Annotated in this window: 58 protein-coding genes and 1 tRNA gene; 25 read left to right on the forward strand and 34 right to left on the reverse strand. The window is 55.4% G+C overall.

The window, feature by feature from the left end:
* Positions 1-229: 229 nt before the first annotated feature.
* Both msrQ and msrP read right to left on the reverse strand, forming a co-directional pair.
* Positions 230-844 carry a protein-methionine-sulfoxide reductase heme-binding subunit MsrQ gene (gene msrQ / locus AC2FD9_RS16070; RefSeq protein ID WP_496837820.1) on the reverse strand — a complete coding sequence of 205 codons (615 nt, stop codon included), beginning with the start codon at positions 842-844 and terminating at the stop codon, positions 230-232.
* A 4-nt stretch (positions 845-848) separates the two neighbouring features.
* Positions 849-1,751, reverse strand: a complete 903-nt coding sequence (msrP, locus tag AC2FD9_RS16075; RefSeq protein ID WP_496837822.1) for a protein-methionine-sulfoxide reductase catalytic subunit MsrP — start codon at positions 1,749-1,751, stop codon at positions 849-851.
* A 336-nt stretch (positions 1,752-2,087) separates the two neighbouring features.
* Between msrP and AC2FD9_RS16080 the strand changes: the two genes are divergently transcribed.
* Both AC2FD9_RS16080 and AC2FD9_RS16085 read left to right on the forward strand, forming a co-directional pair.
* Positions 2,088-2,903, forward strand: a complete 816-nt coding sequence (locus AC2FD9_RS16080; protein WP_058278565.1) for a cyclase family protein — start codon at positions 2,088-2,090, stop codon at positions 2,901-2,903.
* 130 nt (positions 2,904-3,033) lie between these two features.
* Positions 3,034-3,960 carry a class I SAM-dependent methyltransferase gene (locus AC2FD9_RS16085; protein ID WP_282171009.1) on the forward strand — a complete coding sequence of 309 codons (927 nt, stop codon included), beginning with the start codon at positions 3,034-3,036 and terminating at the stop codon, positions 3,958-3,960.
* Positions 3,961-4,029: 69 nt separating this feature from the next.
* On the opposite strand, the gene clpB is transcribed toward AC2FD9_RS16085, so the two are convergent.
* Positions 4,030-6,648: an ATP-dependent chaperone ClpB gene (gene clpB, locus AC2FD9_RS16090; protein ID WP_472722286.1), complete on the reverse strand. Its 2,619-nt coding sequence runs from the start codon at positions 6,646-6,648 to the stop codon at positions 4,030-4,032.
* 127 nt (positions 6,649-6,775) lie between these two features.
* Complete coding sequence (locus tag AC2FD9_RS16095; RefSeq protein WP_058278562.1) at positions 6,776-7,096, reverse strand: hypothetical protein; 321 nt, start codon at positions 7,094-7,096, stop codon at positions 6,776-6,778.
* A 149-nt stretch (positions 7,097-7,245) separates the two neighbouring features.
* Here AC2FD9_RS16095 and pyrF point away from each other — a divergent pair, with 149 nt between their 5' ends.
* Complete coding sequence (gene pyrF / locus AC2FD9_RS16100) at positions 7,246-7,965, forward strand: orotidine-5'-phosphate decarboxylase (RefSeq protein ID WP_282121301.1); 720 nt, start codon at positions 7,246-7,248, stop codon at positions 7,963-7,965.
* Positions 7,966-8,273: 308 nt separating this feature from the next.
* Here pyrF and AC2FD9_RS16105 read toward each other — a convergent pair whose 3' ends face one another.
* Positions 8,274-8,681, reverse strand: coding sequence for an NUDIX domain-containing protein (locus tag AC2FD9_RS16105; protein WP_472722289.1), 408 nt, complete (start codon positions 8,679-8,681; stop codon positions 8,274-8,276).
* 88 nt (positions 8,682-8,769) lie between these two features.
* On the opposite strand from AC2FD9_RS16105, the gene AC2FD9_RS16110 reads away from it, so the two are divergent.
* Complete coding sequence (locus tag AC2FD9_RS16110) at positions 8,770-10,023, forward strand: DNA polymerase IV (protein ID WP_282152744.1); 1,254 nt, start codon at positions 8,770-8,772, stop codon at positions 10,021-10,023.
* Between the two features lie 2 nt (positions 10,024-10,025).
* Here AC2FD9_RS16110 and AC2FD9_RS16115 read toward each other — a convergent pair whose 3' ends face one another.
* Positions 10,026-10,886: an N-formylglutamate amidohydrolase gene (locus tag AC2FD9_RS16115; RefSeq protein ID WP_496837825.1), complete on the reverse strand. Its 861-nt coding sequence runs from the start codon at positions 10,884-10,886 to the stop codon at positions 10,026-10,028.
* A gap of 149 nt (positions 10,887-11,035) precedes the next feature.
* Between AC2FD9_RS16115 and AC2FD9_RS16120 the strand changes: the two genes are divergently transcribed.
* Positions 11,036-11,110, forward strand: a tRNA-Val gene (locus tag AC2FD9_RS16120).
* A gap of 93 nt (positions 11,111-11,203) precedes the next feature.
* Positions 11,204-11,329, forward strand: a complete 126-nt coding sequence (gene ykgO, locus AC2FD9_RS16125; RefSeq protein ID WP_005648635.1) for a type B 50S ribosomal protein L36 — start codon at positions 11,204-11,206, stop codon at positions 11,327-11,329.
* A 107-nt stretch (positions 11,330-11,436) separates the two neighbouring features.
* On the opposite strand, the gene AC2FD9_RS16130 is transcribed toward ykgO, so the two are convergent.
* A complete protein-coding gene (locus AC2FD9_RS16130; RefSeq protein WP_282171016.1) occupies positions 11,437-12,090 on the reverse strand; it encodes a DUF1826 domain-containing protein in 654 nt (217 codons plus the stop codon).
* Positions 12,087-13,298: a GTP-binding protein gene (locus tag AC2FD9_RS16135; RefSeq protein WP_496837827.1), complete on the reverse strand. Its 1,212-nt coding sequence runs from the start codon at positions 13,296-13,298 to the stop codon at positions 12,087-12,089. Before AC2FD9_RS16135 ends, AC2FD9_RS16130 begins: the two co-directional genes overlap by 4 nt.
* A gap of 267 nt (positions 13,299-13,565) precedes the next feature.
* Between AC2FD9_RS16135 and AC2FD9_RS16140 the strand changes: the two genes are divergently transcribed.
* Positions 13,566-14,582 (forward strand): Fe(3+) ABC transporter substrate-binding protein, encoded by a 1,017-nt coding sequence (locus AC2FD9_RS16140; RefSeq protein WP_496758241.1) that lies wholly within the window; start codon positions 13,566-13,568, stop codon positions 14,580-14,582.
* 67 nt (positions 14,583-14,649) lie between these two features.
* Here the strand turns inward: AC2FD9_RS16140 and AC2FD9_RS16145 are convergent, their stop codons facing one another.
* Positions 14,650-15,579, reverse strand: a complete 930-nt coding sequence (locus AC2FD9_RS16145; protein ID WP_496837829.1) for an autotransporter domain-containing protein — start codon at positions 15,577-15,579, stop codon at positions 14,650-14,652.
* 241 nt (positions 15,580-15,820) lie between these two features.
* Here AC2FD9_RS16145 and AC2FD9_RS16150 point away from each other — a divergent pair, with 241 nt between their 5' ends.
* The 3 genes from AC2FD9_RS16150 to AC2FD9_RS16160 all read left to right on the forward strand — a co-directional run bounded on the left by AC2FD9_RS16150 (position 15,821) and on the right by AC2FD9_RS16160 (position 18,295).
* Positions 15,821-16,036 (forward strand): hypothetical protein, encoded by a 216-nt coding sequence (locus tag AC2FD9_RS16150; protein WP_496837831.1) that lies wholly within the window; start codon positions 15,821-15,823, stop codon positions 16,034-16,036.
* A 287-nt stretch (positions 16,037-16,323) separates the two neighbouring features.
* Positions 16,324-17,856 carry a phospholipase D family protein gene (locus AC2FD9_RS16155; protein ID WP_496837832.1) on the forward strand — a complete coding sequence of 511 codons (1,533 nt, stop codon included), beginning with the start codon at positions 16,324-16,326 and terminating at the stop codon, positions 17,854-17,856.
* Between the two features lie 73 nt (positions 17,857-17,929).
* Positions 17,930-18,295, forward strand: a complete 366-nt coding sequence (locus AC2FD9_RS16160) for a cupin domain-containing protein (protein ID WP_282152752.1) — start codon at positions 17,930-17,932, stop codon at positions 18,293-18,295.
* A 127-nt stretch (positions 18,296-18,422) separates the two neighbouring features.
* On the opposite strand, the gene AC2FD9_RS16165 is transcribed toward AC2FD9_RS16160, so the two are convergent.
* The 4 genes from AC2FD9_RS16165 to AC2FD9_RS16180 form a co-directional block, all read right to left on the reverse strand.
* The gene (locus AC2FD9_RS16165) at positions 18,423-19,694 is read right to left on the reverse strand and encodes a TRAP transporter large permease (protein ID WP_496837834.1); all 1,272 of its coding nucleotides are present in this window, start codon (positions 19,692-19,694) and stop codon (positions 18,423-18,425) included.
* A 3-nt stretch (positions 19,695-19,697) separates the two neighbouring features.
* Positions 19,698-20,216, reverse strand: a complete 519-nt coding sequence (locus tag AC2FD9_RS16170; RefSeq protein ID WP_496758233.1) for a TRAP transporter small permease — start codon at positions 20,214-20,216, stop codon at positions 19,698-19,700.
* Positions 20,217-20,289: 73 nt separating this feature from the next.
* Positions 20,290-21,279 carry a TRAP transporter substrate-binding protein gene (locus tag AC2FD9_RS16175; protein WP_496837836.1) on the reverse strand — a complete coding sequence of 330 codons (990 nt, stop codon included), beginning with the start codon at positions 21,277-21,279 and terminating at the stop codon, positions 20,290-20,292.
* Positions 21,280-21,393: 114 nt separating this feature from the next.
* Positions 21,394-21,987 (reverse strand): TetR/AcrR family transcriptional regulator, encoded by a 594-nt coding sequence (locus AC2FD9_RS16180; protein ID WP_496699879.1) that lies wholly within the window; start codon positions 21,985-21,987, stop codon positions 21,394-21,396.
* 113 nt (positions 21,988-22,100) lie between these two features.
* Here AC2FD9_RS16180 and AC2FD9_RS16185 point away from each other — a divergent pair, with 113 nt between their 5' ends.
* Positions 22,101-22,802 (forward strand): PspA/IM30 family protein, encoded by a 702-nt coding sequence (locus AC2FD9_RS16185; RefSeq protein ID WP_496758227.1) that lies wholly within the window; start codon positions 22,101-22,103, stop codon positions 22,800-22,802.
* A 47-nt stretch (positions 22,803-22,849) separates the two neighbouring features.
* Positions 22,850-23,140 (forward strand): YiaA/YiaB family inner membrane protein, encoded by a 291-nt coding sequence (locus tag AC2FD9_RS16190; protein WP_037308881.1) that lies wholly within the window; start codon positions 22,850-22,852, stop codon positions 23,138-23,140.
* On the opposite strand, the gene AC2FD9_RS16195 is transcribed toward AC2FD9_RS16190, so the two are convergent.
* The 6 genes from AC2FD9_RS16195 to AC2FD9_RS16220 all read right to left on the reverse strand — a co-directional run bounded on the left by AC2FD9_RS16195 (position 23,137) and on the right by AC2FD9_RS16220 (position 28,693).
* A complete protein-coding gene (locus tag AC2FD9_RS16195; RefSeq protein WP_496837839.1) occupies positions 23,137-24,111 on the reverse strand; it encodes a hypothetical protein in 975 nt (324 codons plus the stop codon). The genes AC2FD9_RS16190 and AC2FD9_RS16195 overlap by 4 nt on opposite strands.
* The gene (locus tag AC2FD9_RS16200) at positions 24,111-25,217 is read right to left on the reverse strand and encodes a hypothetical protein (RefSeq protein ID WP_496837841.1); all 1,107 of its coding nucleotides are present in this window, start codon (positions 25,215-25,217) and stop codon (positions 24,111-24,113) included. Before AC2FD9_RS16200 ends, AC2FD9_RS16195 begins: the two co-directional genes overlap by 1 nt.
* Positions 25,214-26,398 carry a hypothetical protein gene (locus AC2FD9_RS16205; protein ID WP_496837842.1) on the reverse strand — a complete coding sequence of 395 codons (1,185 nt, stop codon included), beginning with the start codon at positions 26,396-26,398 and terminating at the stop codon, positions 25,214-25,216. Before AC2FD9_RS16205 ends, AC2FD9_RS16200 begins: the two co-directional genes overlap by 4 nt.
* Positions 26,395-27,270 carry a ThiF family adenylyltransferase gene (locus AC2FD9_RS16210; RefSeq protein ID WP_496837844.1) on the reverse strand — a complete coding sequence of 292 codons (876 nt, stop codon included), beginning with the start codon at positions 27,268-27,270 and terminating at the stop codon, positions 26,395-26,397. The genes AC2FD9_RS16205 and AC2FD9_RS16210 overlap by 4 nt, the downstream gene beginning before the upstream one ends.
* The gene (locus AC2FD9_RS16215; RefSeq protein WP_496837846.1) at positions 27,267-28,190 is read right to left on the reverse strand and encodes a hypothetical protein; all 924 of its coding nucleotides are present in this window, start codon (positions 28,188-28,190) and stop codon (positions 27,267-27,269) included. Before AC2FD9_RS16215 ends, AC2FD9_RS16210 begins: the two co-directional genes overlap by 4 nt.
* Positions 28,191-28,516: 326 nt before the next feature.
* Positions 28,517-28,693, reverse strand: coding sequence for a hypothetical protein (locus AC2FD9_RS16220; RefSeq protein ID WP_282152763.1), 177 nt, complete (start codon positions 28,691-28,693; stop codon positions 28,517-28,519).
* A 479-nt stretch (positions 28,694-29,172) separates the two neighbouring features.
* Here AC2FD9_RS16220 and AC2FD9_RS16225 point away from each other — a divergent pair, with 479 nt between their 5' ends.
* From AC2FD9_RS16225 to AC2FD9_RS16255, 7 genes are all read left to right on the forward strand, one after another.
* Positions 29,173-29,736, forward strand: coding sequence for a GbsR/MarR family transcriptional regulator (locus tag AC2FD9_RS16225; protein WP_496837848.1), 564 nt, complete (start codon positions 29,173-29,175; stop codon positions 29,734-29,736).
* Between the two features lie 40 nt (positions 29,737-29,776).
* The gene (locus AC2FD9_RS16230) at positions 29,777-30,478 is read left to right on the forward strand and encodes a DUF4166 domain-containing protein (protein ID WP_496837850.1); all 702 of its coding nucleotides are present in this window, start codon (positions 29,777-29,779) and stop codon (positions 30,476-30,478) included.
* Complete coding sequence (locus tag AC2FD9_RS16235; protein WP_496837852.1) at positions 30,475-31,647, forward strand: saccharopine dehydrogenase family protein; 1,173 nt, start codon at positions 30,475-30,477, stop codon at positions 31,645-31,647. The genes AC2FD9_RS16230 and AC2FD9_RS16235 overlap by 4 nt, the downstream gene beginning before the upstream one ends.
* A gap of 222 nt (positions 31,648-31,869) precedes the next feature.
* Complete coding sequence (gene xrtT, locus AC2FD9_RS16240; RefSeq protein WP_496837854.1) at positions 31,870-33,324, forward strand: exosortase T; 1,455 nt, start codon at positions 31,870-31,872, stop codon at positions 33,322-33,324.
* Entirely contained in the window at positions 33,321-35,405 is a 2,085-nt protein-coding gene (locus AC2FD9_RS16245; RefSeq protein ID WP_496837856.1) for a VIT and vWA domain-containing protein, read from the forward strand. The genes xrtT and AC2FD9_RS16245 overlap by 4 nt, the downstream gene beginning before the upstream one ends.
* Before the next feature lie 153 nt (positions 35,406-35,558).
* Positions 35,559-36,242: a response regulator transcription factor gene (locus AC2FD9_RS16250; protein ID WP_108861842.1), complete on the forward strand. Its 684-nt coding sequence runs from the start codon at positions 35,559-35,561 to the stop codon at positions 36,240-36,242.
* Complete coding sequence (locus AC2FD9_RS16255; RefSeq protein ID WP_282171026.1) at positions 36,236-37,792, forward strand: ATP-binding protein; 1,557 nt, start codon at positions 36,236-36,238, stop codon at positions 37,790-37,792. Before AC2FD9_RS16250 ends, AC2FD9_RS16255 begins: the two co-directional genes overlap by 7 nt.
* Positions 37,793-38,325: 533 nt before the next feature.
* On the opposite strand, the gene otnC is transcribed toward AC2FD9_RS16255, so the two are convergent.
* The 7 genes from otnC to AC2FD9_RS16290 are packed head-to-tail and all read right to left on the reverse strand — an operon-like array spanning position 38,326 to position 44,649.
* Positions 38,326-38,967 carry a 3-oxo-tetronate 4-phosphate decarboxylase gene (otnC, locus tag AC2FD9_RS16260; RefSeq protein WP_496837859.1) on the reverse strand — a complete coding sequence of 214 codons (642 nt, stop codon included), beginning with the start codon at positions 38,965-38,967 and terminating at the stop codon, positions 38,326-38,328.
* Entirely contained in the window at positions 38,964-40,241 is a 1,278-nt protein-coding gene (gene otnK / locus AC2FD9_RS16265; RefSeq protein ID WP_496837861.1) for a 3-oxo-tetronate kinase, read from the reverse strand. The genes otnC and otnK overlap by 4 nt, the downstream gene beginning before the upstream one ends.
* Positions 40,238-41,035 (reverse strand): N-acyl homoserine lactonase family protein, encoded by a 798-nt coding sequence (locus AC2FD9_RS16270; RefSeq protein WP_496837863.1) that lies wholly within the window; start codon positions 41,033-41,035, stop codon positions 40,238-40,240. The genes otnK and AC2FD9_RS16270 overlap by 4 nt, the downstream gene beginning before the upstream one ends.
* A complete protein-coding gene (locus AC2FD9_RS16275; RefSeq protein ID WP_496837865.1) occupies positions 41,032-41,319 on the reverse strand; it encodes a putative quinol monooxygenase in 288 nt (95 codons plus the stop codon). Before AC2FD9_RS16275 ends, AC2FD9_RS16270 begins: the two co-directional genes overlap by 4 nt.
* Entirely contained in the window at positions 41,319-42,830 is a 1,512-nt protein-coding gene (locus AC2FD9_RS16280) for a tripartite tricarboxylate transporter permease (protein WP_282171031.1), read from the reverse strand. The genes AC2FD9_RS16275 and AC2FD9_RS16280 overlap by 1 nt, the downstream gene beginning before the upstream one ends.
* A gap of 4 nt (positions 42,831-42,834) precedes the next feature.
* A complete protein-coding gene (locus AC2FD9_RS16285; RefSeq protein ID WP_282171032.1) occupies positions 42,835-43,584 on the reverse strand; it encodes a hypothetical protein in 750 nt (249 codons plus the stop codon).
* A gap of 57 nt (positions 43,585-43,641) precedes the next feature.
* Positions 43,642-44,649 (reverse strand): Bug family tripartite tricarboxylate transporter substrate binding protein, encoded by a 1,008-nt coding sequence (locus AC2FD9_RS16290; protein WP_282121323.1) that lies wholly within the window; start codon positions 44,647-44,649, stop codon positions 43,642-43,644.
* A 135-nt stretch (positions 44,650-44,784) separates the two neighbouring features.
* Here AC2FD9_RS16290 and AC2FD9_RS16295 point away from each other — a divergent pair, with 135 nt between their 5' ends.
* The 5 genes from AC2FD9_RS16295 (at position 44,785) to AC2FD9_RS16315 (ending at position 49,330) form a co-directional block, all read left to right on the forward strand.
* Positions 44,785-45,873, forward strand: coding sequence for an isocitrate/isopropylmalate dehydrogenase family protein (locus AC2FD9_RS16295; protein ID WP_282171033.1), 1,089 nt, complete (start codon positions 44,785-44,787; stop codon positions 45,871-45,873).
* A complete protein-coding gene (locus tag AC2FD9_RS16300) occupies positions 45,870-46,901 on the forward strand; it encodes a Gfo/Idh/MocA family protein (RefSeq protein ID WP_496837868.1) in 1,032 nt (343 codons plus the stop codon). The genes AC2FD9_RS16295 and AC2FD9_RS16300 overlap by 4 nt, the downstream gene beginning before the upstream one ends.
* Entirely contained in the window at positions 46,898-47,575 is a 678-nt protein-coding gene (locus tag AC2FD9_RS16305) for a GntR family transcriptional regulator (protein WP_496837870.1), read from the forward strand. The genes AC2FD9_RS16300 and AC2FD9_RS16305 overlap by 4 nt, the downstream gene beginning before the upstream one ends.
* A 215-nt stretch (positions 47,576-47,790) precedes the next feature.
* Entirely contained in the window at positions 47,791-48,891 is a 1,101-nt protein-coding gene (locus tag AC2FD9_RS16310; protein ID WP_496837872.1) for an Acg family FMN-binding oxidoreductase, read from the forward strand.
* A complete protein-coding gene (locus tag AC2FD9_RS16315) occupies positions 48,881-49,330 on the forward strand; it encodes a MarR family winged helix-turn-helix transcriptional regulator (RefSeq protein ID WP_496837874.1) in 450 nt (149 codons plus the stop codon). Before AC2FD9_RS16310 ends, AC2FD9_RS16315 begins: the two co-directional genes overlap by 11 nt.
* A gap of 543 nt (positions 49,331-49,873) precedes the next feature.
* Here AC2FD9_RS16315 and AC2FD9_RS16320 read toward each other — a convergent pair.
* The 8 genes from AC2FD9_RS16320 to AC2FD9_RS16355 all read right to left on the reverse strand — a co-directional run bounded on the left by AC2FD9_RS16320 (position 49,874) and on the right by AC2FD9_RS16355 (position 54,215).
* Complete coding sequence (locus tag AC2FD9_RS16320; protein WP_282121329.1) at positions 49,874-50,044, reverse strand: hypothetical protein; 171 nt, start codon at positions 50,042-50,044, stop codon at positions 49,874-49,876.
* A gap of 259 nt (positions 50,045-50,303) precedes the next feature.
* Entirely contained in the window at positions 50,304-50,804 is a 501-nt protein-coding gene (locus AC2FD9_RS16325) for a CIA30 family protein (protein ID WP_496837876.1), read from the reverse strand.
* Between the two features lie 65 nt (positions 50,805-50,869).
* The gene (locus AC2FD9_RS16330; RefSeq protein WP_496837878.1) at positions 50,870-51,322 is read right to left on the reverse strand and encodes a TspO/MBR family protein; all 453 of its coding nucleotides are present in this window, start codon (positions 51,320-51,322) and stop codon (positions 50,870-50,872) included.
* Positions 51,323-51,335: 13 nt separating this feature from the next.
* On the reverse strand, positions 51,336-51,839 hold the full coding sequence (locus AC2FD9_RS16335) for an aggregation factor core (RefSeq protein ID WP_496837880.1): 504 nt from the start codon (positions 51,837-51,839) through the stop codon (positions 51,336-51,338).
* 136 nt (positions 51,840-51,975) lie between these two features.
* The gene (locus AC2FD9_RS16340; RefSeq protein WP_496837882.1) at positions 51,976-52,359 is read right to left on the reverse strand and encodes a nuclear transport factor 2 family protein; all 384 of its coding nucleotides are present in this window, start codon (positions 52,357-52,359) and stop codon (positions 51,976-51,978) included.
* A gap of 144 nt (positions 52,360-52,503) precedes the next feature.
* The gene (locus tag AC2FD9_RS16345; RefSeq protein WP_496837884.1) at positions 52,504-52,860 is read right to left on the reverse strand and encodes a VOC family protein; all 357 of its coding nucleotides are present in this window, start codon (positions 52,858-52,860) and stop codon (positions 52,504-52,506) included.
* Positions 52,861-52,884: 24 nt separating this feature from the next.
* The gene (locus AC2FD9_RS16350) at positions 52,885-53,898 is read right to left on the reverse strand and encodes a zinc-binding alcohol dehydrogenase family protein (RefSeq protein WP_496837886.1); all 1,014 of its coding nucleotides are present in this window, start codon (positions 53,896-53,898) and stop codon (positions 52,885-52,887) included.
* A 26-nt stretch (positions 53,899-53,924) separates the two neighbouring features.
* The gene (locus AC2FD9_RS16355; RefSeq protein ID WP_282121334.1) at positions 53,925-54,215 is read right to left on the reverse strand and encodes a putative quinol monooxygenase; all 291 of its coding nucleotides are present in this window, start codon (positions 54,213-54,215) and stop codon (positions 53,925-53,927) included.
* Positions 54,216-54,317: 102 nt separating this feature from the next.
* Between AC2FD9_RS16355 and AC2FD9_RS16360 the strand changes: the two genes are divergently transcribed.
* Positions 54,318-55,205 carry a LysR family transcriptional regulator gene (locus AC2FD9_RS16360; protein ID WP_282121335.1) on the forward strand — a complete coding sequence of 296 codons (888 nt, stop codon included), beginning with the start codon at positions 54,318-54,320 and terminating at the stop codon, positions 55,203-55,205.
* Positions 55,206-55,746 lie beyond the last annotated feature (541 nt).

Consider the following 55,746-nt stretch of genomic DNA (forward strand, 5'->3'; position numbering starts at 1 on the left):
CGACCCGTCAGCGCCGCCTCAGCAGCGCCGGTGAAGGGGGTTCTAAGTATAACCGCATAAGTCCGCAAGCAGAAAATTAGACAAACTTACAAAAAACCGAATTTTCTTAATTTATTGCATAAAAACAATATATTACCAAGCGACGACCATTCCAAACAAAGCGATCGACAGAGTGGCTGGCAGCGAATCTGGAGTATTAGACAGAGTTACCCACAGACTCGGTACCGAGTCAGGCGGAATCGGCCGCGCGGAACCGAGTCAGCAGGCCGGAAACCGGAATACGCAGCATGATCAGGCTAACGATCAGAGACAGGTAGACCAGCGGTTCGATCTGAAATCCCTTGGCAAGCATGACATAGTGCAGCCCGCCCAGAATCGCGGCGGGAAAGACAAGCCGCTGCAGGATGCGCCAACGGGCCCCCAATTTGCGCAGGGACAGGTTGTTTGATGTTACCGCCAGCGGGATCATCAGGATAAACGCTGCCATGCCGACGGTAATATAGGGACGCTTCAAGATATCCGCCCAGATCTGGCTGGGAAGCTGCACGTCCAACACCAGCCACACCAAAAGATGCAGGCTGACATAGGCAAAGGTCAGCACGCCCAGCGCCCGGCGGAACTTGAGCAGGTTCAGCCCAAAAAACCGCCGCAGCGGCGATATTGCCAACACGACGATCAACAGCTGAAGTGCGAGTTCGCCGTACCGGTGCTCCAACGCCTCAATCGGATCCACGCCCAGACCGCCGGTCAGCCCCTGGTAAAACAGCCAGGGCGCCGGAAGCGCCCCCAGGAAGTAGACCAGCCACACCGGAATGCGGCGCAATATCTGATTCAGCGTCTGCATGGTCTTAGTAGAATTCCTTCAGATCCATACCGTCGTAAAGTCCGCTGACCTCTTCTTCGTAACCGTTGAACATCAGCGTCGGGATACGCTTGGCAAAGAGACCGCCGCCAATCTGACGTTCCGAGGCCTGCGACCAGCGCGGATGACCCACGTTGGGGTTCACGTTACTATAGAAGCCATACTCGCGCGGGGCAGACATGTTCCAACTGGTGGGCGGCTCGACATCCGAAACGGTGATGCGAACAATAGACTTGATAGACTTGAAACCGTACTTCCACGGCACCACCAGACGCATCGGCGCGCCATTTTGGTTCGGGATAGGTTTGTCGTAGATACCAGTCGCCATAATAGTCAGCGGGTGCATCGCCTCATCCAGGCGCAAGCCTTCCCGGTATGGCCATTCGAGGATCGGGAACTGAACGCCCGGCATCTCATCGGGTCGGTATGCCGTTTCAAAGGCCACATACTTGGCACCTTCTTGTACGCCAGCCATATTCAGAAGGTCCGCCAGTTCAAAGCCATTCCACGGGACGACCATCGACCAGGCCTCGACACAGCGGAATCTGTAGATACGCTCTTCGACCGTCATTTCGGACATGATGTCCTTGAAGTCATATTCACCCGGCTTGTCGACCAGACCGTCGATCGTGACGCTCCAGGGTTCGGTCACCAGGGTATGCGCATATCTTGCGGGATCTTCCTTGCGGGTCCCGAATTCGTAGTAGTTATTGTACGAGGTGATCTCTTCCCAGGTGTTGGGTTCAAGTGCTTCCTGCGCCGCTGCCGGTCTGGCCAGCCCCGCCAATCCTACACCCGCCAGGCCGGCCATCACCTGCCGCCGATTCAAAAACGCCGCCTGTGGCGTGACGTCGGCATGTGTCAGTGTATTGGTCCAGCGATGCGCCATTTAAGTCTCCTTGGTAAGCTAGCCTGAGATTCCAGATAATCCGCTGATACCACACCACCAAGGCAACATGCGTCACGATTGGGAGACGAGACTGTAACGATTCACGCTAAGTCCATACCAAATCACATCAGACATCCCCGAGGGCGAATTGCGCCAAAACCGTTAGCACCTGTCACGCCAAGTTGAACTCGCAACGCCCAATTCAGGCGGAATACCCGGACCTTCAATCTTTACAACTGCTTCACGCAACTTGCAGTCTTGTTGCCAGGATTGGCCAACAGGCCCTTAGATCCGCTGTCCACCCGATTGTCGGGCAAGACTAAAGGGAGAAGACGAATGTGTGACATCTGCGTGATGAACGCGGTCAAAGACCGTATGCTGTCTAGAAGAGGGTTCTTCAAAGCCGCCGCCGCCACTGGTGTGGCCGTTGCCGCCACTGGAGCCAGTGCACCAATTGCCCTGGCCGCTGGTGTGGGCAAGGTTGAGGACATGACCCACACGCTCAGCGCCGATTTCCCAACTTTTTTTGGTGAGCCGGGATATGCCTCCGAACAGGTTTTCAATTTCGGCGAACACGGCTTTAACCTGCAGCGCCTGACGGTCAATGAACACACGGGCACCCATATCGACGCGCCACTGCACTTTTCGGCGGACGGTGCCTCGGTGGATGAAATCCCGGTCTCTGATCTTGTCGCGCCGCTATGCGTCGTCGACATCGCGGCCCGGGCCGCCGAGGATGCTGATACGCTGCTAACCCCGGATGATCTGAAGGCGTGGATGTCTGCCAACGGCGATATTCCTGATGGCGCTTGCGTGGCCTTGTATTCCGGTTGGGCCGCCAAAGCCGACAGCGACGCCTATCGCGGTTTCGACGGTCAGGCACAACATTACCCCGGCTTCCACCCCGAAGCCGCAATGATGTTGATCGAAGAGACCGGCGCGCGCTCTATTGCATCAGACACGCTGTCCCTCGACCACGGCATCTCAACCGACTTCGCAACTCACTATGCATGGCTGCCCACGGGCCGTTTCGGAATTGAGAATATCGCAGGCTTGGATCGTGTGCCGGCCGCTGGCGCGACGATTGTGATTGGTGCCCCGAAACACGCCGGTGGCACCGGAGGACCTGCGCGTATTTTCGCGATGATTTAATGAAGTGGCCCGCCTGCCTGGCGGGCTCAATTTCCCGAAAGCCGGCTACATTGACGGGGTGATCTGAACTCTGCTGGTTGTCAGGGTATTCAAACTCTGTTCCTGTGAATGCAACCACGGTGAGTTTCATATGTTTTATGTTCCGCAAAGCTCAATTCCCGGACTAAGCCGCACCGCCCTTGGGGTTTGCGCCTTTTGCGCATTGGTAAACCGTAACCCGACATACCGACGCGTATTCTACGACCCATTTGCCGAACAGCTATTTCGAAACGGGTCAGTGGAAGGGCCCGAGGTCCTGGACCAGGCAACCGATTGGGACGCCGTGCTTAAATTCGCCGATGATCGCTCGGTGGCTCGTCGCCTTGTCGCGTCGGTCCTGTGGCGCAAGACGTTCATGCAAAGCCGCGCGCTTACTGCGATCAAGAATGGTGCACGTCAGATCGTTGTGCTTGGCGCGGGCCTCGATACGCTTGGCCTGAGGCTGTCCAACGGTCACAGCCACATTCCGGTTTTCGAGGTCGACCGCCCCGAAACCATCGAAGCCAAGCGGTCGTTGGTCAGTGCCAATTTTGGCGTACCGCCGAACGTTCAATACACCGCAGTTGATTTCTCCCGTGAGGCAACTCTCGAAAAGTTGCAGTCCCTCGGCTACGACCACGAAATGGGCACAGTCTTTATTGCCGAGGTTTCGCTGGAATATGTGGCGCCGCCCGAAGTTGCGGACGTTTACGCAATGATCCGGTCAAATGGCGCGAAGGAAACGCGATTTCTGACGACCTACGCTTCGACCGCTGCAGCGTCGCAGGCACAACAAGAAGTCGATAGTATTGGGAAGGCCGTGGCCGGGGTCGGTGAACCATTTCGTTTCAACATCTCGCCTGATGAGGTTGGCACCTACGCGACCCAACAAGGGTTTTCTGTGCTTGAGCACATATTTGGGCGCAAAGGGACCGAAAGCTATTTGGCCGAGCTGGGGTTGGGTCCAGAGACAATGGATTTTCCGATGAACGCTCTGGACGCCTCCTCATTTTCTCTGGTTCGGTTGCGACCTGCCTGAACAGCATAGTTTTAGGGCTACAATCGCAAATAAAAAAAGGCCCGCCAATTAAGCGGGCCTTTGTTCGGTTTAGTGCACCACGGCATCATCTGGACGCGGACGCTCGGACGTGCCCAGCCGATCGCCAATGATCAGGCCATCGGGCCCGGCGGTTACAGGGACGGTTTCTCCGTCCTTGATCTCACCAGCAAGCAACGCCTCGGCCAGCGGGTTTTGCAAGGCACGCTGGATCACCCGCTTGAGCGGACGGGCACCGAAGACCGGGTCATAGCCCTCGTCGGCAAGCCATTCCTTGGCGGCGCCATCCAAGACCAGCTCGATCTTGCGGGCGGCCAAGCGTTTCTGCAAACGCGCCATCTGAATATCGACAATGCCATCCATGTCTTCCCGCTTAAGCCGGTCAAAGATGATCGTCTCGTCCAGACGGTTCAGGAACTCGGGCCGGAAATGCGCCCGGACCGCGTCCATCACATCACGCTTGGCTTGCGCGCTGTCCGCACCTTCGGGCAACTGGCTCAGCGCCTGAGAGCCGAGGTTCGACGTCAGGATGATCAACGTCTGCTTGAAGTCCACGGTACGGCCCTGACCATCGGTCAGAACGCCATCATCCAGAACCTGCAACAGCACGTTGAACACATCCGGGTGCGCCTTTTCGACCTCATCGAACAGCACGACCTGATAGGGCCTGCGCCGCACGGCTTCGGTCAGCACGCCGCCTTCGTCATAGCCGACATAGCCCGGAGGGGCGCCGATCAGACGGGCAACCGCGTGTTTCTCCATGAACTCGGACATATCGATACGCACCATCGCGTTGTCGTCGTCGAACAGGAAGTTCGCCACGGCTTTCGTCAGCTCGGTCTTACCTACACCCGTGGGCCCGAGGAACAGGAACGAGCCCAGCGGGCGGCCTTCGTCGTTCAGGCCCGCACGCGCACGACGTACAGCATTGGCCACAGCAGTGACCGCCGCATCCTGACCGATCACGCGGGAATGCAGATCGTCTTCCATCCGCAGCAGCTTCTCGCGCTCGCCTTCCAGCATCTTCGAGGTTGGGATACCAGTCCAGCGTTCAACCACCGAAGCGATCTGTTCCGGACGCACCGTTTCTTCAGCCATCATCTGGCTGCTTTCGGCATTTTCGGCCTCGGTCAGCTTTTTCTCAAGCTCTGGGATGACGCCGTAAGACAGCTCACCCGCTTTGGCGAGGTTGCCTTCACGCTTGGCAATCTCGAGATCAGCGCGCGCCTTGTCGAGCTGCTCTTTCAGATCGCGCGCGCCAGCAAGCTTGTCGCGTTCAGCCTGCCACTGGGCGGTCATCTCGGCAGATTTCTCCTGCAGATCGGCCAGATCCTTTTGCAAGGTTTCCAGACGGTCCTTGGAGGCCGCATCATCTTCGAGCTTCAGCGCCTGTTCCTCGATCTGCATCTGCAGAATCTGGCGATCCAGTTGATCGAGTTCCTCTGGCTTGCTGTCCACTTCCATCCGCAAGCGAGCCGACGCTTCATCGACCAAGTCGATGGCCTTGTCGGGCAGAAAGCGATCAGTGATGTAGCGATGCGACAAGGTCGCCGCAGATACCAAAGCCGAGTCTGAGATGCGCACACCGTGGTGTAGCTCGTACTTTTCCTTGATGCCGCGCAGGATGCTGATCGTGTCCTCGACAGTCGGCTCCTGTACCACAACCGGCTGGAACCGGCGCGCAAGGGCCGCGTCTTTTTCCACGTACTTGCGATACTCATCCAGCGTGGTCGCACCGATACAGTGCAACTCACCCCGGGCAAGCGCAGGCTTGATCAAGTTGGCGGCGTCCATCGCGCCATCGGATTTCCCGGCACCGACCAGCGTGTGCATCTCGTCGATGAACAGGATGATTTCACCGGCGGCCTCGGTGACCTCGGTCAGAACGGCCTTGAGGCGTTCTTCGAACTCACCGCGATATTTCGCACCGGCGATCAGCGCACCCATATCGAGCGCAAGCAGCTTTTTATCTTTCAACGACTCCGGCACGTCACCGTTGATGATGCGCAGGGCCATGCCCTCGGCAATCGCGGTTTTACCCACGCCGGGCTCCCCGATCAGAACCGGGTTGTTCTTGGTGCGACGCGACAGAACCTGCATCGAGCGGCGGATTTCTTCATCGCGCCCGATGATCGGATCGATCTTGCCCTCAGCTGCGGCTTCGGTCAGGTCACGCGCGTATTTCTTGAGCGCGTCATAGCCTTCTTCCGCCGATGCGGTGTCAGCCGTGCGACCCTTGCGGATGTCATTGATCGCTTCATTCAGCTTTTGAGCAGATACGGCACCGGCTTCCAACGCCTCTTTGGCCTTGGATTTCACCATGCACAGGGCCATCAGAACGCGTTCGACCGGCACAAAGCTGTCGCCTGCTTTGGTCGCGATTTTCTCGGCTTCTGCAAAAACCTTGGCAGTCTGGCCATCCATGTAAATCTGGCTCGCATCACCGCTGACCTTCGGAATCTTAGACAGCGCGGCGTCCAGCGCTTCGACCACGCGGGTCGGCGCGCCGCCGGCGCGTGTGATCAGGTTGCTGGCCAGCCCCTGATCGTCATCCATCAATGCTTTCAAAAGATGTTCGGGCATCAGTCGCTGGTGCCCCTCGCGCAGCGCAATCGTCTGCGCCGCCTGCACGAATCCCCGTGCCCGCTCGGTGAACTTGTTCAAGTCCATAGTATTCTCCTTTTCCTAAGCGCCCTGAATGTGATGCGCCCGCTTGGCGGCACGCGTCGGTCTGGGCCTCACATTCAATCTGGGAAATATCTTTGTTCATTCAAGAGGCTGGCGCGCAATTTCAGACTTATCGTCGAGGTATGGAATAGACGGTGTAGCCTCCGGTCTGCGCAACCTCGCGCGCGGCGTACATGTCCACCAGCGATTCCGCGGCGTCGCTGCCCGTCGGGCAGGAAACAAGGTCTGCTGCATCATCCAGAAAATTGACCGTAAACGACGTCTCACCCGTCAATTGGCAGTCATCGTCGGTCGAACGGTACCCCCCCACCAACCGCAAATTTTCATTGGTCGGAGATTTGATGACCGTATCTGCCGCCTCATTTTCTAGTGGCATATCCTGACATCCCACCAAGATCAGAATAATCCCAACTCCAAAAACCTGTTTCATAGTTCCCCCATCGAAAATTCTTGTGGATGGTGGGCACCATATCACAGTTGGTCCAAAGCTGCGTGATCTCGATCACCCGCGCGCCCTGCATGGACACAGCCGCCCGAAACCGCTAGGACGCAGACGTTTGCCAAAAAGGAGCCTGCCCCATGTCCGATGATCGCCTGATCGTAGCCCTAGATGTTCCCAACGCTCTGCAGGGGCTGGCCATGGCCGAACAACTGGGCGACAGCGTTTCCTTCTACAAGATCGGGCTGGGCATGCTGACCGGTGGCGGGCTGGCATTGGCCAATGAACTGAAACAGGAACACGGCAAGCGCATCTTTCTAGACATGAAGCTGTTCGATATCGGCAACACCGTCGAAAACGCCGTTCGCGGGTTGGCGCAATTCGATCTGGATTTCCTGACAGTGCATGGTGATCCGCATGTGGTTCGGGCCGCGAAAGAAGGGGCCGCTGGCAAAGACCTCAAAATTCTAGCCGTTACCATCCTGACCTCGCTGAACCGCGACGACCTGGATGCCAGCCTTCTGAAAAAGGGCGACGTGCAGGATCTGGTGGTCGAACGCGCTGCACGCGCGCTTGAGGCTGGTGCCGACGGCGTGATCGCCAGCCCGCAAGAAGCCGCGCTGATCCGTGCCCTGCCCCAGGCCGAAGGTCGCCTGATCGTGACCCCTGGCGTCCGCCCCGCAGGTGCCGCGCTTGGCGATCAGAAACGCGTTGCAACACCCGCAAATGCCGTCGCAGATGGCGTGGACCACATCGTCGTGGGCCGACCCGTCTATCAGGCCGACGACCCTAAAGCTGCTGCCGAGGCAATCCTAGCCGAATTGTCCTCACCGCAGGCAAAAGCACCGAACAGGGCTTAATTCTCGACGCCTTGCAGGCTAAAACTTTTTAGGGCTTGATGCCGGGTGGCCGCGTCCGCGCAGACAATTTCTGTCGGTTTCTTCGACTCAAGCAGTTGACCCCACGTCACTTTTTGCCAATTCCGCGCCAAATCGTCCCTGTGCCCCAAAACACACATGAAATATGCGAGTTTTCGTTGTGTGATCTGGATCCTATCTAAATCTCGGAATTTGCGCGATTCTGGGGACGTGATACTCCCCGCGGACCATCTCTTCCTGAGGTCCGTCACCTCCCCCCGCCAATCGCGGGGGGTCTTCTTCTGAAAACCTCACATGTCAAAAGACGGCCTAACTTGGACCAAGTAGTCACGTAGGCGGATCGCGAAATTCGGCACCGCCAATGCATTCTCAAGGTAAATGTCCGGCGACATCAAACACCATCCCTGCCCCTCATCGCCAAACCTAATCAGGTTGACGTCGCTAGGTGGCCGGTGTGCTGCGAAGAACCAGTTTTGCCCATACATGCGCGACCAGACAAAATCAGCCTTGGCGAGATGCAGACCGACTTCTTCCAGTGTTTCGCGCCTGACACATTGCAGCGGCGTTTCTGCCCCTTCGCGCCCACCGCCGGGAAAGTCGAAATAGCCCGGGAATGGAATGTCCTTCTTGTCGTCCCGTTGAATCACCAACAGGTCCGATCCAAGAAACAGTGCGACCTTCGCCCCCGTGAATTGCATGAGCGCTTTCTCTTTGCTGCCCGACCAGATAAATTTTAGCCAGTAACGCCTGATATGACAAAGCGCATAAAACTGAGATGTAAATGTAATGCCCGCTTTATGCCGCGACTGCTTTTCGATTCTGGAACAGGAAGCGCGCTGCCCTTCCTGCGGCAGCCCGCGGATCAAGACACACCCCGAGCTGTTCGACCTGTCCATCGCGCATATGGATTGCGACGCATTCTATGCCTCGGTTGAAAAGCGGGACAATCCCGATCTGGCCGACAAACCGGTGATCATCGGAGGCGGCAAACGCGGTGTTGTCTCGACCGCTTGTTATGTGGCGCGTATTCGCGGCGTCCGCTCTGCGATGCCAATGTTCAAAGCCTTGCAACTGTGCCCGGACGCCGTTGTCATCAAGCCTCGCATGTCGGTCTACGCCGAGGTGTCACGCCAAATCAGAGCCATGATGGACGAATTGACTCCCGTGATCGAACCGCTGTCACTGGACGAAGCATTCATGGATCTGTCCGGTACGCAGCGACTGCATGGCGCGCCACCTGCGGCCATGCTGGCAAGGTTGGTTAAGCGGATGAAGGACGAACTGGGTGTAACAGGCTCGATCGGTCTGTCGCACAACAAGTTTCTAGCCAAAGTCGCCTCAGATCTGGACAAGCCGCGTGGGTTTTCAGTTATTGGAGAAGCTGAGACCGCCGAGTTTCTGTATGACAAACCGGTGCGCCTGATCTGGGGTATCGGCCCGGCGGCACAGGAATCGCTGGATCGTGCCGGCATCCGCGCCTTCTCGGATCTATTACGCTGGGATCAGGAGGCACTGACAGCCCGCTTCGGATCTATGGGGTATCGGCTATGGCATCTGGCGCGCGGTCAGGACAAACGGCGCGTGTCTTCGCACGAGCCAATGAAGTCGATCAGCAACGAAACCACGTTTTTCGAGGATACAGCCAGCCTGGACATCCTTGACGGGCATCTGTGGCGCATGTCCGAAAAAGTTGCGGATCGCGCCAAAGCCAAAGGGCTGGCCGGACGGGTCGTAACCCTGAAACTCAAACAAGCAAACCACAAGATCATCACCCGACGTGTCTCGTTGCGGGACGCCACGCAGATCGCGGACCGCATCTACCGCACCGCACGTGGGCTATTCGATCAGGTCGGCGACAAAGGGCCATATCGTCTGTTGGGTTGCGGAATATCCGATCTGTGCCCCGAAGATCAGGCGGACATCTCGGGAGACCTTTTGGATCCCGACGCGTCAAGGCGGTCTCAGGCGGAACGCGCAACGGATGAAATCCGGCGCAGATTCGGAACGGATGCGATTGTCAAAGGCCGGGCTTTGCGCTGAGGTTACTCGGCGGCCAGACGCAACGGATCGCGGCCAATACCCGAGATTTCCCGTATGACCTGCCGCAACATGTCCTGAAACGCTGCGAAATTGCCGTTCGGCGCGATTTTGACCTCATCCATATACAGAGATCGGTCGATCTCAATCTGGATAGCGTGCTGATTGCGCCCTGGCCGCCCGTAGGTCTGCGTAACGTATGCGCCGGCGAAGGGCGCGTTGCGCGCCACGATCAGACCCGCCGAGGCAAACGCGGATTCGATCCGGTCCACAATCTCGGTCGAAGCCGAAGCGCCAAATCTGTCACCCAACACGATCTGCGGGCGCTGGGACGTGGTCGTACTGGCCATCGAAACCGCTTCATGCGGCATCGAATGGCAATCAATCAAAATGGCCTGACCAAAAGCGGTGTGCGATTCGGCCAGCAGCGACTTGAGACGCGCATGATAAGGACGCCAGCAGGTGTCGATGCGCAAACGCGCCTCATCCATCGTCAGCTTCCCGCGATAGATTGCGCGCCCATTGGCGACGACCCTGGGAATCACGCCCAGCCCCGAAGCGACACGCGGGTTATGGCCGTGGCGGCGCGCGCCCTGGATCAAAGCCGGGTCCAGCTCCTCAGCACTGCGGTTAAGATCCAGATAGGCTCTTGATTTTGTTGCGGATATTAGGGGCGCACCATGGTCAGTCGCTGCGGAAAACAACTGATCCACGAATGCATCTTCCGAAGATCGAATCACATTCTGGCTCAGAACCGTCCGGTTCAGCATCGCTTCAGGGTAGTTCCGGCCACTGTGAGGAGAAGAAAAAACAACGCAAGACGTGCGCTTGACGGGCATATCCAATACGTAAGCAGCGTTCTTCATGGTGACTCCTTGTTCGCATTGAACATAGACCGGAAAATAGTTCTACCAAACCCCTTGAACCCCTTTGCGACTCCTTTTATAGACCCCGCTACCGGCGCGGGGTTCCGCGCCCCATTTCGTTATGGGGCAGGGCACCGCAAAGGTTAAGTGGGCGGTTAGCTCAGCGGTAGAGCACTTCGTTGACATCGAAGGGGTCACAAGTTCGATCCTTGTACCGCCCACCATCTATTCACTGTTTCGGGTCTGACCCGGGACACCCGCAAACCCAGGCGCTGGCCACGTCCTTGATGAAGGCGCCGCAGATTGGAGACAGACCCATGAAGGTCAAGAACTCGCTCCGCTCGCTCAAGAACCGGCACCGTGATTGCCGTGTTGTGCGTCGCAAAGGCCGCGTCTACGTGATCAACAAGACGCAGCGCAAGTTCAAAGCTCGCCAGGGCTAAGAACTGCACATACCGTTAAAGAAAAACCGCGCTTCTCAGCGCGGTTTTTTTTGTTCGAACGATTGATGCGCAAAAAAGACCGGAACGGTCAAAGGCAAACCCGTAAATCAGTGGGCGAACAGATGGTCGGGTTCATTATCCGGGTCCGCCACAGGATCAAGAACAAGCACCAGCCGTGTTTCACCTGTTCCCTCGATTGGTGGCGAACGATGCAAAAGCCCGGACTTCGGACTTTCCGGCCAAAGCGTTCCGCGCAACAGTATCGGCGCGCCCGTTGGTACGGTGAAAACACGTTTCGGCTCGTTGCCATCGATTGAGATACCGTATTGCGTTCCAGTCCCTCGATAGGTGCAGACCAAACGCGACGTGACTGCTTCGATGTGAAACCTGCGGCAGGCATTTGTGTTTACCACATCCAAACGCAGGCGAAGCCATTTTGATTCCATAAGACCAGCAAACAAGGTTGCCATCGCGGCAACATCATCCACCAATAAGTCACGTTCCGGACCTTCGGGCGTACCATGCGCCTCGCCCAGCTCAACCATCGCGCTGCGCACTGTCTCGGGGCGCAGGATCACGCGCGCTTTGGGCAGGCGTGCGGGATCCAACTTGTTGATCCAGCTCTGAAAGCCTGGCAAGGGGTCGCGCCGCCAAATAGCTGCGGCGCAACCGGGGTTGTGAATGACCGACAAGTCCTCGGGCGTTTCTGCTATGCCGACACCTATTGCGGCATCTTTGACGACTTCACGCACCAAATTCATGCTGCAGCCTCTGACCGACGCCAAACTGGGAATGGGTCGGGCAGATCGGGAAGATCTTCTAGGCGTCCCGTGGCTGCGGCCGGAACCAACGCCGAATCCAGCCGGGCTTTGAGCACGGACCAATCTATTCCGCTGCCAATGAAAACGATCTCTTGCCGGCGGTCGCCCCAAGGCTCTTGCCAATGCGCTTGGATATATGCCCGCGCGCTTTCGTGATCTGGTCTGCGTTCTTCGGGTACTGTCGCCCACCAGGTACCAAGTGGCTGTACCGAGGACAGCGCACCGGCCAATGAGAATTCGGCAACCCAATCGGGGCGCGTCGCGATCCAGAAATGCCCCTTTGCACGGATGACGCCCGGCAGATCGCCATTCAGGATCGTCAGAATTTTCTCTGGCACAAAGGGTTGTCGCGCGCGGTATACATAGCTGGTAACACCATACTCTTCAGTTTCGGGCACATGATCCGCGAAACCATGCAGTTCTTTGGCCCACATCGGATGTTCATGCGCCTTTTCGAAATCGAACAGGCCGGTATCCAGGATTTCATCGGCTGCCACGTCCGAGTGGTTCGTTTCGATAATCCTTGCGTCAGCGTTCAAGCTTCGAATGATTTTCCGCGCGGCGTCTACTCTTTCTGCTCCGGCATCCGCGATCTTGTTGAGAATAACCACGTCAGCAAATTCGATCTGATCGGTCAGCAGATGGACCAGCGTGCGTTCATCCTCTTCACCGAGCGTTTCTCCGCGATCGGCCAGAAAATCGTGGCTAGAGAAGTCTTCCAACAGGTTAACCGCATCGACCACCGTGACCATTGTGTCCAAGCGCGAGACATCCGACAGGCTTGCGCCGGCCTCATCCCGGAAATCAAACGTCGCGGCGACAGGCAATGGCTCAGAAATCCCGGTGGACTCGATTAGCAGATAGTCAAAGCGACCTTCGCCGGCCAATCGCCGAACTTCGTCCAGCAGATCGTCGCGAAGGGTACAGCAGATGCAGCCATTTGACATCTCAACCAGCGTCTCATCCGTGCGGGATAGTTCAGTGTCGGCGCGCACCAAGTCAGCGTCGATGTTCACTTCGGACATATCGTTGACGATCACGGCAACGCGACGGCCGTCCCGGTTGTTCAGAACGCGGTTCAACAATGTCGTTTTGCCTGCGCCAAGAAATCCGGACAGAACAGTTACGGGAAGGCGGGTGTCGGTCATTGGGTGTCTACCTATTTGAAGGACTCAGGTGAAAAGGCGCATCATTTGGGCGAAAAACCTCTGATACGGCGTACAAACTATCGTTATGTTATTACATTTTGTCAATAGATATGATGCCACATCAGGGCAACCTGAAAATACGCGGAACAAAACAGCGACCAGTTGACCAACTAATTTTGTCGGATTTCCTTGCATCCCCTTGGGAATCGTTTAATTGACAATTTCAGTCGGATTACTACGCCGCACATTTCAATGTTGGGAGTTATGATGCTCAAATCCTCTACCTGCTTCGCCGCCGCATTGTCGGCCATGATCGCCACTTCTGCCGCTGCTGAGGGTGAGTTGAACCTCTATTCCTCGCGCCACTATGACACCGACGAAAACCTGTACAGTGATTTCGAAAAGGCCACCGGCATCACCATCAACCGCATCGAAGGCAAAGCCGATGAGCTGATCGCGCGGATGGAAGCCGAAGGCGCGAACTCGCCCGCGGACATTTTGCTGACCGTCGACACCTCGCGCCTTTCACGGGCCAAGAATGCAGGCATTTTGCAACCGATCGAAAGCGCCGTTCTGGAAGAGCGCATCCCGAACAACCTTCAGGATAGCGACAATGAATGGTTCGGCTTCTCGCAGCGTGGCCGCATTATTTTCTTCGACAAGGAAAACGTCGCCAACCCGCCGGCGACATATGCCGATCTTGCCAAGCCCGAATACAAGGGTCAGGTCTGCATCCGGTCGTCCAGCAATACGTATAACCAGACCCTGTTGGCTTCGATCGTCACCCATGAAGGCCCAGAGGCCGCCAAGGCATGGGCCGAAGGCATCGTGGCCAACATGGCCCGTGAACCACAGGGCGGTGACACCGATCAGCTGCGGGGTATCGTATCCGGCGAATGCGACATCGCGGTTTCAAACACCTATTACTTTGCCCGTGCAATCCGCAAAGATGTCAAAGGTGTTTCGGCCGATATCGACGCAATCGGTTGGGTCTTCCCGAACCAGGACAGCTATGGCGCGCATATGAACCTGTCCGGTGCAGGTGTTGCCGCAAATGCACCGAACAAAGAGAATGCCGTTCTCTTCCTCGAATATTTGGCAAGCGACAGCGCCCAGCAATATTTTTCCGCCGGGAATGACGAATTCCCCGCGGTTGAAGGCGTCGCACTGGCGGACTCGGTGAAATCGCTGGGTGAGTTCAAAGCGGATGAGGTCGTCCTGTCCGACGTCGCCGAAAACCTGCCGACAGCACAAAAGATCTTTAACGAAGCCGGCTGGAAATAATCCAGGCAAAAACCAGAGCAGTATGAAGGGCGCAGGTTTTCTGCGCCCTTTTCCTTTGGTGGCTGGTTCAGAACCGCACCCCAAACCCAACTGAAAACCCGGAAAATGAATCGGCGATAACGCCGTTCAGCATGACGCGCGCGCCCTCGACGGCGGGCAGCCCAATCTTTGTGGTATCGACCTCAATTCCGACACCGACCGTCGCCAGCCAATCCGTATCCAACACCATCGCGCTGTCGCCGTGGTAAAGCACAACGCCCCCATCCAAAACCAACTTGGACGGACGGCCCAGCAGCTTGACCTTATCAAGTGGATAACGGTAGCGCGAAAACAACGTCGTCTGGTTCGAATTTGCGCGGGCATCCCCCGCTTGCGGTTCGTTTATCGGATAGAACTCTAAAAACGTCTGACGTAACCTGTACTCGGCCTCCCAACGGCCGAATTGTGCCTCGCGAAAGACGCTCAGGGACGCCCCGACACCAAAGGCGTTAAGGTTACCGTCCACTGCGCCTGCCCCGTTCGAACGGGACGGAAACAGCGGAAAATTGGAAAACACCGCATCCGTGGTGACATGGCCAAGCGACAGATGCGCAACTGGCCGGATATACCAGTTATTGGTAAGCGGAAGCTCCCACCCGATGCCAAGGGTCGCGGCGATGCTTGACCATGTAACATCCAGCTCGGTATCAGACCCAATCTCGGGAAAAATCACCAGCGGGTTATAGTTCTGATAGGCAAACTGTCCTTCCAGATAAAGGCCATTGCCCAACGGTTTGAATCCGCCGCGCAGCTGCGTGGACCGCAGATTTCTCGCGTCACCAGATGCGCTCAGAAAGGACAGGGACGATAGTGTTTCGTTCGGTGTGGCCGCGACGCTCAGCACCGCAAGCGCGGCGCGGGCGGCGGCTTCAGAGGCGTCTGGATCAAGGTTTTGCGCGGTGGCAGGCTGGGCGAAACTCCAGATCAAAAACGATGTGTACGCAACAAGTCTTTTCAATCGCGGGTTCGCCTGTCGGTTTTTGTCGACTGCCAAGCACATCGTTATCGACGCGCAATGCGTTTGACAGATCGTAACCCAGTCTTTGTTTACGAAAAACTAAAACAACGAATTCGCGGCCATGAATTCTGAGGACTTGTATTTTGGAAACACTCGGTCGCGATGACGTTTTCAGCGACCATCCCGAATGTGATTTGGTATTTTACCCCGAAACGGGTTCAATCGTGTCAGGAGATTTGTCATGAAAAACCCGGAAAGTTTCGAGAAGTTCTACTTTGCCAAAGTTGGCATGGGTGAAGCCTGCGGCTGTGCCGAGAGGGTGATTGATGTGTTCGAATTCAATCGGCAAGGCGGCGCACAGTCCACGCGCGCAGTGAAATCAGAAAGACGCAAACGTCGTTCATTCCGATCCTGCGCCATGAAATACGGATTGCTGAGCCGCAAACCCCGAACCTGATGCTCGTCCCCCATCTGTGGGACGGTGCCATGTCTCAGTTAGGTGCTTTACGATCAGAATAGGGGGCCTTTCGGACCTGCAAGAACCCGCGACACTCCTCCAGCTTCGGTATCCGAGACTCCGTCCTCAATTGAAAACGACGCGGTCAGCGAACACCGCTGCCCGGACCTTCTAGGGTCTCGCCCAAACAACACAGGCTTGGGAAACGGCCCGGCGAATCCGGAAACAAACTTGCAATCACCCCTACAAGCGTAGTCACCTGAGATGGAACGGGGGGGAGAATGTCGATGAAGCCATGGGCTATCGTGGTTTGTCTGTGCAGTACGCTGGCTCTTGCTGCATGCGCCCCAAAAACGCGCAGCTATGAAAAATCTGTTTCGTCGTCCTTTGCGACCCCCGCAAACAGCGCCCTGGTGCGCGCGGCCAACCGGCTTGGCGATCCCAAGGATGGGCGGTCCGGGGTAAAACTGATCAGTGATGGGGAACAAGCGCTGGTTTCAAGGCTTTTGCTGGCCGCTGCGGCCGAGCATACCATCGACGCGCAGTACTACCTTTTGCACAATGACCCCACGGGCCACCTGTTTGCGGCCAGCCTTTTGCAGGCGGCAGACAGGGGCGTTCGTGTCCGGCTGCTTTTGGATGACATGGACACGTCCAGCTACGACGCTATGACCGCAGCGCTGGACTATCACGAGAATATCGAGATCCGGCTGTTCAATCCCTTTTGGCGGGATCAAAGCCTGCTGATTGCGGGTCTGACAGACTTCAAACGCATCAATCGCCGGATGCACAATAAATCCATGACCGCAGACAACATCTTCACGATCGTCGGGGGGCGCAACATTGGGGCCGAATATTTCCTGGCCCGGGAAGAAATGAACTATGCCGATCTGGACGTGCTGGCGGCAGGCCCAGTCGTGACTGAAGTTTCCCAGAGCTTTGACTCTTATTGGAACAGTGAATTTGCCGTTCCCGCACGCGTGGTTGTTGGACAACCGGATTCGTTTGACCTGAACGATGCGCGCGCAAGGCTGAATGAGCTGGTGGAGGAAGCAAAACAGACCCAGTACGGCGCTGCGCTCAGGAAATCCGCGCAAGAGAATTTTGCCGACGGCGCGCTGCGGCTGAATTGGGTCCCCGCGCGTTTGTATGCGGACCCGCCTTCAAAAGCTGCGGGCGTTGAAACGTCCGACCCCATTCTTGCATCGCAATTGCTGCCGTATTTTGAAATTGCCCGCAGCGAGGTAAATATCATCTCGGCCTATTTCGTGCCGCGCAACAATGGCGTCCGATGGATGACCGAGTTGGAAAATCGCGGTGTGGACGTCAAGGTCGTGACCAATTCCTTAGGGTCGAACGACGTCGTGCCGGTCTATGCGCATTACGCCAAGAAACGCAGGGCGTTGCTGCGCGGTGGGGTTGAGCTTTATGAATTGCGGCCAGACGCCTATCAGGTTCAGCGTCGCGGTATCAACTGGGCACAATCCCGATCCGGCCTGCATTCCAAGGCTTTTGCCATCGACGACCGTTACCTCTTTGTTGGCTCATTCAATTGGGACCCGCGGTCTGTGAACATCAATACCGAAATGGGCATTCTGATCGACTCTCCCGCGATGGCCGTTCAAACGATGGGTGCATTGGACGCGGCCCTGCCCGCCTACACCTACCAGGTGACGTTGGAACGCGCAGGCCAGCTTAAATGGAGAACACGAGGAGCGGACGGGGAAATACTGGAATACGATTCCGAGCCCACGGGGTCGGTCTGGGATCACATCGTCTCTGGTTTTCTGAGTATTTTACCGATCGGGTCACAGCTTTAAGCCCGCAAGTAACGACTAACGCGACCGATCATTCTTAGGTTTACCGCTGCGAAAAGCTGAAAGGACGTTCACCGTGAAGTATTGCAAGCTTTATGCCGATGCTGCTGGCGAAAGCCATTGGGATGACATTGACGTCAACCTCGAGGAACGGAGTTTCGCCCCGCCCGCGCAGGCCATCGAGGTATCCGAGCCAGAGCGCGTCAAACAGACAATGTTCCTGCGGCTTCGATCCGGTTGGAACGAGCCTATCCATCCGACCCCGGTGGCGCAAAGGCTGATATGCCTTGCAGGCACAATCCGCGTCACTGCAAGCGATGGAAACTATCGTGAAATCGGCCCCGGCGACGTGTGGCACATGGAAGACAAGGTGGGAAAGGGTCACCACACCAGGGTCACAAGCGATCAGGATTTTGAAGCCGTCATAATTCAGCTCGAGTAACTTCGGCGATCCGAGGCCGTATACGAAACCCCAGGCGGAGTATTCACCGTCGGACGGCACCGTTTCGACCTGGCGGTTTCCGGGTATGGCTGCTTGGATGAACCCATAGAGTGCGCCGCTTTTGCCGTCAGAACAGCTTGTAAGGAATCCAAAGCGCTAAATCCTGCCAGAACCACAACAACACGGCCGTTGCCAGCATTATGAATGCAAATGGGATGGCCCCTTGAATAACCTCTTCAAGGCGCGCCTTTCCGACAGCTTGAAGGACAAACAGGTTCAATCCGACCGGCGGAGTGATTAGCGCTGTCTCGATCAGGACGACGAAAAAGATGCCGAACCAGATCGGATCAATTCCCATGACTTCAAGCGCAGGGAAGAGCACCGGAACCATAATTAGCATCATGGACAACGCTTCGAGGAAAAAGCCGATAATCAACAATACGAGCCCGACCGCGAAGATAAATATCGTCGGGTTTGAGATGTTTTCAGTGAGAAAGCTGCTGATCGATTGCGGAATCAGATACAGAGTAATGGCATAGGAAAAAACCTTAGCCCCAGCGACGATGATAAAAATCATCACAGTGGTTATCAGTGAATCGTGCACGGCTTCTCGCAGTTTTGCGAAGGTCATTCTTCGCATCGCGAATGTCATGATCATCGCGATCACGAACCCGATGCCCGCGCTTTCTGATGGCGTGGCTATTCCTGCATAGATCGATCCAATGATTGCTATGGCCAAGACGACAGTCGGAAGCGCACTTAATGTCACCAGCAGCCGTTGTTTCATTGGCATGCGCTCGACTTTTAAGCTCTCTTTGCCGCGCGCATAAAGCATGGCGTAGATGATAAAGAGCGTTGCAAGGAACAAGCCAGGTCCAATTCCGGCAAGGAAAAGCGTTGGGATCGAAGTCTCGGTAATGACGCCATAGATGATCAGCGGGATCGATGGGGGGATCAGAATGCCCAGGGTTCCTCCGGCGGCGAGTTGTCCCAAGATGAACGGGCGATCATAGCCGCGCTTTTCCATCTCGGGGATGGCGACGGTGCCAATTGTGGCCGCCGTCGCCACCGAGGATCCCGAAATCGCCGAAAAAAGCGTGCAGCTTTTGATCGTAGCGACACCCAATCCCCCGGGCCAATGCCCGACCCAAGCCTGAACGCTGGCAAAGAGATCCCGTCCGACGCCGCCTTTCAACAGCACGTTTGACATGAGCAGGAACAAAGGCACGGCCAAAAGTTCAAAACTGTCCATCGTCCCGAACAGGCGCTGCGGCACGGCAATCAGAGGGAGCCCTTTCAGCCATAACAGCACAACGCCAAGTGCGCCCATGGCAAAGGCGACGGGCACGCGCAAAAGCAGTAAACCCAGCAGGGCCCCGATGATCAGAATGGTTTCCAAGGGTCAGTGACCCCCAAGTTCATGGCTTTGCAGGTTCGCCTGACCCGTCCACACCCGGTAGATTTCCACCAAAGCCTGAAGCGACAGCAAACCAAACCCGACCCAGATCGCCGATTGAGTATAGGCCTTGGGTACGGCAAGGTAGCTATCCGTCGTGTGCCCGGCGAGCGTTGATTTCAGCCAGATGTCCCAGCCATACCGTGCGGCGACGCATCCGAAGAACACGATAACAAGCAACGAAAACGTCTCGACAATCCGCCGCCCCAGTGTGTTCGCATCCCGGAACGCCAAATCAATGACGATGTGCTGGCGGTGCTTTAGAACATAGGCTGTCGCGCCAAAGGTAGCCCACACCTGAAAGATCCTTGCGACCTCATCCACCCAGACCGTCGGGCTGGTGAGCGCGTAGCGCATGAAGACCTCGTAAGCCACGAATATGCCTATGGCGAAGAACATCCATCCGGCGACGATACCGAAGAGTTCAGACAGCCAATCGACGGTTCTGGTCAGGGCATGCAGCATTCGGGGCGCCTCGCCAAGAGAAGAAGCAACCGAACCAGAGGTGTCCGCTTGCTTTGACAATATGAAGAAGGGATTACATTCCGGACACGGCTGAAATCACTTCGGCGGCTGTATCGCCCGCGTCATCGACGAAACGCTGAGAAACGCTCGAGGTCGCCTCAATCCATTGCTGACGCTCTTCATCGGTCAGGTCGACCACGGTCATCAGGCCGCGCATTTCGTCGATCGTTGCATCTTCTTCTGCGTAGATCGCGTCACGTAATTGCTGTTCGACCTCAGCGGCGGCGTCCAGAATGATCTGCTGATGCTCAGGCGAAAGGCTTTCGAAAAAGTCGTTGTTCATGACGGCGACAAATTCGATGGCACTGTCATATGACAATGTCATGTGATCCATCACTTCGTGCAGTTTTCGCGACTTCACGGCAGACGCACCTGTCATGCCCACATCTACAGCACCCTGCTGATAGGCCAAAAACTGTTTTGACCCCGACATCAGCGTGGGTGCGCCACCAAGCGCCTCGACGGTCCAACCAATCACCTTGCCGTAGGTCCGGACTTTTTGGTCCTTGAGGTCGGCGGGCGTTCGGATGGCAGACCCGTTCGACAAATAGACGTTACGCCCAAACGCCTGCCACCAAAGAACCTTGGCCCCCGTTTCCTCAAGCACAGCGGCATCCAGTATGTTGCGCATCGGTGATCCGGTGGCAACGGCCGCCCGCAGATGGTCTTCGTCACGGAAAAAGAAGGGCAGGTTCACAACGTCTACTGCCGGGACCGCCCCAGTAAATCGGCCAAGAAACGCCGAACCGGCGTCGACAGCGCCTGTACCCACTGCTTCTGGAACCTCCTTATCTTTGTAAAGCTGCGCTGACGGGAACAACTGAACTGTTAGCTCACCGCCGGACTTCTCTTCAACGATATCCTTGAACGCGATCCAGTTCTGTCCAAGCGAATGAGTCTCTGGCAACTGTAACGTGACTCGGATGATTGTTTCGGCCTGCACCATGATCGGAGCCGACGCGATGAGCGTTACAGCCAACGCCGCCTTAAACATGTTACGCATGATTCCTCCGTCGAATATTCGGATTTTCCGCTTTCTTAACTTGTTTGGCAGCGTCGCAATGCGATGGCATTAATGTCAATTCCATATGCATCCAAATTCGGGAAATCAAAAAATCTACCCTAGCTGATACCCTTGCAGATATTGGGACATGAACTCGGACAATTCAGCTTGTACCGCATCCGGGTCCAACGCGACGAACCGACCTTCCAGCGATAGCTTTACTATGCCGTGCACGGCGGAAAACACAGTTCGTGCACGCGAAGCCAAGGTGTCGTCGTCCAACTGAGGGTTCAATTGCGATAACGGAGCGATGATCTCGGCGATGAGCACCGCGTGTTCCTCAAGGTGCCATTGCGGGACCGGTACGCCCGGCTGCATCCGGTGATCGAATAAAGCGGCCCATAGGTTTGGGTTCTCGGTACCGAAATCCAGGTAAGCCAACGCAAGTGCAAGCAGCTTTTCCTTGGGCGTCTCCTGCGATGCCGGGGCGTTTTGTAGTGAGACGTGCAAACGCGCCAGTGTGCGCGAGTTCACCGCCAGTATCAGAAGGTCCAGATCTTCAAACGCATTATATAGACTGCCCAGCGCACACCCGGCATCTTTTGTGATGTCACGTGCGCGCAGCGCGGCCAAACCTTGCGATTCAATACGCTTTTCCGCAGCATCCAAGATCTTTTTCTTCAGAATTTCTCTTTTACTTTCTGCCACTTAATCCTCGCAAGCTCAGAATTTATGAACAATGTTCATTTTTATTGTTGAACGATGTTCAGAATCATCGCATAGTCACCCCATGAACAACGTTCATAAACGAGGAGCCAAAGATGTTCAAACAGTTTGCCACTTTGTTAAGAGGCCGTGCCTTTGAGGCGGCAACCGTTGTTACGGATCGTCACGCTCTGCCCATTTTACGTCAGCAAATCCGGGATTGCGCCCATGCCATTCAGGTGTCGCGCAAGGCGGTTGCCGTCGCAATGGCGCAGAACGAACAAGAGATCAAACAGCACAAAAGGTTGACCCAACAGATCGCAGACCTTGAAACGCGCACGCTGGATGCCTTGCAACAAGACCGCGAGGATCTGGCCCGGGACGCAGCCGAGACAATCGCCCATCTTGAAGCAGAGCGTGACGTGTCAACGCAGGCGCAAGCCCGGTTTGAAACCGAGATCAGCCGCCTACGCACTGTCCTGCGCGAGGCCGAAACCCGGCTAAGGCAGTTACAGCGCGGTCAGCGCCTTGCCACGGCCACGGACAAGACGCAGCGCCTTCAGCAAGTCGCGCCCGACAGTGGGTTGTCCACACTCCGCGAGGCAGAAGACACCTTGCAGCGCTTGCAAGAGCGTCAAAGCGAGATGGACGCGACCGCGCGCGCCATGACCGAGCTGGAAGCAACGGGTTCGGCCGAGCACATTCGCGACAAGTTGGCCGAAGCAGGGTGCGGCAAGCCCTTGCGTTCAAACGCTGACGACGTTCTCGATCGCCTGAAAAAGAAAACGCAGAAGTCCAACAAATCGAAATCGAACTGACGCCCAAACCGATTTGAACCAACAGAGAAACTGAAAGGAATTGATCCATGAATACCGAAGAAAACCTGAACCTGCCGCAATCCAATGCCTGGAACATGTTCACCATTGTTTCGTTTATTGTCGCGGCAGCGATGATGGCCGGCGGCATCTACTTCCTGGAAGCCAGCTTTGCGGCAAAAGGGTTCTACTCCATGTCCGCGTTGATGTTGGTACATACCACCGTTTCAATCACAAAAACTCTGCGCGACCGTGAGGAATCGCAACGTCTGCACAATCGAATCGAAGACGCAAAGACCGAAAAGCTGCTGAAAGAGGTGGGCGAGAACATCGCCGCCTAAACGATAACTTCGCGCACCGACAGGCGCGTTCGACTGGGGGTGGCACCGTTGGCGACCCCCAGTCTCAACGCGTTAAACAGAACCCTGTCGGCTGGTATGGCAAAACGATGCGAAACAGCGGCGCGCGTAAGTGGGTCATCCGCCAAAGCCGCGGCGGGCCAACCCGCCAACCCACGGGCTGCAGCTTGCAACCAGGACCGATAGAACGCCCGGCCAGCGGCGACCATTGACCCATTTTCAGGCCAGTGAAACAGTGCGATTGCACCTGCCCCACGGCAGCGCGCAGCCTCGCCCGACAGGTGCGGGCCAAGGCCCAGAAACGATAACAAATCATAAAGCCTGCCACCTAGAATGGTTGGTGCAATCCTTGCAGTAGCCGCATCCATAGCAAGTACCTCTCGGTTCAGACCGTCGGTGTGGTAGTTGGGATCGCCCTCGCGCAAGCGCATCCAGTACAGCAACTCGGAACGAAAGTCCCTGGACCGCATAACACGGGCCGAGGCGATGTCGATTTGCCCGGCAAGCCATTCGATCTGGGACGCATCCTGGACCAATGTCATGTGGTCGGCCCGCCAATTCCGGAAGGCTTCTTGCGGTGCAGGTATAAAACCTGCTCGATGCGTCAGACGTTTTGAAACCTCCTTGGCCAGCACAACATCACCGGTATCGGCAGTTGTCTTGGGGACAATGCGGGCAATTTTGCGTAATCCCGCCTCGACCGGCGCTTCCGACAAGGTTACGTCGGCACCAAATCCGCGCGCCGCCAGGGCCAACACCGTGCCCTCGACCGCCGCGCCACAGGAAACGTACAGATCACGATTGTCCGGGTCACCGACAGGCAGGCGCCGCGACAGATCGACATGGACCTCGATACACGCGCCATCCAGCCGCCATCGCGCTGGCTGCGTGTTATGCGCCGAAGGGGCAAGCATCGCCTGCGCAACAATTGCTTCAAATTCTGCGCGATCCACTACATCAGCTCCTTGGAAAACAGGTGCAATCTGTGCAGCGGCAAGGCACCCGCCTTTTCGGTTTGGCGTAAACTGGCCGCATTTTCGTCGGCAATCCACGTGCCACCAACCGTTTTGTATCCGGCGGCCATCATGTCCCGTGTCATCTCGCTCAGCATCAGTGGATTGACCGAACGTCCCTGAAACTCGGGCATTACGCCCTGAAAGATGACCACTGCGCGGTCACGGCGGGCCTTGTACTTAAGGTAGTGATACGGCAGCGACAGGCGCAACCGCGATCCGATCCGCCGGAGCAACGGGTTGAGGTCGGGAATGGCAATCACCGCGCCCGCAGGTTGACCACGATAATGCACAACCTTTGAAATCCGCGGGTCCATGATCCACTTCATGTCTTTGGCCTGAAAGTGGAACTCTTCCGCCGTCACCGGAACAAACATTGAGTTGTCTTTGAAGCTACGGTTCAGAATGCCACGGGCGTCTTCAAGTCGTTCGGCGATGGTCGCACGGGTGACAGGCGCGAAAGAGAACCCTTGCTCTAACAATTGCGCGCGCTGCTCGTCGGGCAAAACCAGCGGGGCTGGGTTTGAGTCCAGACGCCGCTCGAACGTCGTCATTGGAAAGTGCGACTGATATCCATTCGCCTCAAGCAGCCCTGGCAGGTGTGCAGGCCCCCAGATCTGATCGGTGAAAGGGGCCCGGATAAAACCATCCGTCATGATCCCGGCCTGCTGCATCGCGGTCAGGTTGAAATTGCCGGTCAACCGGGTCATGCCTTTCGCGCGGGACCAGCTTTCCGCCGCCTGCAGCAATTGCGCAGCGGCCTCGGGATCATTTGCGCAATCGAAAAAGCCAAAGCATCCTCGCGCCTCATGATGCAGGTCGTTCGATCCCCGATGTAGATGGGCCGTGATGCGACCCACAGGCTTGCCTTGGCGTTTCACCGAGAAATAGGTGAAATCCGATGCATCGGAAAACAACGGATTCTTGATCGACAGGAAACGTTTCAGATCTGCCTTCATCGGCGACACATACGGAGTGCCGGCACCATAGGCGTGAAACGGGGCCGCGAAGAAACTTGCAAAATCCCTTTCGAGCAGCTCAATCATACTGCCCCCTCATGTACCAAGACGCGCGCCATGCGCTGTACGGCGCGCAAGGCTGCACCGGTACTGTCCAGAGTCGCGATTTCAGGGCTGTTGAGCATGACCACCCGCATTGGGGTGCCGGACAGGAACACCGCATGGGTCGCATCAAAACGGGCGAACAGCCAATTGACCTGTTCGTCATCCGTTGCCCCCAATTGTTGCACGGGTGTTGTGGTGAAGCTGGCGCGCAAATCATCAAGATTCATGTCCATCAAATCTGCTTCTTGCACCAGTATCACGTCCGGAGATCCGGCAGCACGGCGCAGCAAAGTCAGGCTGGCTTGTGGTCCCTGCCCTTTGACATCCGCAATCTCGCGCAGAGCGATCATCTGGCGATCCTCAATCCGCAAGGCAATCGCTGCCTGCCAAATTGCCAATAGCATGAGCGTGGACAAAGTGATCGCCATTACCTGCACGCCAGACCGCATATCCACCGGCACGATCGCCGAAAAGATCAGCGGTAGCAGAACGGCCATGACAATAACGATGCCGAAACCTCTCAGCGTATCCCACGGCCGCAATCCGGAACGGTTCATCCCGATCGACAACCAGCACAGTCCCAGCACGGCCACGCCACCCAGTCTGACCGGCAGGTCAAGCGTTGTCCCGCGCATGAAATCTGTTGCCAGAAACGGCAGGATCAGCAGAAAGGACAGGCTTATCCAATTGATGGTTCTGTTTTCCGCCGGTGACAGGCTGTCTTTGTCACGCCGCAATACAAACAGAGCTACGCCGCCCAAACCGAACAGTTGAAACAGCAGCAGGCCGGCCAGCCGGGTGATCTCGATACTGCTGAACTGGAAAAGACCCAACAGCCCGAAAATCACGCCCCCCCAAGCACAGAATTGTTTCAGCACCGGCGGCGCGTGGCGGCGCGAAAGCCCTTCGGACAGAACAAGTGCAGCCAAAGGAATCAGTGCCGCGCAGATATTTGTGACCGCCGAAAACAGCCAGCCCCAGCCGCCCCAGTGACCAATCCGCGCCAGCATCAGAACAACCAGAACCCACAAGCAGAATTGAAACCGTTTGGCGATTTCCGGCCTCTGCACCAGATCCTGAAGATGCAGCAACACAGTTGCCGCACCCAGCGCCGCACAGAGCGAAACCCAGGCATCCGCCAGAAAAGCCGCAGTATCCATCATGACGCCAGCAACCTGTTCATCTGCCGTCGAACCAGCGGACGCATCAGCGCGGCAAGAAAGCGCGGTAAAGGCCGCTCAACCTTGCCTGTGTGTGGGTTCAGAAACCAACCGCGATAATCCGCGCCGTGCGGGCGGCCCAGAACAGACTGAAGCGCCTCTCCTCCCATCAATGTCCCCGCCATGATGACCATCGGCGCAAAGGACATGCGGCTGCGGGTTCCAGCAATCACCTCACCTGCCAGAGCCAGATCAACGTGATGCCGGGATGAGGAATGGGTCAGCACATATTCGGCCTCAGCTTTGGCCGCCGCATCCCGCAACTCGGGGGTCAGCGCGTTCCAGCTGGTGCCGCGTGTGGTGTAGCCCAGACGCTCCTCGGGCATGGGGTCGTCGGGGGTTGTGACATAGACTGACGGCAACGGGGACGCATAGGCATCGATCACCGCGCGCCCTTTGGCCCGCGCCGTGCGATATAACAGCAAGCTGGCACCAAGATCGTCGGTGCCATTGATCACGACATCCGCGCTTTGAACCAGACGATCCACATGGTCGGACCATTCCGCACCAAGCACCTCAATCTCAGCTTCGGGATTGATTTGAAGACACTGATCCCGGGTTGCCTGCGCTTTGTCCTGATCGACTGTCTTCAGCGTTGCAAACAGTTGTCGGTTCAGGTTGGACACTTCGAACGCATCCAAATCGGCCAGGATCAACCGGCCCACCCCGGCGCGGATCAGGGTCATGATCGCGCTGCCTCCCATTCCTCCGGTGCCGCAGACGAACACACAGGCGTTGCGCAGGTGTGATTGTTCATCCCCGGACACAAAACCGAGGTTGCGGGTGGTGAAGTCCTGATAGGTAAATTCCGTCATTTATTCTGCTCTCGTGGCCTAAGGATGCCAAATTCGTGCCGCGTGTCTGCCCATTGCCAAAGCGGCATCGCCAGTCGCTGCAAAACCGCGGCTATGACAGCAAGGGCAAGTGCAACAACGGATCCGCGCGGAACTTCGCGCCCGACATAAGACAGGGCGGTTGGCATATCCATTTGCCCCAATTGCAGGATGTCATCACCCCGATCATAGTCGAGCTGGTTCTCGCAGAACGCATTGACGACCTGATCCCGATGTTTCGGCGCATCCTCGAAGGTTTTCTTCAGATAATCCGACCCGCCAGTATAGGCGTTGGTGATCACAAAGCGGTCTTCGTCAAACCCTGCATCAGGTCCGACGCCGAAAACATGGCGGTGATCCTTGATGATACTTCGCGCCAAATGCAGATGCAGAAGACTGCGTCGGTTCTGCGGCCCTGTCTGCGCCGTGGGAAACACACGGGCAAAGCCCTGACCAACCAGCCCCACAACTGCAGGGACTTGTGTCACATTCGAAACCCAAAGCGGGCGCATACCATTTCGAAACAAGAGCAGCACACAGGTCAACCCATAGAGAACCCAGCTGAAGCCCTGGTTGCGAAGATCTGGATCAACCATGACCAATCCCAGATGCAACACCTGTTCGGACCGGTGCCCGAGATCGACATCCATCAGGGCCAAGGCATTGAAGGCAACAGGCGTATCATCATCCCGGCGCGAAATCAGAGTGATCACCGAATGCTCAAGCCGGTCGCGATCCCCAGCGAAGACGCCATACGCCAGTTCCCCGGCAGGCAGCGTTTTCGACGCCACGCTCCGCAGATCCGCGACCAGGTTGTCCAGCTCCTCGCTCGGCATCCAAAGGCCGGGGCGTTCGACAATGCGTACGTGGTATCCACCCGGAATACCCAGACGAATATCCATGTAACGCTGCGAAGCCGCGTTAATTATGGCACTTATCAAATTCCGTTCCCGTTAATGTCTGCTCAACTCTGGATCCGAACTATGTTTCGGTAAAGCCAACGTTTGAAATCAACTTTGCCTGCAGTCGCATCGCTTCGTCATCAACCGGTTTTTTTCTTTTCGGCGCAAGTCCTGAATTCCGCCAGCGTCCAACCAACTTCTCTTTCCGCCGTCAGCAAGGTGGTCGACATATCCGCCGCTTGTACCCCAGGATAGCAAAGGAAGTCGGCGGGGATATTTCTGCCAAAGCCGAACGCCCGAATGTCACTTTTATTGTCGGGTCGCGCTCAAACCTCGCTACCCTGACAAAGTACAATTTGAGCATTGGGTGCTCCTTGAACCGGATAAAAAATTTCCCGGCTGTATCCCATTGCTTCATAGGTCTGCGAAACACTGCTAACCTGCCCGACCAATTCCAGCAACCCGAGTTTCGGATCGATGGTCTTTTCCGGAATGCTTGTCATTGATCGCCTCGCCTTGCTTGCGCACCAGAAGGGCGAAAATGTCAGATCAAGTTGTTTGCCTTGCACCCAAGACTACTGTCGGCTGGCTGTTTTGAAACGCGTCAAATCTTGCACAGATTGCGTGTCACCCGCGGGCGTTCCAAGCCGGTCGATCTGATCAGGCGAGCGTTCCGGTGCATCCACATGTTATTCTTTTGCGCGCCTGACCCTATCATTCAAGATCACTTGATAAAGCTCTTCGACGCCCATGTCGGTTGCTTTCCGTGTCATTTCTTGTTGATGGCTGCGATACATATTCCTGAGATTTACCGGCGCAGATTTTAACGCTGAACGGCTGCATGAATGCTATGAGGAGAAATCTCCTTAAATCAGTTGTTCGATCGCCTTTGGACATTGGGCCGTCGCGTCAGCACGAAATTAGGTGTCATTGAATCAACAAAGGTCTTGATTTTCGCACCATCTTATCTGATATTTCTGTCATGACAGAAATTTATGACATAACGAAATCAGACGCTGCAAGCCATTTCATTCTTTATTGGGGTGATATGGGCAATCAATGGGGCGTCAATCGCTCTGTGGCGCAGATTCACGCGCTGCTTTACCTTAGCTCCAAACCCCTTAATGCCGAGCAGATCGCCGAGTCGTTGGGTATTGCGCGATCCAACGTGTCCAACTCGCTCAAAGAATTGGTGAGCTGGCGCCTCATTCGCCGCATTCCGGTGCCAGGCGACCGACGCGAGCATTATGAGGCCGAAGTGGATGTCTGGGAAATGGGGATCCGCATCGCCCAAGGGCGCAAGGAACGCGAGATTGATCCGGCGACTCAAGCCCTGCGCTCTTGCGTGGCCCAGGCTGAAACCGAAAGCAGTCTTGACCCAACCGCGTTGCGGCGCATGCAGGACATGCAAGAGTTTCTGGCAACCGCCGATACGTGGTTCAGCGACATGCTTACGGTGCCCCGTCCGAAACTAGTGATGTTGATGAAAATGGGAACCAAAGTCGTTTCCCTGCTCAGCTTCACCGGAGGCAAAAAAAGCAGCTAAAAATTTGCCCCGTAATTTCTCTTTTGACGGAAAAAACAGAATGATCGAAATTAGCAAAAAGATAGCGCCGCCAGGCCCGAAGCCGGCTCAACCGCAATCCGATGCGGTCAGCAGTCTGGATGATCGGTTCAAGAACTTACTGGGGGCTTCGGCATGGTCTCGCCTGCCCAAAGCGATTCAGCGCCGGTTCAGCAAGCGTCTGCTGGGGGATGCCAGCCTTGCCTATCAGGGCCGCGTGACCCAAATGCGGATGAACCCCGTCGGGCGCGCGCTGGCCTTTGCCCTGCGCGTGATCGGGGCACCGCTGCCGTTTGATCGCACCTCTGTCGGTCGATCCGCCGTGGTCACCGTCACCGAAGATGCGGCAACGGACGGGCAGTTTTGGATCCGGCAATATGGTCGGGCGGCCGGGTTTCCACAGATGGTCGGCAGTTCAAAACGCTTTGCCGGGCCAACCGGATTGGAAGAATATATCGGCTTTGGGATCGGCATCTCGCTAAAGCTCGAAAGTACAGCGAACGGTCTCTATTTCGTCAGCGACCGGTACTTCCTGAAACTGGGGCAAAACCGACTGCCTCTGCCACGGTGGGTCTGTCCTGGGGGGCTTGTGGTCGGCCACGAAGAACTCGGGGGTGGGCAGTTCCGGTTCACTCTGGAACTGGTGCATCCGCTTTTTGGTCAGCTGATCTGGCAGGACGCAACCTTTCATGATGCTGAGGTTATCGGGAGTGTCCCGTCATGAAGGTCGTGATTATCGGCGGATACGGTGTTTTCGGATCCCTGACTGCCCGATTGCTGGCACGTGATGGGCATCAGCTTTGGCTGGCCGGGCGACGCCCTGAAAAGGGTCGCGCTCTGGCTCAGGAACTCGGGGCGCAAACCCTGAAATTGAACATTGGCAAAGCACCAGAAGCTGTTTTCGACGTTAAGCCAGACGTTGTGATTGATGCGGCAGGACCGTTCCAACACTATGGTGATGATCCGTATAAAGTCCCGAAACTCTGTATCGCTCATGGCTGCCACTATCTTGATCTGTCTGACAGCGCCAAGTTCACGAAGGGTATTGGTGCTTTGAACACCGAAGCAACAACCGCAGGTGTTTTTGCCCTTTCCGGTGCGTCCAGCGTACCCGGTCTGTCTTCCTGTATCGTCGAAGACTTGATCGAAGATCTGGATGAAGTTGATGTTATCGACATCGCAATCCTGCCAGGTAACCGGGCACCGCGAGGCATGTCCGTTATCAAGAGTATTGTCAGCGGTGTCGGACGGCGGCATCAGGTGTGGCGCAATGGTGCCTGGGAAACAACTAGCGGATGGACGGATCGCAAGTTGTATGAGTTGGAACCGGGTATGAGGCGCGCCGGATACAGCGTCGACGTTCCCGACATCGCACTGCTGCCGGAAAAGACAGGCGCGAAGAGCGTCATGTTTCGTGCAGGTCTGGAACTTCCGTTGATGAACTGGGCATTACATCTGCTGGCTAAACTCAGGCAGTACGGGCACTTTGAATTACCGGCCATTGCCTATTCTGCGCTCTACGTTCTTTCAAAAGCGCTTTATGCCTTCGGAAGTGACCGAGGCGGTATGCAGGTAAGTGTTTCCGGCAAGCGCGCCGGGCAGAGCCTGACCCGAAAATGGAAGCTGATCGCGGAAAAGGGGCACGGTCCTTTTGTTCCCGGTGTCATGTGCCGCGCGATCCTGCGAGAACATGACAACGTGAATGCTGGTGCGCGACCCTGCCTGGCAGAGCTGACAAGGCCCCTGGTTGAAGGCGCAATGGCGGATCTGGAAATTCGTACTGAGATCGTCGACTTGAAGGATCATGGCACAACTGACCCAAGAGGCGACGTGCAAAAGAGCAAACGCTCAGGCAATTCGGACAGGCAGCGCCTAAACACAGCAGCACCTTGAAAGAACCTGAACTCGAATCAAAAACGGCAAATAGTGGCGTTTTGCGATACGCCATACAGTTCACTTAATTCAAGATTTGACGCATTGGCTAATAGGCTGGTCCGCAACCTTGTATTTCAGCCTAGATAACAATCGCGGCAAGGACCTCAGCTAAGAGGACCTCATCAAAATCTGCACATCTTGGGCAGGGGAACTGCGCATTCACCCGTCACTTCTGGCGGCATGAAACACTTGACCGCAGATACGCTGGCATGGGGCGCCTTCGCGATTGCCTCTGCAATTCTGGCCGCGCAACCTTTGCAATGGCTTGTTCGAAGCTGGCTTAGCCCGGCTTATGGGTCTTTTGGGTATGTCTATGTCCTACTGATTTTGGGCCTGGCCGGGATGAGCTTGCTGAGCGGCCGCCGGAAAGAGGCAGGCTCTGACGTTCCAGCGATTGCCTTGTTGCTCTTGGCAGCTTTGATCCGGTTTCTGGGGCAGGTTTTGGCGATCAACATTCTCAGCGCTCTTGCGCTTGCTTTGGATGTTTTTGCGCTGGTCGGGTTGCTGCAGCTGAATCGGCGCCCTTTTGCGCTGTCGCCGTTTTGGATGGCTACGCTGTTCTTGTTTTCCTTACCGACCGAAATGGTCTTGCAGCGCACACTTGGGTTCCCGTTGCAGATGGTTTCCGCGGAACTGTCCTGCCACATGCTCAGCGCACTGTTCTCGAATGTTGTCTGCGACGGCGTACGCATCACCTTGGAACAGAGAGACATTCTGGTGGATTTGCCATGTTCCGGAGCCTCGGGGCTTTTGCTGTCGCTGGCCTTCGTGGTTACGCAAAACGCAGTTATGCGCCCGCGATGGCATGTCGGTGGCCTTAGCCTGTTGGCCGTGATCGGATGCGCCACCTTGGGCAATAGCCTGCGCATTTCGCTGCTGGCGATTGGGCTTGCACGTGGTCTGGATGTTATGGCCGAGCCTTGGCACAGCCTTATCGGGCTGGTGACCCTTAGCCTGACAGTTGCGCCTTTTGCCTTGTTTTATCGGCCCCGCAGCAGAAACACGCACAAAAGCCGCGCACATCCCAAGCAGTTCATTCTGCCCAAACCCATCAGGGCACTGGCAGGGTTTGCATGCCTGATCGGCAGCATTGCGATCGTGTCTCTCAAGGCAAACCCAGTGGATGTTTCAGGCAGTGTCGTAACCCCGAATCTGCCCGCACAAATCCAAGGATATCTGGGGCAGAAAGTGCCCCTGACACAGATGGAAGCTTATTATTTCGAAGCCTATGGCGGACACGCGCAAAAGGCTCAATTCGGTCCACTGGGGCTGAATGTGGTCAGCACGCGCGCGCCGCTGCGACATCTGCACGCCCCTGAAATCTGCCTGCGGGGTCTTGGCTACAAGGTTCGGTTTCTGGGCACACGCTATGACGGCGTGCCCAGCGCCTACTACCGTGCCACCGGCCCGGACGGGGACCAATGGCTGGTTGCGGTCAGCTACGTCGCACAAAACGGGCAAGTCACACCCAGCGTGGGCGAAGCGATCTGGCGCTGGCTGAACGGGTCCGGCGGCACCTGGAGCAGCGTGCAAAGGATCACCCCATGGGCCTTGGGCACGAGCTTGCGCGCCCAACTCGACGCTGCTGCGATTGCAGCGCTCGACATTCACACCATCAAAGGAACGGACATATGATACGGTATTTTGCTTTTATTTTTCTGCTATTCCCCGCGGCTGCGTACACCCAGCCGAAAGACGACATCGCGGGTCGATTGATCGGCAGCGGAGTGGCTGGTCCATTGGATCTGCCCTTGCTGAAATCGGACCTTTCCGTTGATATTCAGGGCGATATGGCAACCGTTCAGGTGCGGCAGGTGTTCATAAACCCTTCGGACGATCCGATGTCGGCGGAGTATCTGTTCCCCCTCAACCAAAAAGCCGCCGTCTACGCGATGCAGATGCAGGTGGGCGACGAAGTGATTGAGGCGCAGATCCAACAAAAGCACGAGGCCGAACAAACCTTTGAGACAGCAAAGCAAGAGGGCAAAGCCGCTGCTCTTTTGACCCAGCATCGTCCCAACATGTTCACGCAGAACGTCGCCAATCTGATGCCGGGGCAGCCGATTACCGTGACGCTGAGTTATGTGCAGGCCGTCCCTAAGATAGACGAAGCTTATGAGCTGGTACTCCCTCTGATCGTCGGGCCGCGATATCAAGGGGCGGTGAATTTTGACCAAACGTCTCAGGGCGTTGAGTTGGCCGATTTCCATAGTGAAGAACAGGTCACTTCTACCGTAACCGAAGTCGATGGCTGGACGGTTTCCGAGCTACCGCAATACCCTCTGGTTCCGCGCCTGACGAACCCCGATACAATTGAACCCGCGCGGGTCTCGCTGAACCTCAATCTGCGCGGTGCAGTTCCCGTTTCCAATCTGACAAGCGCCACGCATGATCTACAAGTCCAGGAGTCGGAGGGGGTAATCAGCGCCTCTTTTAAGCACGGGCGGGTGATCGACAACCGCGATCTTGTTCTGCGCTACACACTTGGTGGTGATGAGACGACAGCCGGAGTGCTGGCCCACCATGATGACCGGGGTGGCTTTGTATCGGTGCTGGTTGAGCCGCCAAAAATCCCGCAGTCGGATCAGATATCTGAACGAGAGCTGGTCTTTGTGCTGGACACCTCGGGATCTATGGGCGGCGCGCCTTTGGATGCCAGCAAGCGGTTTATGGAGGCCGCGTTGAAAGGCCTGCGCCCCGAGGATTATTTCCGCGTGATCCGGTTTTCCTCGAGCGCGTCCGAGTTCGCGTCCCAAGCCGTTCCTGCCACACGCGGTAACATCCAGTCCGGTTTGCGCTACGTGCACAGTCTGCGCGCCGGGGGTGGTACAGAAATCGACAACGCAATCCGTCATGCCTTTGCAACGCGGCAACCTGCCGACACTTTGCGCATCGTCGTCTTCCTTAGCGATGGGTATATTGGGCAGGAATCCCGCGTGTTGCGCACAATCCGGCAACAGATCGGCGATGCGCGTATCTATGCCTTTGGCGTGGGTACTGCAGTAAATCGCTATCTGTTGGACGCGATGGCCGAAGAAGGGCGCGGTTATGCCCGCTACGTTGATCCGACCCAGCACGCCTCGGATGTCGCAGACACACTGGCCCGGGATCTGAAATCGCCGGTGCTGACGGATGTATCCATTGATTGGGGCGGGTTGAATGTCACCGAAGTGGTGCCACAACATATTCCCGACCTGTTCGATGGCGGCTCAATTCGGGTTTTGGCTCGGTACGAAGGTGGCGGGCCTGCGGACATCACGATCAATGGCCTGGTGCAAGGTAGAAAAGCACAGATGCCACTCTCGACAGTCCTGCCAACAGAATCCGGTCCAGAAAGTGATACGCATCAGGGCACTGCGATCCCACTGACCTGGGCACGTTCCAAAATCGCGGATCTTGACCGCGCCATGGCGGTGCAGGCTGGCGATTCCAGAAAGATTGAAGCGCAAATCACCGATCTTGGGCTGAAATTCAACCTTCAGACGCAGTTCACCTCTTTTGTTGCGGTTTCAAAAATGGTCGTAAACCCCGACGACGCGCCAGCAGATGCCAAGCCGGTGGCCTTGCCGCAGGTGGCGAGCGTTGGCCCAGCAGCATATCCCAAAACAGCGTTCAGCGGGTCTTCGACACCCGAGCCGCAAACGATTTTCGGACTGATAATGCTGATGGCTTTGGGCGCGCTGCGCCTGAGCCGAGGCCAGAGGGTTTCGGCATGAGAGCGTTACCCTACAAACTGCGCACCGATGCCTGGTGGCTGGGGGATGATTTCACCTGGCGCAGACAACAGGTGCAAGCTCCACTTGACCCGGACAATGGCAGTATGATCTCTGATCGTGACTTCGGTAATATTTCGACGGCGGACGCATACAGTGAACAACATCCTGATCGTAGATGATGATGCCCGTATTCGCGATGTCGTACGCTTTGCGCTGGAAGAATCCGGCTTTCGAACAACCGAAGCATCCACTGGTCAGGACGCATTGGAGGTTTTTAGCAATACCCCGGCCGATCTGGTCGTGCTGGATATCGGAATGCCCGAAATGGATGGGTTGGAGGCCTGCCGGGAATTGCGCAAAAGCTCAACCGTGCCGATCCTGTTTCTGACGGCACGAGATGATGAGATTGACCGCATTCTGGGGTTTCAGCTTGGTGGCGATGACTATGTCACCAAACCCTTCAGTCCGCGTGAACTGGTGCTGCGGATCAAGGCCATCCTTGCCCGCTCGGCCGACATTAAATCGCCGGACGACGTGACGGTCTTTCAGGATCTGCAACTGGATCATAGCGCGCATCGCTGCACCCTTGCCGAGGCCGAGGTCCAGCTGACCGGGATCGAATTCGCGGTCCTGTCGATCCTGGCCAAAACACCAAGCCGCGTCTATGCGCGCGCGCACTTGATCGAGCTGGTTTACGGCCACAACACCTATCTGTCTGGTCGCACGGTGGATAGCCATATCCGTAATATCCGTCAGAAGGCGCGCACTTTGGGATATCCAGATTTGATTCAAACCGTGCACGGGGTTGGGGTGAAGCTGGGCGTTTGCCAGTGCTGACCGTAACGCAAAAATGGCGACCGCCGCTTGCGCTGGTGATTTCGCTGGTCTGCATCGCCCTTGTGACCCTTCCGATCATTGGTGTTTTGGGTGCCCGCCTGTCCAGCAACCAGTTCGCACGCGAAACCGAACGCAGTCTTTTGTCTCAGGCCGTTATCTTTGGCGAAATCTATGCCACGGCCTTTTCTGAGATCCAGGCCGCACCCGATGTCGGCCACAGTTTGTCCACTGAGCAGATGGAACGCCTTACTCAGGACTTTCATCCCATCCCAGCCAGTTTGGATCTGTTTCGCGGTCAGGTCTCGCCGCCGCGCCCCGACCCGGTTTCAAGTGATGAACCGCTGGACGCGCCGTATTCGGAGATCTCTCAATCACTGTCACAGCTGGCGAGGTCGGCTAAGAAAACCACTCTGTCGGGGTATGTTTTCATGGATCACTCTGGGCGGATCATCGCCAGCAGTGGATCAGCCAGCGGGTCTTTTCTGCATGTACCCGAAGTGTCGCAAGCGTTGGAGGGTGAAACCGTTTCATTGCTGCGACAGCGCGATGACACGTCCAATCGGCACCTGCTGAACTCGATCAGTCGCGATACCTCATACCGCGTGTTTGTCGCCCACCCGGTGGTGTTGAATGACAGGGTCATCGGGGCCGTATACCTGTCGCGCACGCCAATGGACCTTCGGAAATTCCTGTTTCAGGAACGGTTCACGCTTGGCTCTGTCGTGGTGTTCATGCTGGTGTCTGCAGCTGTGGTCGGTTGGATGATGTGGCGGCTGATCTCGAAGCCAATTCGCGATCTCAGCTGTCAAAGCCAGGATGTCGCCAGCGGATTGAAACCGATCCCCGATCCCGTGCAGCACTATGGCGTGAAGGAACTGGCGGAACTGGGTAACAACGTCGTTTCGATGGCTGCAACCTTGTCAGAGCGGTCGACTGCGATCGAGACTTACACGAGCCACGTAACACATGAGTTGAAATCGCCGGTCACGGCAATTTTGGGTGCGGCAGAGCTGTTGTCTGATGGGCCGTCAGCGGTATCCGGTGATCGCAACCAGAAACTGGTTCATAACATTCAGCAAGAAGGTCTGCGTATGAACGCCTTGCTGAGCCGCCTTCGCGAACTGGCACGGGCCAGTATTCGAACTGACCCTACCCCAACGTCACTGGCGGATATGGTCCAGGCGGCGTCAGCCGCGTTTTCAGAAAAGGTTGTCGAGTTGCAGGCGCCGCCAGAAACGTACCTGCCTTTGTCCAAAGATCAGGGCCATATCGTTCTGCATCACCTTCTTCAAAACGCGTTTCAACACGGCGCAACACGTGTCGACATAAGTTTTGACGCGGCTTCAAACAGCCTGATCGTTTCCGACAATGGTGCGGGCATTTGCCCGCGAAACAGTGCACGCATCACAGAACCATTCTTCACAACCAGACGGGACCAAGGCGGCACTGGTTTGGGCCTATCCATTGTTACCGCTGTTTTGAAACAGGCAGGTGTAGCGATTGAAACAATGACCCCAAAGCAAGGCGCCAGTTTTCGGATCAAGTTTTGAACCTTTGCTGGAAATAGTTCGCCGAATAACTTTGAGACACTTGAAAGAAATACGTCGTTATTCGTTTCACCTACACTTGGCAAAAGCGGTGCTACTTCATGCATCTCCACATCATTAAGCGACTACGAACCAGTTGGAGGGGCTTTGAGATCAAGACCAACAGCCACATTCAACACAATAGTGAACTTAAGAGCGGTGGGAAGTGAGCCCTACAGAAAGATGCTTGACGGCTCTTCTTATGTCCGCTTCTTCGGAAAGTGGTATTTTATCTAGCGGTGACATATATCGCGAGTCTTGGAATTCCGTCAAATTCTCCTAAACAAACGGTTGGGGTCGTTCGCGAACGTTTAAGGGCGTCGCGAACGATTATGGGTGATCCTACAAAATCTGTAGGGACGCGCATAACGCTGCGCTTCTGCTATTGATTTCAATCATTAAATTCAGATGTTCTTGCCCATAACATTGCGTGGTATTTGCGCATAATTTTGCACGATTTAGCCAAAAGTTTGCACACTCCCCCTATCGGTGTCCAACTACATCCTTCCGAAAGTCTCTTTGAGTTCTGCGACTTGTTCTGCATCCAACATCCGGGTTGGCATACCCCGCAGTGCCACGGACAGCTTGGCTGTTTCTTCCAACTCTTCCGCTGCACAGACCGCTGAAAAGAGATCCTTTCCTGATACGACGGGACCGTGATTGGCCAGCAGAACAGCACTATACTTGCCGCCCAGTTCGCGGATCAAATCACCGGATTTTGGATCACCCGGCTTAACGTATCGAACCAGTTTAACCGTGCCTACGCGCATGACCACGTATGGTGTAAGCGGCGGAATACAGTCATTGGGATCGGTGTCTTCCAGACACGACAGTGCGGTGGCCCAGGTCGAATGCAGATGCACCACTGCACCAGCTTCCGGCCGCGTCTCATAGAAGGCTTGGTGCAGAAAGACCTCCTTGGTCGGCTTGTCTCCGGAAACGTGGTTGCCATCCAAATCAATCTTGGCAATTCGCTCGGGGTCAACATTGCCCAAAGTCGAATTCGTTGGCGTCATGAGAATCCCGTCCGGTAAACGCGCAGAGACATTGCCCGCAGTGCCAACGGAAAAGCCACGCACAAACAGCGAGGCACACAGCTCCGACATCTGCTGCCGCAGCGCCATTTCTTCAGAGCTCATTTGCCCGACTCCATCATTCTCAGCGCTTTCGCGAAAAAATCCGGAGCGCCAAAGTTTCCAGACTTCAAAGCCAGCGCAATGGGTTCAGATTTCCCAACGCTCAGGACTGGCACGCCCGGGTCAATCTCTGGCCCGATTGACATAGCCGGTGACCCCAGTGCCTCAGAGACGGCCTGGGCGACAGCTCCCGACGTCTCTCCACCGGCCACGACAAGGCGCTCATAACCCGTTTGGACAAGTTCCCGTGCAGTTTCTGCAAAGAGATTATCCAGCCTGTTCGCTACAGCTTCCTGACCAAATTGATTTTGGATCGCGCGAACATCATCCTGGCTTCCCGATGAATACGCGAGCGGGGCCTGACCCGGATGCGCTTTAAAGAAATCCAGAAGCGTTTGCGTGGTCACATCCCCGGACATAACACCCGGAACATCAATGGCGAAGGTCGGATGGGATACCGCATGAACATCAATCTGCCCACGGGTCGCACCCGAGCAAGACCCAGCAAGGATCGCGGCCGGCCCAACGATACCAGCGGAAGCATTGCCACCTCTTTTGAACGAAGCCTCTTTTAGGAAGTTTCTGGGGAGCCCCAGTGCTATCCCCGAACCCCCGGTTATGAGCTTGGCGTCTTTAAGAGCCTCGCCCCAGGCCAACAAATCTTCGTCCGAAATCGCATCGCCAATTACAAATCGTTCGTCGGCCTTCTGTAAAGCAGCAGCAATCGCCTCTGATCCTTGCTCCACGGCGTCAATTGACACCAACCCAACCGCTTCTTGGGTCTGATGCTGCAACCAACGCTTAATATTGGCATCCGTCATCGGAGTAAGAGGGTGATTTTCCATCCCGGACTCGTGCAAAAGCTTACCGAGCACAAATAGATGACCGTGATAGATCGTGCGTCCCGTTGTCGGAAAGGCTGGGCAGAAAACCACCTTTTGCGCACCCAATTCTTGGGCCAGTGCTTCCGCAACGGGGCCGATATTTCCTTCCGTCGTGGAATCGAAGGTCGAACAATACTTGAAGATGAACTGCTGGCATCCTTGGTCCGCGAGCCACCGCAAGGCACTCAGACTGTCTGCAATGGCTTCCTCGACCGGTGCAGTGCGGCTCTTGAGCGATACGACACCCGCTTCGATCTCCTCGTCGGCTGGGAGATCCGGAATACCTGGAAACTGCGCGGTTCTTAATCCACCTTCAGGCTCAACGCCCTTTGCCAAGGTGTTCGCGATATCACTCGCACCGGTAAAGTCGTCCGCTATGACGCCGATCTTCATAATTTGATGTCCCTGGTTGGCCCGGAATCCAACCTATGGATATGCGGTGCCGCACCGACGGGAAAAACCTCACGCACAAGTGGATCATGGCCGGGCACGATAAGTCGAGGATGCGAGGCCAGCCTCTCGAGCGTCTTAAATCCATCCATCATATCTTGCAGGTCGACGACGATGGGAAACGCTTTGCGCGCCATGAAATTCTCATAGTAATGAGAGGCATCAGAGGCGAGCACCATCCACCCGGCTTCCGTCCTTACGCGAACGCATTGCAACCCTCGCGAATGCCCACCAATGCAGTGCACCGTGACCCCGTCTATAATCTCGGCTTCTCCATCGTAGAACACGACCTTCCCTGAATAGAGACGCTTTACGACCTCGCAAATATGGCCCGCCGTGAAAGGTGCGCGCAGATGGTCGTGGCACATGCAGGGGCCTGTGGCGAAGGCCATCTCCGCCGATTGCATATGCAACTTCGCGTTCGGGAACATATGCAGCCCGCCCGCGTGGTCATAATGAAGATGGGTCACGATAACCTCGGTTACCGCTTCCGGCGAAATGCCTAGGGGCCGCAAAGCCTCGCGTGGGTCCATCGCGATAGGACGACCACGGGCGGCGGCTTCATCGGAGTCGTAGCCAGTATCGACCAGAATGACTTTGTTGCCGCGTTTGAGCACCCAAACAAAGTAATCCATCGCGTGAGGCGCGCTGTGATTATCATCGATGATGAAACTATCAGCTCGCGTCCGGGCATTGCGATCCGCGTATTTCACGGCGTGGATTTCCCAATCGTTCATCGGATGACCTCGGAATACTGGTGAACCACCTTGGTGGCGATCATATCAGCCACAGCCGTATCGAAGGACCGAAAATGCGCGCTTTCCAGGTGGGCGGAGAACGCCGCGCTGTCATCATAAACCTCATAGAGAAAAACTGTCTCGGGATTGCCGCCGAGGCAAACGTCAAACTGCTGGCATCCGGCTTCTTCACACAAAGAAGTCGAAGCGTTTTCGACCATCAGCGGCAAAAAGGTGTCTCTCGTACCGGGCTTGATAGTGAAGGTGACAGTAACCACAAACATCAGACGGAAAGTCCTTTCAGACGTGAGAAAGCGCGCTTTGCGACGGGCAGTTGGCTGAGGATCAGACCAATGTTGAGCACCAGCAGAATGGCCGCACCGGGCCGCGAAAAGAAGACCGAAAGATCCCCATCCGACAAGAACAGCGACCGGCGGAAGGTTTCGTCAAACAGGCTGCCCAAAATAACACCTATCACCAACGGCGCGATTGGGTATTTCATCAAGTTCATGAAATAGGCAACGGCGCCGACGCCAAGCATCAGGTAAAGATCATTGATGCCACCACCGACGCTGAAAGACCCAATTGTTGTTAGAACCATCACAACCGGCAAGAAGATAGTCTGCGGAATGGCGAGTATTCTGATGAAAACCCGAGCAGTGAACAGGCCCATAAGGAACATTGTCAGGGAGGCCAACACAAGTATTGCAACCACGCGCAGAATGATCTCGGGATCTATCGTGGGGCCCGGGATCACGTTGTTGATCTTGAAAGCCCCCATCAAAGCCGCGGCGGGTGGTGAACCGGGAATGCCCAACACCAAGAGCGGGATTAGCGCGCCCCCAATGCAGGCGTTGTTTGCTGTTTCAGAGCACAGCAGACCTTCCAATGACCCTTTTCCAAACTTGTCGCCCTCGGCAGATACGGTCTTGCCGACACCGTAACTGACCCAACCGGCGACATCTTCGCCCACGCCGGGAAGCGCTCCTACCCCGGTCCCGATCACTCCTGACCGGCCAATGGTGGGCAGGTAGCGTCGGATGGAGCGTAGGTTCGGAAGGATGCGACCTTTCAGGGCCATAACTTTCCCGGCCTCAACGTGCCTTAAACCGTCGATGATTTGGGGAATGGCAAATGCCCCCATCAAAACCGGCACGACCTGAAACCCGCTCATCAAGTAAGACCAGCCGAAGGTATAGCGCGGTTCAGACAACAGAGGGTCAAGCCCCACCATGGACATCGCAAGCCCGATCAGACCGGCGATCCATCCCTTGATCACCAGGTCTTCGCTCATCAAAGTGCCAGAAAGCAGAATGCCGAAAAGGGCCAGCAAGGCTTTCTCCGGGCTTGCGATGTTCTTTGAAACCAAAAGCAGCGCCCAGACAAAGATCAAAAGCGTGATGGTCCCGATAACCGTGCCAATGAAACTGGCCGTCGTGGTCAGCCCAAGTGCTTCGCCCCCTCGACCCGCTTTGGCCAGAGGGTAGCCATCCATGGCCGTCGCCGCGCTGGCTGCCGTGCCCGGAATGTTCAGCAAAATAGACGGGTAAGAGCCGCCGTAAATCGCGCCGACATATGCCCCGAGCAAAGCGATAAGCGAATAGTCCAATGGGATCTTGTTGCCGAAGAAACCCGTCAGGATCGTCACTGCCAGCGTTGCGGTCAGGCCGGGCAATGCGCCGAAGGTGATGCCCAGGAACACGGATGCGATCAAATACAGATAGGTCAGCGGGTCTACTGCCAGGCCCACGAATGCGGTCCCAAATCCAGCCAGTTGCGAAAGGATAAAGTCCATCCGGTCAATCTTTCCATAGCGGACGAAGCGTCACGTAGTAGTGGTATTCGATTTGCTTGAAGATCAGCCCGCCGCGCGCGGGCACGTTCTGTCGGAAAACAAAGGCCATCGCGCAAACCAGAATGAACGGGGCCAATATCGCGATTAGTGGCACGAACCTCAAAACGGGCTCAGAGGACGCTTTGGTCAACACCACAAGTGTGAGCGAGACCCATAAGGCCAGTGTAAACCAATCATCACTGTGTGCGTTCCAGTCCGCCTGCGCGGGAAATACAGCAAACGCAAATAGCCCGGCAGAGACAACCGCGCTACAGGCCACCAAAGCACGCCGCGCATGACCCCCGTAGTAGCCGTAAGTCAGAGCTGTAATCAGCAACCCAGAACACAGAATGAAGTCCACTCTGGGAACCAGTCCGACGACATATGCAAGAAGGATCAGGCCTATTGTAGAAGCTCGATAGGCTTCCGACTTATCCCATCCGATGCCCAAAGCACTGAGCGCGTTTTGGGCCCCACCTGAGCGGATTGAAATAGCCAGCAAAACGAAGGACAAGCTAAGCAATCCACCGAAGATGAACAGCGGTACAATTGCAGCCGAGTTGTACCAATCCGATCCACTTACACCTGCGCGGTTTTCGCCCCAAAGTGGAATGTCCGATGTCTTCCAAAGAAAAAAGACGGACACTGTTATAAGAACAATTGCTGCCCAAAAGTCGCGCGACCGCATGACCAGTGTTTCGTCAGGTTTGTCCATTGCCTGCCTCCTGAGGAAAAGGGCGCGATCAAGCGCGCCCCTTCAAAATTGATCGGATTAGGGCTGCTCGATACCCAGCGAGGCCGGATCCACTGTGGCAGCGCCAAGGTCCTGCAAGGTGTAGGCAAAAGTAGCCTCGAGGTTCGCAAACAGTTCTTGAGCTTCTTCACCGTGTTGACCACCGACATCATAGTTGTTTGCAGAGGCCCATTCGGCGACGGTGTCGGAGGCAATAGCTTGCTCGAAGGCATCACCAAGCGCGGCTTTTACATCGTCCCCGGCTGAACTGTGAACTGCAAACCCGATGGCCTGTTTGAGCGGCAAATACTGATCAAGACCGTCATAGATGCCAAAGGCAGAAGGCACTGTTGCCCCTGCAATCTGCGCATCTTCGGGCGTCAGCATCGCGAGCGGCTTCAACTGACCGCCTTCGATCAGCGGAGCTTGTTCAGCCAGTGAGGTCACAACCAACGCAACTTCACCCGCTATCGCTGCTTCCTGACCTGGCGCCGAGCCTTTGTAGGGAACAAACTTGAATTCTGCGCCGGACCCTTTTTCGATGGCCAGAAGGTTCAAGTGGTGGATTGAACCTGCGCCGGAAGCCGCCGCGGGAATAGTGCCAGGAGCGGCTTTCGCAGCGTCGACCAGTTCTTCCAGCGTATTGTAAGGGCTGTCCGCCGGGACCGAGATCAGATCAGGTGATCCGCCAACAATGAACGGATACCAAAAATCAAATTTCTTATCCCAACCACCCTGCACAGCAGCGGTGACGTTCGACTCTGACAAACCAACCAATGTATAGCCATCGTCTGGTTGGTTCATGACGTAAACCATACCATTGGAGCCTGCGACACCACCTGTTTGATTGATCACATTGATCGAGACCGGAAGGTGTTTTTCCATCTCGGCCATGATCATCCGGTTGATCGTATCCGTACCTCCTCCGGCCCCCCAGACCACAGCTGTGGTGATATCACGATAGGGATAATCCTGCGCAGCAGCTGCCCCTGTAATCCCGGTCGCCATCACGGCTGCGGCCGCCAACCGCCCTAGCTTTAGTTTCATTTCCAAGTCCTCCCAAACATCTTTGCGTTTATTATTGCATTTATTTGCGTATACATTAAAGAATGCATTGTCAACGTACTGTAGTGGAAGCTGCTATCGCGCTATGAATGCGAAACGGGAAGGAAACGGGCCAAGATGAAAAAAATGTACGATGTTGCGGTGTTCCACGGGGACGGGATCGGCCCGGAAATTATGGCCCCTACGCTTGAAATCCTGCGCCAGCTCTCGGGCAACAGTCCCAGCTACGAGCTGGCGTTTACAGACGCGCCGGCAGGCGCAGGCCACTACGCCAAAACAGGAGAATCGTTTCCGGCTGGGTCACTCGAAACTGCACGCAACGCCGACGCGATTCTGCTATCTGCAATGGGTTTGCCGGATGTGCGATACCCTGACGGAACCGAAATTTCACCGCAGATTGATTTGCGAAAGCAACTGGGACTTTTCGCTGGTGTGCGTCCTGTAAAAGTAAGCAGCGGACAAATGACCCCCTTGGCGCTGCCCCCCGGAAAAGAGATCGACTTTGTCTTGATACGCGAAAGCACAGAAGGGCTGTTCTTCACCCAAGGCGCTGGCGAAGTTACCGATGACGAAGCACGTGAAACTCTGCTGATCACGCGTGAGGTGTCCGAAAAACTGTTCCGTTTCGCGTTTGAACTCGCCCAGAACCGCAAAAGAACCGGGCGCGGCCGGGGTCGAGTTACATGTGTCGACAAAGCCAATGTATTCCGCGCCTTTGCGTTCTTCAGATCGATGTTTGATGCAGAAGCTGCACACCATCCCGAATTACAGGCAGACCATGCCTATGTTGATGCTACGGCTCTGTGGATGGTCCAGAAGCCTTGGGAATTTGATGTCTTGGTGACTGAGAACATGTTCGGAGACATCCTCTCAGACCTTGGTGCGGGTCTCATGGGTGGTCTGGGACTGGCGCCATCAGCGGATATCGGGTTGAATCACGCTGTATTCCAACCCTGCCATGGTTCCGCCCCGGACATTGCGGGACAGGGTATTGCAAACCCTTTTGCGATGATCCTGTCCGCAGCAATGATGCTTGAATGGTTGGGGTTCACCCATGATCATCCAGACCTGTCCAGCGACGGCGAACGATTGCGTGAAGCCGTGGAAAAGGTGACGGCGAACGGACAGAACCTGACCCGTGACCTAGGTGGAACGGCCGGAACGCAGGGTGCCGCGTCATCGGTATTGGAAGCAATGCGGGCATGAATACTCAACAAGCCATCAGAGTCGCGTGTGTGGGTGCGGGGTACTTCAGCAGGTTCCACTACGAAAGCTGGTCCCGAATGCCCGGAGCGGTTCCGATTGCATCCTGCAACCGTGATATCAAAAAGGCGAAGGAAACAGGACTGGCCGCTTACGATGATCTGTCAAAAATGTTGGAGGCGGAAAAACCAGATCTCGTGGACATCATCCTTCCACCTGTGGCGCAAGCCGACGCAATCCGCTCGGCACTGCGGTTTGGTATCAAGTGGCTGATCTGCCAAAAGCCATTTTGCTTATCTCTGGATGAAGCTGAGAAGATTGTTTCAGAGGCTGAAGCCGTTGGTGCAACTATTGTTGTACACGAGAACTTCCGCTTCCAGCCTTGGTATCGCGCAATCAAAGAGGCGATGACCGAGGGTCGAATTGGTACACCTCTCCAAGCTACTTTCCGGCTTCGACCCGGCGACGGACAGGGACCACGCGCCTACTTAGACCGGCAGCCGTACTTTCAGGACATGCAACGTTTCCTTGTTCACGAAACAGCGGTTCACTGGGTAGACACATTCCGATTTTTGTTCGATACGCCCAGCGCAGTTTATGCGGACTTGCGCCAAGTTAATCCCGTTATCGCGGGCGAGGATGCAGGTTTCATCCTGTTTGATCACCCCAACGGTTTGAAAGCTCTGTTCGATGGCAACAGATGCCTTGACCACAGTGCCGAAAACCTGCGCCAAACCATGGGCGAAGCTCTCATCGAAGGAACGGAAGGTTCACTGCGTCTTAACGGCGACGGTTCAGTTGAACTCCGCGCATTTGGAAAACAGGAGCGACAGCAGATTCTACCTCCAAGCGATCATGATGGGTTTGGAGGAGACTGTGTCCACGCCTTGCAAAGTCACGTCGTTTCAGGCCTTCTAAGAGGCACGCCGTTGGAGAACACGGCTCGAGACTATTTGGACGTGATCCGCATCGAAGAGAACATCTATCTCTCGGCTGCGGAGAGACGAAAGATCAACCTGGAGACGCCGTGAAGGATCAGGACAACAGAACTCTTTCCAATACGCAACGCGCTGTTAGGGATTTGCGAAAGATGATCCTGTCCGGCGAACTTGCGGCCGGAACTGACCATCTGGAATCGGAACTCGCCGAGACTCTTGGCATGTCCCGCACCCCGATACGGGAAGCTGCGCTGATGTTGGAAAGTAAAGGGTTGCTGGAAATGCGGCCCCGCAAAGGTGTGCGAATACTGCCAGTTTCGTCGGACGATATGCGCGAAATCTATGACATCCTAACTGAACTCGAAAGTCTCGCAGCACTGCGCGCCGCCGAAGCGGGTTATTCAGAAGATGAACTGGCGGTACTTGCCGGATCAATTGCAAAGATGGACCAAGCCATCGAAGCCGAAGACCTTGAAGCCTGGGCCGAGGCCGACGAGTTGTTTCATCAGGAGCTCGTTCGGTTGGGCGGCAACAAACGGGTCGAAGCGATTGTTGCCATGATGAGCGACCAGGTGCGCCGCGCACGCGCAACGACGTTGTTCATCAGGCCCCTGCCCGTCAAATCCAATGAAGATCACCGAGTCGTTTTCCAAGCGATTAGTGAAGGTCGACCGGATGTCGCCCGTGAACGCCATCGAGAACACAGGCTGCAAGCTCAGGCCATGCTTTGCGGGATACTTGAAAAGCATCGGCTCAACAGCCTCTGATCTTCTCGTTTCCAATCCTTAATCGGCTAAAATAACTGCTTATTTTCGGCACTAAAAGCGCTCCGAATAATTGTCTGCCAAGGCAGTCCGCAGTTGAGCCTGGCTGTTCTGATTTTCTTTTTATAAATCACTCAGCCAATCACTGCATCGATTGGGGTTGATGTAGTACGAATTCGTATTAAATTAGTCCGATATCGCACTACTGGAGAGTCAACATGCCAAACCGAAGACGTTTTCTCAAGATTCTAGGCGGAGGCACAATACTGGCGGCAACGGGCGCGGTTGCGTTCCTCGCTACACGCACGCCGCATGACGCGCTGGCTCCGTGGACGCCAAAACCGTATGACGACCCACGTAAAGCCGCTTTATCCTACGCAATTCTCGCCCCCAATCCGCACAACTTGCAACCTTGGCTGGTTGAGTTGGCTGGACAAGACAAGGTGCGCATCCACCGTGATCCTGATCGCGAGCTTCCGGAAACCGATCCTTACCACCGCCAGCTCTATATTGGCCTCGGTGCATTTGTTGAGACTATGGTCCTAGCGGCAGGTGCACAGGGGTTTGATACCGAGGTCAAGTTACTGCCTGATGGGGATGACGGACCCGTCGCAGAAGCAGTGTTTGTGCCGGGCGGGGCATCCGATCCACTATCAGATCAAATCCTAAAACGGCATTCGAACAAAGAACCATACACTGAACAGCGCCTCTCTGCCGATCAAGTGGCTACGCTTGGCGAATATGCAACTTTGATTACCGACGAAGATTTGGTGACCCGTATTCAAGATCTTACGAAACGCGCTTTTGAAATCGAAATGCGAACGCCGCAGACCCTGAAAGAATCCGTCGACCTGATGCGGATCGGGAAAGCAGAAATCAACGCCAACCCGGACGGGATTGAATTGCGCGATCCCATGCTGGAAACGCTGCGACTTACCGGCCTATTGGACAATGAGACCCTGATGAACGTTGACCACTCAGGCACTCAGTCACACATGCGAGACTACTTCGCGATGCTAGACGCGACGCCGCAATACGCAGTCCTTACGACAGCCACAAATACGCGAAGCGATCAACTCGATGCCGGACGTCAATTGATGCGTTTTTATTTGAAGACAACCGAAATGGGCCTGGGCGTTCATCCGGTCAGTCAGGCCCTTCAGGAATATCCTGAGATGGCTAACGAATACGCGCTGGCTCATGAGCTTCTTGCGTCACCGGGCCACACAGTGCAAATGTTGCTGCGTTTGGGGCATGGACCCGAGCCAATCGCCGCACCGCGCTGGCCGCTGGAGACACGAATTCTGAATGAAGCCTGAAGATGAGACCAACGAAGTCTACCGGTTCTTCACCGAGGTCGGGATCATCAATCAGTTGATCTCGACCAAGCTTGAAGCGTTCTTACCTGGTCGAATGACGGCGACTCAATTTGGAATTTTGGGCCATCTGGTACGGCGGCCCGAAGGTGAAACCCCACTGCAACTCTCAAACGCGTTTCAGGTGCCCAAGACTTCGATGACGCATATGCTCGCCAGCCTTGAAAATCATAACTTGATCACTCTTGAGACAAACCCAAAGGACAAGCGTTCGAAAATTGCCCGGTCAACGCCGCAAGGCGCAGAGTTCCTGAAAACTTGTATGGAGCGGATGTCGGAAGCTCTGGCGCCAATTTTGTCCGAACTCGGGGCAAGTCCATTTCACAATTCTCTGCCGAATCTGACGCTCATACGCGAAGCTTTGGACAGCGAACGGGACTAGGCAAAAACTGGTGTTAGCCAGAATGTGAAGCCAAATTCTTAGAACATTATGCAATCTCGACCCCGGGGGAAGACTTGCGGGTTGATTGAGCTCATAACGCCCTGTTTCGCGAAGCTGCAGTGCCATGCCCGGGGTAGACACAGCAAAAATCAATAAGGCGGTGGGCCTCACAAACACTCAGGATGCTCCCAAAACTGAGTTAGAAAGGTGGGGCAGTGACGTGACGGGTCAATACAAAGAACAATAGAACTCCTGACAAAAGAGGCCATCACATTGCCTGGCCAGAGAGCCGGAGAACGCCAAGAATTTGCGCAATGTTGCGTGAGTTTGAAATTTCCGGCGACGCAAACCAAGGTGAAGAACTGGAGCAGCTTTTTGAATCGCAGCGAAACCCGAGGTTCCGCGTCGTGCAACAACTACCGAAGAGTCTGTTGAGTCACTACTCTCGGCGCTGCGTGTTTCTCGGCTTTGGTGCTACCAATTGCAGAGTTCGATCTGATTTACCCTAACTCACAGAAAGCCTGGCGTTGTGCCCCGAAGCGCTCAAGCTTCAGCGATCATTGTGCCCCAGCTGGAAAAGCCACTCTCTGTCTCACAGATGATCGTTTCCGCCCCGGTTACCTCATCGTTCCCAAAGTAGCACTCCGCAAACGCACCAGTGCCAACAAATGATAGGGTCAGGGCAACAAGGCCCAATGCTGCAATCCTCTTCATGATACTCACTCCTTTAGATAAGCGTCATGTGGGAGTTGTTTTTTGCTAAAAGTACTTTGCTTTGATTAAGTATTTTTAACTTGGGACTGCCAGTCGAGTTGTCTCTTCAGAAAGCAGCACACTCTGAATGTTCGCTCAGAAAAGACAGGTTCAGCATCTAAAAAGAAGAAACAGCACATCCGCATTCAGGAACTGACAGAAGAAGAAATACCGGCGTTGCGGACCTATTTGAAGAACACAGCCCTCGTTTGAGAGACCTTCAGTAGAATCCAATCTCGCTGACATCTACGCTGGCCTCGTGATCGCGCCCGTAGGCTACAACTCCAACAGAGGTGATTTCGTTAGCAACGGGAATAGCGCGCAACATGGCACCTGAAGCCTTGAAGCCTGACAGAGGTAAAGAGACTTCGGTCCATTTGTCAGAAGTTGCGAACTCGGCCTGATAGTATTGCCACGGAAGCACCGTGCCACGTGTCCTGAGGTGGACGAAGTATTGCTCGCCATTCCCTCGTACCAACAGCCTGACGCCCGAAACACTCGAATCTGGCCGATCAGGCAACTTGCGTCGAAACTGGATGAAGCCACCGTTGTTTTTTGTACTGACGGATCCGGTCAACCGCGCGAATGCAACATCACCGTCTGAACGAAACTGCACCTGCCCTGAGGAAACTCCTCCCATGACGGTGTCGGCAACGTAGTCCCAACGCGTCTCCGGAGACTCGGAGAAGTCTTCTGCAAGATTTTCACTAGCCAGTGCCATTGTAGATCCGATGATAAAAAGACTTGAAACAAGCCCAACGAAGTTGCCACGCAAATTGTTCCTTCTCAGTTCAGTATCGCAATGGAAAGGTTAAGTGCCGTGGCAAATGCGACCCATGCTAAATACGGCAGGAAGGCCAGTGCAGAGACTCGATCAGTGTGCCTGACTTCAGCGATGAACACGACGATGACAGCCAGCAATGCTACAATGACCACAAGGGCCAACCACGGCATTTGCAGAACGAAAAAGGTTGGGGACCACAAAAAATTCAGACCCATCTGCGCCCACCACAGCTTCATCGCAGCCGAGCTTCGGTCTGTTTCGCACTGGCGCCAACCCGCCATGGCGATCAACACATAAAGCACCGTCCAGACCGGGCCAAATACCCAATTTGGTGGATTGAAAGCCGGTTTAGAAAGCTGAGCATACCAATCGCCAGGTGCGGTCAGTGTCCCGATCAGGATGCCGCCTCCCAACATGAGCGCAAGAAATGCTATGCGGATCAACAAATTTGACATTGCGGGGCTGCTTTCAGCAATCCTTGGTCGTCACGTTGACAAGCGCTTCGGAAGAGAATGTTGCAGTACTGACCTTGTCCGCATCGGAATATGATACCGTGGCGCCTTCGATCTCGGACCCTGTTACGGTGATTTCGCGTTGCCCAATGGTGTCATCTACATCGATGGTAAAGGCGAGTTTGTCCCCGGCTGCAAGGGAGGCTATCTCAAGTTCAATTGTATTTTGCCCGTCCACGACTGCTGGAATTTGCCGCAGAGTATCCGCACCCTCCACGAATTCGAGAGGTTGGAATACCTCTACGCCCGCACCTTTTTCGGTAACGTCGAAAATCAGACGTCCGGCGGATTGCGACAAGTCAATTTTTAGGGTCGAGGCATCTACTTCGCACGCTCCGACATTTGTCAGAACAAAACGGTCCTTGGGTGCGCCTTCTATGAACCGAATTTGTACACCAGCTTGAAGCGAAGTAGCTGCAAACAATCCAAGGGTCGCGGCAAGAATACTCTTCGAGAGCATATTTATCTCCTATCTAAAAGGTTCTTGATAGATACGCTTCGGCGGGATTCTTAGATCAGACTTACGCCCTTTGACTATCGTGGTTCAGCCGACAGGAGTCTTCAAAGTTCCATGCACCGTAGTCAGAACGGTTAAGTTAAAACATGCCATTGTCATTCTCGCTGTTTGCTGGAATTTCCTGAAGAACATCCCAGTGCTCGACAACCTTACCTTCAGCATCCAGGCGAAATATATCAATCCCTGCGTACTCGAGACCATCGGGCCAGATTTGGTGGCAATGCAGAATAACGTGGTCGTCTTCAGCAAACGCGCGTTTGATGTCCACACGCTTTCCCGGGTATTCGGCGGCCATGCGCTCGAAGTACTCGACAAAAGCTTGCTTACCGTCGCCAACATGCGGGTTGTGCTGCGTATAGGTTTCACCAACAAAGGTCGCTATGGCCTCGGCAGGTCGACACTCGTTGAACATCATTTCGTAGAAAGCGATGACGTTTTTCTTGTTTGTTTCGAGGTCCGGCATGCTGATCTCCAAGTCGACGTTTGCACCTCCCGAAAATGTTGAGCCGCGTAGTTCTAGGAAGCAACCCGGCAAGGATCTCAATCCCTAATCGACAAGAAGTTACGAGCTTGATTTTGCGTTCCATCTATTTCACGGGTTAGCCGCTTACTCGGATTCTTTGAAGTCAATATGAATATGATTCCCATCAGGATCCGCCACGTGAATTTGGACCATTCGAGCCCCCGGGACGTCAGTTTTTCGGTACTGGATCTGACATGAGGTCAGTTTTTCTTCGAATGCGCTCAAACCAGTGGCTGAGAGCGCAAAATGCTCGAGCTTTAACTTCACTTCGGAGCCAACGTTTGGCGTGCCTTCGTGACCCACAAGGTGAACCACGGCGTGATCACCCGCATACAACCAAGCCCCGGGAAACGGAAAATCAGGGCGGGCCCCAGGTTTCAAACCCAAGACCTCTTCATACCAAGTAGCCATTTCAGACAACTTAGTTGTTACGATGTTCACATGATCTAGCCGCTCAATTCTCATCTAAAAACCCTCAAGCACGAGCTTTCCTTTGGCCTTGCCACTTTCGAGGATAGCATGCGCTTTCATTAAGTTTGCAGCATTGATTGTACCAAGTGTATCGGTTGCTGTGGATCTGATCTTTCCATCGTCTATCAACCCGGCGACCTGATTCAGGATTTCGCTTTGACGGTTCATATCTCCAGTCCCAAAAAGCGACCGAGTGTACATGAACTCCCAATGCAATGAGATCGATTTGGGTTTGAATGGCGCGATGTCAAAGGTCTCAGGATCATCGATCAACCCAAAGCGACCTTGAGGTGTCATCACCTCTCCGGCTTGAGACGCATAAAGCTGGGAATGGTTCGTTGAATAGATGAAATCCACGCTTTCGATACCGAGAGCCCCGAGTTGTGCGCCAAAAGGTTCCGCATGGTTGATGACATGGTGTGCGCCCAGCTCTCGAACCCAGTCTTGTGTCTCGGGTCGGGACGCTGTCGCTATCACTGTCAATTCAGTGAGAGCCCGTGCCAATTGAATGGTGATTGATCCGACACCGCCTGCGCCACCTATAACCAGCAACGTTTTTGTCCCGCCGGGAACGGCATCTTGGACTCGCAAGCGGTCGAACAGCATCTCAAAGGCAGTAAGCGTCGTTAGCGGCATCGCCGCAGCTGCTTTTGCAGGTATGGATTTTGGCGCGGCTCCGACAATACGTTCATCAACCAGATGAAACTCAGCATTGGTTCCCGGTCTGTTTATCGCCCCGGCATACCAAACTGTATGTCCTGGACTAAAAGTCTCAACCGCTTCGCCAACTTCTTCGACGATCCCTACTGCGTCCCACCCCAGAATATCTGGTGCTGCACCTGAAGGCGCTCGTTTTTGACGAATTTTCGTATCGACTGGGTTCACTGACACGGCCTGCACCTTGACCAACAAGTCGTGCCCCTTCGGCGTCGGTCTGTCGGTATCGAAGTCGATTAAGGCATCCGCCCGCTCAATCGACCCTGTCTCACGGTATCCCACGGCTTTCATAACGTGCTCCTTTGTCCGGTTCTGTATCAACCGATGACTGTCATCTCATTCAACGTGAACTCTGCAACGGCGCCCTCTGTCGCCTCCAGGTAAGCCGCAAGGTGCTGAGCACCCATGTGGCTTTGCCAAAGCTCTCGGCTTTCCCAATTTTCGTAGAACACAAAATGTGCCGGGTTGTCGTTGTCCTGGTGCAGGTCATAGTTAATGCAACCCTCTTCGGCACGCGTTATGTCGATGAGCTTGGTGAGCTCTGCTTTGACAAGGTCGATCTTGCCGGGGTTGGCTTTGATGTTGGCGACAATGGTCAGCTTGGCCATCAGGTCGTTCCTTTGCTGTTACGTTGGTGTCGTAGATTTACGCCGCCGCCAAAACGGGATAAACAGTCATTCATCGGAAATATAATCCGGAAATATCGACTAATGCTGCTCGACAACCTCCGCCTCTTCCTGACCATCGCCGAGAAAGGCAGCCTTGTCGCGGCGGCCCGAGAGACAGGTTTATCGAGCACAACTGTCTCCGAACGGCTCGCTGCGCTGGAATCACACTACGGTGTGGTATTGTTCAACCGAACGACACGCTCAATCAGTTTGACCGAAGAGGGTCGGGTCCTGATCGATGGCGCCAAGAGCGTTCTCAGTGAAGTCACCGACCTCGACACCCGCATTCGCCTCGGCGCCGAAACCCTTTCTGGCCTGATCCGCGTCAGTGCGCCTATTGATTTAGGTCGTGGTGTTGTCTCTGACGTGATCTCTGAATTCACCGAAGAGAACCCGGCTGTGTCAATAGAACTGTCGCTATCCGATGGCTATGTCGATCTCGTGGGTCAGGGTTTTGACTTGGCTGTTCGGTTTGGGGACATCACCGACAGCTCACTCCGAATACGCAACCTTGGAAGCTACCAGCGTTTCGTCTGCGCAGCACCCAGCTATCTGGCGACATATGGAGCACCAGAACTGCCCGAAGACCTCGCAAATCATAACTGCCTGGTTATGCGTTTCGGTGGTTCGCTCGACAACGTTTGGGAGTTTGTCGCAGGCCGAGAGCGCCAGCTTGTCCCAGTCAAGGGAAACCGAATTGTAAATGATGGCTCGCTTATCCGCAGTTGGGCTCTGGCAGGCCATGGCATCGTGTTGAAATCGGAACTGGATGTTGGCGATGATGTCAGAGCCGGAAAGCTTGTGGCCCTGTTAGGCGAATTCCTCCCACCACCCAAGCCGCTACAAATGATGTTTCCACCCGGCCGAGCCCAACCTCGCCGAGTGGCGGAGTTCGCGCAGTATCTACGCCGGAAAATGGGTGCGATCTGACCCAAACGGGAACAGGCAGCCGCGAACTGTTCCAAGAGGGCAATTCCTCAGCGCTCAGTTTCAAGATCACTCAACGACCCGCCACTTTTTTGGAAGTCGCGCCAGACCCAGACCATTCGATCTACAAACCAGATTTTACCACCTTAGATCATAACGATTCCAAGGCAGATGAACCCGATATCGAACTTCCACAATATCTGTAGGCGCGCGCATATCGCTGCGCGCCCAACACTGATTACATTCAGAAAATTACGGATTCTACGCCCATAACCTTGCGCGAGATTTGCGCATAAGTTTGCATTTTTTGCCCATAAGTTTGCGCGGTGCGTAGAATTCGTTCAATTTATAGTAGTCCTCTCTCAGCTCAATCGACTTTAGACGCTCATCCACAATCAAGAGTGCACTCTGGTCGAAAAAATTCAACCCTAGTCAGTGGGAAACAGTTCTAAGGCAATTGTGAGAGACTTGTTGGCCAAGATAACGTCGAGCGCCTTGTCTGAGCCGATCTTATTTTCCTAGCTAGTACCGCATACTCATTATC

This window comes from Ruegeria sp. YTSC230 (genome assembly GCF_059609665.1).

What these genes read in the sequence shown, in the direction of transcription:
- AC2FD9_RS16215 (WP_496837846.1), bottom strand. Translation starts at nt 28,190, where the DNA reads ATGGATATTCGTCTGGGTATTCCGGGTGGATACCACGTACGCATTGTC.
- AC2FD9_RS16315 (WP_496837874.1), top strand. Translation starts at nt 48,881, where the DNA reads ATGAAGCCTGAAGATGAGACCAACGAAGTCTACCGGTTCTTCACCGAG.
- msrP (WP_496837822.1), bottom strand. Translation starts at nt 1,751, where the DNA reads ATGGCGCATCGCTGGACCAATACACTGACACATGCCGACGTCACGCCA.
- AC2FD9_RS16205 (WP_496837842.1), bottom strand. Translation starts at nt 26,398, where the DNA reads ATGATGGATACTGCGGCTTTTCTGGCGGATGCCTGGGTTTCGCTCTGT.
- pyrF (WP_282121301.1), top strand. Translation starts at nt 7,246, where the DNA reads ATGTCCGATGATCGCCTGATCGTAGCCCTAGATGTTCCCAACGCTCTG.
- AC2FD9_RS16105 (WP_472722289.1), bottom strand. Translation starts at nt 8,681, where the DNA reads ATGCAATTCACGGGGGCGAAGGTCGCACTGTTTCTTGGATCGGACCTG.
- AC2FD9_RS16335 (WP_496837880.1), bottom strand. Translation starts at nt 51,839, where the DNA reads ATGCTCTCGAAGAGTATTCTTGCCGCGACCCTTGGATTGTTTGCAGCT.
- otnK (WP_496837861.1), bottom strand. Translation starts at nt 40,241, where the DNA reads ATGAAGATCGGCGTCATAGCGGACGACTTTACCGGTGCGAGTGATATC.
- AC2FD9_RS16235 (WP_496837852.1), top strand. Translation starts at nt 30,475, where the DNA reads ATGAAGGTCGTGATTATCGGCGGATACGGTGTTTTCGGATCCCTGACT.
- AC2FD9_RS16185 (WP_496758227.1), top strand. Translation starts at nt 22,101, where the DNA reads ATGTTCAAACAGTTTGCCACTTTGTTAAGAGGCCGTGCCTTTGAGGCG.
- AC2FD9_RS16245 (WP_496837856.1), top strand. Translation starts at nt 33,321, where the DNA reads ATGATACGGTATTTTGCTTTTATTTTTCTGCTATTCCCCGCGGCTGCG.
- AC2FD9_RS16275 (WP_496837865.1), bottom strand. Translation starts at nt 41,319, where the DNA reads ATGTTTGTGGTTACTGTCACCTTCACTATCAAGCCCGGTACGAGAGAC.
- AC2FD9_RS16325 (WP_496837876.1), bottom strand. Translation starts at nt 50,804, where the DNA reads ATGGCACTGGCTAGTGAAAATCTTGCAGAAGACTTCTCCGAGTCTCCG.
- AC2FD9_RS16115 (WP_496837825.1), bottom strand. Translation starts at nt 10,886, where the DNA reads ATGAAGAACGCTGCTTACGTATTGGATATGCCCGTCAAGCGCACGTCT.
- msrQ (WP_496837820.1), bottom strand. Translation starts at nt 844, where the DNA reads ATGCAGACGCTGAATCAGATATTGCGCCGCATTCCGGTGTGGCTGGTC.
- AC2FD9_RS16310 (WP_496837872.1), top strand. Translation starts at nt 47,791, where the DNA reads ATGCCAAACCGAAGACGTTTTCTCAAGATTCTAGGCGGAGGCACAATA.
- AC2FD9_RS16285 (WP_282171032.1), bottom strand. Translation starts at nt 43,584, where the DNA reads ATGGACAAACCTGACGAAACACTGGTCATGCGGTCGCGCGACTTTTGG.
- AC2FD9_RS16230 (WP_496837850.1), top strand. Translation starts at nt 29,777, where the DNA reads ATGATCGAAATTAGCAAAAAGATAGCGCCGCCAGGCCCGAAGCCGGCT.
- AC2FD9_RS16280 (WP_282171031.1), bottom strand. Translation starts at nt 42,830, where the DNA reads ATGGACTTTATCCTTTCGCAACTGGCTGGATTTGGGACCGCATTCGTG.
- AC2FD9_RS16085 (WP_282171009.1), top strand. Translation starts at nt 3,034, where the DNA reads ATGTTTTATGTTCCGCAAAGCTCAATTCCCGGACTAAGCCGCACCGCC.
- AC2FD9_RS16355 (WP_282121334.1), bottom strand. Translation starts at nt 54,215, where the DNA reads ATGGCCAAGCTGACCATTGTCGCCAACATCAAAGCCAACCCCGGCAAG.
- AC2FD9_RS16170 (WP_496758233.1), bottom strand. Translation starts at nt 20,216, where the DNA reads ATGCTGCATGCCCTGACCAGAACCGTCGATTGGCTGTCTGAACTCTTC.
- AC2FD9_RS16340 (WP_496837882.1), bottom strand. Translation starts at nt 52,359, where the DNA reads ATGCCGGACCTCGAAACAAACAAGAAAAACGTCATCGCTTTCTACGAA.
- AC2FD9_RS16300 (WP_496837868.1), top strand. Translation starts at nt 45,870, where the DNA reads ATGAATACTCAACAAGCCATCAGAGTCGCGTGTGTGGGTGCGGGGTAC.
- AC2FD9_RS16155 (WP_496837832.1), top strand. Translation starts at nt 16,324, where the DNA reads ATGAAGCCATGGGCTATCGTGGTTTGTCTGTGCAGTACGCTGGCTCTT.
- xrtT (WP_496837854.1), top strand. Translation starts at nt 31,870, where the DNA reads ATGAAACACTTGACCGCAGATACGCTGGCATGGGGCGCCTTCGCGATT.
- AC2FD9_RS16350 (WP_496837886.1), bottom strand. Translation starts at nt 53,898, where the DNA reads ATGAAAGCCGTGGGATACCGTGAGACAGGGTCGATTGAGCGGGCGGAT.
- clpB (WP_472722286.1), bottom strand. Translation starts at nt 6,648, where the DNA reads ATGGACTTGAACAAGTTCACCGAGCGGGCACGGGGATTCGTGCAGGCG.
- otnC (WP_496837859.1), bottom strand. Translation starts at nt 38,967, where the DNA reads ATGAGCTCTGAAGAAATGGCGCTGCGGCAGCAGATGTCGGAGCTGTGT.
- AC2FD9_RS16330 (WP_496837878.1), bottom strand. Translation starts at nt 51,322, where the DNA reads ATGTCAAATTTGTTGATCCGCATAGCATTTCTTGCGCTCATGTTGGGA.
- AC2FD9_RS16130 (WP_282171016.1), bottom strand. Translation starts at nt 12,090, where the DNA reads ATGAATTTGGTGCGTGAAGTCGTCAAAGATGCCGCAATAGGTGTCGGC.
- AC2FD9_RS16110 (WP_282152744.1), top strand. Translation starts at nt 8,770, where the DNA reads ATGCCCGCTTTATGCCGCGACTGCTTTTCGATTCTGGAACAGGAAGCG.
- AC2FD9_RS16080 (WP_058278565.1), top strand. Translation starts at nt 2,088, where the DNA reads ATGTGTGACATCTGCGTGATGAACGCGGTCAAAGACCGTATGCTGTCT.
- AC2FD9_RS16095 (WP_058278562.1), bottom strand. Translation starts at nt 7,096, where the DNA reads ATGAAACAGGTTTTTGGAGTTGGGATTATTCTGATCTTGGTGGGATGT.
- AC2FD9_RS16190 (WP_037308881.1), top strand. Translation starts at nt 22,850, where the DNA reads ATGAATACCGAAGAAAACCTGAACCTGCCGCAATCCAATGCCTGGAAC.
- AC2FD9_RS16360 (WP_282121335.1), top strand. Translation starts at nt 54,318, where the DNA reads ATGCTGCTCGACAACCTCCGCCTCTTCCTGACCATCGCCGAGAAAGGC.
- AC2FD9_RS16295 (WP_282171033.1), top strand. Translation starts at nt 44,785, where the DNA reads ATGAAAAAAATGTACGATGTTGCGGTGTTCCACGGGGACGGGATCGGC.
- AC2FD9_RS16225 (WP_496837848.1), top strand. Translation starts at nt 29,173, where the DNA reads ATGACAGAAATTTATGACATAACGAAATCAGACGCTGCAAGCCATTTC.
- AC2FD9_RS16200 (WP_496837841.1), bottom strand. Translation starts at nt 25,217, where the DNA reads ATGATTGAGCTGCTCGAAAGGGATTTTGCAAGTTTCTTCGCGGCCCCG.
- AC2FD9_RS16175 (WP_496837836.1), bottom strand. Translation starts at nt 21,279, where the DNA reads ATGCGTAACATGTTTAAGGCGGCGTTGGCTGTAACGCTCATCGCGTCG.
- AC2FD9_RS16270 (WP_496837863.1), bottom strand. Translation starts at nt 41,035, where the DNA reads ATGAACGATTGGGAAATCCACGCCGTGAAATACGCGGATCGCAATGCC.
- AC2FD9_RS16220 (WP_282152763.1), bottom strand. Translation starts at nt 28,693, where the DNA reads ATGACAAGCATTCCGGAAAAGACCATCGATCCGAAACTCGGGTTGCTG.
- AC2FD9_RS16150 (WP_496837831.1), top strand. Translation starts at nt 15,821, where the DNA reads ATGAAAAACCCGGAAAGTTTCGAGAAGTTCTACTTTGCCAAAGTTGGC.
- AC2FD9_RS16290 (WP_282121323.1), bottom strand. Translation starts at nt 44,649, where the DNA reads ATGAAACTAAAGCTAGGGCGGTTGGCGGCCGCAGCCGTGATGGCGACC.
- AC2FD9_RS16135 (WP_496837827.1), bottom strand. Translation starts at nt 13,298, where the DNA reads ATGACCGACACCCGCCTTCCCGTAACTGTTCTGTCCGGATTTCTTGGC.
- ykgO (WP_005648635.1), top strand. Translation starts at nt 11,204, where the DNA reads ATGAAGGTCAAGAACTCGCTCCGCTCGCTCAAGAACCGGCACCGTGAT.
- AC2FD9_RS16320 (WP_282121329.1), bottom strand. Translation starts at nt 50,044, where the DNA reads ATGAAGAGGATTGCAGCATTGGGCCTTGTTGCCCTGACCCTATCATTT.
- AC2FD9_RS16210 (WP_496837844.1), bottom strand. Translation starts at nt 27,270, where the DNA reads ATGACGGAATTTACCTATCAGGACTTCACCACCCGCAACCTCGGTTTT.
- AC2FD9_RS16140 (WP_496758241.1), top strand. Translation starts at nt 13,566, where the DNA reads ATGCTCAAATCCTCTACCTGCTTCGCCGCCGCATTGTCGGCCATGATC.